Source organism: Gimesia chilikensis (assembly GCF_007744075.1).
In the GTDB taxonomy this organism is placed as follows: Bacteria; Planctomycetota; Planctomycetia; order Planctomycetales; family Planctomycetaceae; genus Gimesia; species Gimesia chilikensis_A.
Map to the genome: position 1 here is coordinate 2,638,762 of NZ_CP036266.1, position 57,671 is coordinate 2,696,432.

A 57,671-nucleotide genomic window follows, 5' to 3' on the forward strand; every position below is an offset into this window, starting at 1 on the left:
TGTCGATCACAGAGTGTCCGCCGATCCGCCGGGGGCCGGGCTCGGTCGTCACCGGCACGTTCCAGCACGTTTCGGATGAAGTGATCAGCGTTTTTGTGGAAGGGGAAGAGACGCCGATCGGCACCACGGCCAAGCATCCCTTCTGGAGCAGAGACCGCGATGCTTTTATTCCTGCCGGGGAGTTGCGAATCGGCGAAGAATTAAAAACGGCGCTGGGAACCTCGACCCGCGTGACGTCGATTGAAATCCGCGCCGGACCGGAAACGGTCTACGGCCTGGAAGTCGCCGGTGAGCATGTTTACCAAATCGCTGATGCTGGCTTGCTGGTTCATAATGCGAGTGCGAAGAGTGGGCGCAATTTATATGCCCCAAGAGGAGTGCGATGGAACAACGTTTGGCGAACAGCGGATGGCAAGTTCGCAAGTCCGCAAGGAGTTGGACGCTCTGGTGCGGCGGCAGAGTCCGCTGTTTGGGATGCGGTTGAAGCGAAACCTGGATGGCAAGTTATTCGAGGACGTGTATCAGTCCGAGATGCTTCTGGGCAACTTCGTGTTTACGACGGAGCGGCAGTCTCTCCGAGCGGTCGTGTAATTGGCCTGGAAGTCAAGTCTGGATCGGCTCGTCTAACACCGGCACAACGAACGTTTGATTCGACTCTTAATGCCAGTGGTGCCAACACTGTACCTGGAGTTGGCCAGAGTAAAGGGATACAGGTGCGTCGAGCAGTGGAGATTCGTCAATGAGTTCAATGAAATCTGAAATAAAAGCGTGTGTGAGTCAATGGCTTGGCGATGAACTAGATGAACAATTGGCCTCGAATGGCTTTTCACGTCGAAAAAATGCACTGACCTACTCACGCAAATTACCCAAAGCAGACCAGCGTATTGAAGTCGTGATAGAAATCCATCCATCAGATTGTCCGAATGCGGCAGCGGCGATCTATCCGTGGCTTGAGGTCTCGATGGACTCAGTGAATTCAGTTGCAAAAGAGATGGTGGATGGCGATGAAACGTTGTTGGGTGGGGGGCCAGACACAACACTGCGAGAACCTATTGAGTTTACTTCACCAAAGGGGATTGGATCACGATGGTTTATTTATCAACCAGATTCGGTTCCTGGCGTAATTTCGGAAATGCAGTGTTTTTTGCAACAATGGGGAATTCCCTTTCTTGATTACTACATATCTCCTGATGCCATCTGTGATGCATACGATCATGGTGACGAAAGAGTCATCAATGATCGTTCTTACAAAATTAGGGTTGTTGCTGCGATGGTGTTGTTAAACCGTGTTAGCGATGCAATGCAGGTATTAGAAAAATGGTTTGGAAAAGCCGGTCCTAGAAGACAATACAGAAGCGTTTTTCGTTATCTCGAATCCCGTTCAGCGACGACCTAATCTTGATTTGAGGCAAGAGCATTTTTCCGATGGTTCTTCCTGGATAATGCTCATGCAATGCTCTCGGTCAAGCAAGGTGTTTGTATCAGTGGCAATTGCATCAGTGCAGAGAGGGTTACTTTGCCATTTGCTTCAACGCTTTTACTGTTGGTGAAAAACAACCTTATCACACAAAAAAGAGATTATCCCGGCGTCGCATGCGGACGCCTCCGCTTCCCAAGCGGATGAAACGGCATCCATGACGCTGGCAGAGCTTTTTCAGGCGGTTAGCGACAATTACTCACGGCGCATTCTTGCCTGGCGTGTGCTTGATCACTTCGAACCGGGGATTACGGCCCGGTTATTACTGGACGCATCGCAGGCCATGACTGAGGGAAAGCCAACCGTGTTTGTGGACGGCGGTCGCGAGAACTATAATGCAGCCGTCGATGAGGTCATCGAGTCCGGTCTATTGAAAAGAGTTCTGGTGGCATGCTCCCCCTAACTTGATCCATTTGTTGTGAGAGTTTCCAATAGACGTTTTATTAGGAGACAATCATGACGAAACGACGTAGTAAACGCCATTCCCCGGAACAGATTGTTCGCAAGCTGCGAGATGCCGAGGCGATGCAGAATGCAGGGAAGACGATTGGCGAAGTTTGCCAGCAGTTGGGAATCAGTGAGCAGACTTTTCATCGCTGGCGAACTCAGTATGGTGGAATGAAGGCCGAAGAAGCCAAACCGCTGAAGGAACTGGAACAGGAAAACAGCCGACTCAAGAAACTGCTCGCCGAAGCGGAACTCGATAAAGCGATGCTCAAGGATATTGCAGAGGGAAACTTCTAAGCCCTTCTCGCAAACGTCAGGCTGTCCAGCATCTGCAGGAATCTTATGAGGTTTCTGCAGCAGTTTTCCCAACTGACGGAAGTACTTCAGCCCGGTGATGTCCTGCTCTTCAATCTCGGCGCGCTTTGCTCGTGGCATAACAGATGTCTCAAGCGGTCAACGCGCCTTCCAGTCTGCAGATTGACCAATTTACAAACCACGAACGTCACGAAATACACGAAACCTCTCTATTCGTGATGATTTTTTACAGGTAGCATTAAGTGTGCCGAGAAGGATTGGGGCAGAACTCTTTAATGTGATTAAGAGTCGCTGCCCCCTTTAGGTCTTATCCGAATGCTCGTGCCCGGTATACCCATTGTGAATCCAGGCTTCTCCCTCTGTCTCTGGAAACAGTTCCTGTTCCGCTGAACGATTTTCAGCTACTGCGTTGCGTTGCCTTTTCATACAATGACGCGTCTGGCAATGACGCGTCTGGATGCTGGAACTGAGTGGTAGATCACATCGGAGGACTCTGAACCGCAGGCAACGTTCCCCTTGTGGTATGAGGCAGGGACGTCGCTGACCTGGTCTGTTTCTCTGTCAGTTTCCAGCTGGCTGCGCTTGCCCCGAATTGCATGCAGGCGGACTTTTTTCTGGTTGGGCGTTCTAAAGTTGGTCATGTTGGTTTTAAATTTTGTGAATCGGCGTGGGGGAGTCAAGTGGAATGGATGTGTTGACCTGCTCCGAATGTGCAGTGAAGAGGGTTGAGTCTGCTGTGAATTGCTCTGAGTTTGCTCCGAAATGATTTGAATATGTACGAGAAATTGAGAGCCGGTTCATTTTGTTCCGGTGAAAAACTGGAAAAATCGACGGCGATTCAGGTGCTTCTGAGTCACAAGTGGGCCAGGTTCCGGTGCACACTTCATCCGCCTCGCGCGCGAAGCAGAATTACACAAGAATACGATTCGGAAAGTGACGATCAAGTGCAATCTGTTCCGTTCCGGAGACAGAACTGCACTGGAAATCGGAAAGGGGTTGCATGGAAACGCTGATCAAAGAGAAAATTACAAGGGAAGGTTGCCATGAGAGTATCGCGGGGGCGATGAGGGCAAATAAATTTTGAGAGGATCATTCTTGGATTGTCATAATGAAAAATGACGAACTGAATCAATGGCTTGACTGTGATGACGAGATGAAGATGGATTCGTTTATCGAGAATTTCGAAGATGAAACCGCATTGCGAAAGTTTGCAGTATTAAATGCGAAGTCAGTCGATGCTCTATTGGTTGATTCTCGAAGCAGAAATGCAATCGTTGCTGCAGAAGCCTATTTGGATAAGTACATTTCCGCACAAGAGCTTGAAGACGCGTATTATAACGCGGAATCTGCATGTGAAGACATTGAATTGGCGAGCGTGTCTGATGAAGATCCAACTGCATATGAGGAATCAATTGAGAATGCCGCCCTTGTTGCGTTGTGGGTTGCTTACCCCGTTGGCCATACCGGGATTACTTCGTTAGAGAGCGCACGCCAGTCGGCTTTGCACACAGCATTTTACTGCTTTCAAATCCATGGTTCACGAGCCTTGAAAGAACAACTCGATAGATTTAAAGAAGCTGGAATGACGGAATGACCGCTCGAACGATATACCAGTCGTCAACACCCTCGTCATGGCCTGTTTGTGACTTGGGGGGACCTAAAAAAACAAAGAGCTGTCCCATAGGGAACAGCTCTTTGTTTATGGAGGCGGCGGGAAAGAGTTTTGGGAGCTGCGGCGTCGCTCTAAGTGTCATGTTATTAGATGCTTGTGTAAATCAATGTTTTTGGGATTTTCTTGAAAATCGTAAAAATCAGACACGAAATCAGACACATCAGACATAGGGAGATGTGCATAGGGCGGCTTTAGTGGAGGTGAGTTGCCTCTAACCCGTATTTGGATACATGTGAAGATCTTGGATAGAGTTGGTGGAGGCTACGAAAGTGCCCGCAGCCTCTCGGTATATCGGCTTTATTCGCTCGTTTTTCTCGGTGAGAGGGGCAGGGCTGTCAAAGGGCGATCTAACCACTTGCCACATGAGCGGCCTAGTCCAAATTCGGCAGGCGTGGCATGGTCGCACACTCGGAGTCATAATGGTGGGAGGCTTGCTGATAGAAATTACAATGCCAAAGGGGGCAGGGCCTAGACTTTCACCTCAGGCTGAATCATCGTGCACTGGATTAACTGCCTTGGGCATGCTGTTGATTCTTGTGGGTCGCAGCTGAAATGTACATGGCCACCAGCCTGGAAACCAGGATGGCGAAATAAAACTGACCAAAGACAGCCTGCAGGTAACAGGCTGTTTGCGCGGGGCCGGATACCGGAACGATATCACCATATCCCAGAGTCGCCATGGTGACGAACGACAGGTAAATCAACGGTTGCAGGTCCGAGTTTCGTAACGTGACTGCTTCGGATGCGGCATTAACTAGGTCATAACGAAAGGCGGCTGGATCAACCAGTAAGATGGTTGAGTAGAGGTAGGACCAGAGGAGTCCGGCCAGCAGGTAGAGACTGACTGTCCCGATAATGGTATCCAGTGTGACCCGGTCGTCGTGAAATACGGCACTCAGAATATGGTAAAAGACAAACGCCAGGAAAATGATCACCAGACTGTTGTGCAGAACCGTCAGTGAATAGCTGCGGGTAAGAAAACTGCTGACATTCAATATCAGCATCAGGACGACAAGCGTAAGGCCAATCCCCAGTGTCTTGTGGCGATGACAGACAGAGACGACTGCTGTGAGCAGGACGGTCGAGAACAACAGGCAGAAGAGCATCACAGAGACTCTGCTGCTGCCCATGAACGCGGTTCCCACCAGCAATGTCAGGATAGAACAAAGTAAATAGGTGAACTTTCCAAAGGGATGGCGAACGACCTGTTCACTTTCCTGATTCTGCATTACTGTCCCCGTGATCTGCTGCTTCAGGCTGATGCGGCAGGCGCTCCAGATAGCTTGAAACCTGGCTGGAGTGACAAACACAATTGTCGTAGCTGGTATACGGCAGCGGAGGTGGTTCACAGTACTGGCAGTCAACGTCACAGCCGGAATAACTGTGGTAAGTCGATGCACAACCTGACAGCACGATCGCTCCCAGCGTTGCGGGCCAGCGCATCCACTTTTGAGCGTTGTTCATTTTAAGCTCCTTCGTTGGAAACTGCTTCGCTTCGATTGCAGTCCTGTCTGTTATGGTTCTTCTGGCAGCGGTAAATTTTCTAGTGCTTCCGGCGCCGCGGGAATGGGTTGCAATGCCTGCGGGTTGACCCCGCCAACGACGCGTTCCAGCTCTGCCAGTGATTGTCCCAGTGATGCTTCGATTCTCAGATAACTCACCTCGAATCGGAGCAGTTCTCTCCAGTTGTCAACCAGCTGTAAAAAATCGACTTCTCCGGTATTGTAGGCCTGGCTGGAGACCTCTAACGTCTGGCGTGCTTTGGGAAGAATGTCTTCACGGAACAGGGTCATCAGATCCTGCTGACTTTTGGCTTGCGCGAAGAGGTCTGCGACTTCTTCTTGAGTGGCATCTTTTAATGAATCATAGGATCGGGCCGTCGAGACTGCTTTTGCCTCAGCGGAGCGCACTGCCGAATCCAGTTTCTTTCTGTAGATGGGCAGGTTAATGCCTGCCGTGATCAGAAATGAATCATTTCCGTTGGCAACAGGACTGACGCCAGTCGACCCTACATCGATCCAGGTGGCTCCCAGGGTGAGATCCGGCTTGTAGGCGAGGCGTGCCAGATTGAGTGCCTGCCTGTCCTTTTCGAGTGCTGCCAGTTGTGCATGCAATTCGGGACGAGAAGCAACCGCCTGTTGCTGCAACCAGTTCAGGTCGTCAGGCAGAGATCCGGGGGCGATATGATCGAGTGCCAGTAATTTTGTCTGTGGTGAAACATGCAGCAGACGAGCCAGCTTGGCCTGACCGCTTTCGAGCCTTTGTTGCAGTCGAATTAATTCATTCTCGACATTGGAGATTTCCAGCTCTGCCCGCAACAGGTCCTGCTGACTGACTTTTCCTGTCTTGTAGCGGACGTTTGCAACGTCACGGATCTCAACCAGTAACTGTTTATCGGCCTCGGTCACAGCAATGGTCTGTTGAATAAAATAGAGCTCGTAATAGGCCCGTTTCACTTTGGCAATCGTGTCCAGTTCAACGGCTGCCAGGTGCGCTCTTGATTGATTGGTTTGTGATTCGGCGAGTTCACCCTGGGCATTCAGTTTCCCTCGTGCAGGGAATTTCTGAGAAACATTTAACGCATATTCCTGAGGGCCTGAAGCCGTCTGTACCTGTTCAGGATAAAACGTCATTCCCAGAGTCGGGTCCTGCAGGCTCGAAGCGACAGGGACCTGGTGAGCGTTGGCTTCTACAAGTTTCCGGGCTGCCTGGATATCGGGGTTTTGTGACAACGCATATTGAATGTACTCTTCTACGGAATGCGCGCCCTGCAAGTCGGCAGCAACTGGATTGACGGTCGCCTGGGCAGGAGTATATGCGGCCTGTTGAACGGACTCGGAAACTTGTGCGTAACCGGGGTCATGGACCTGCTGTGCAGTTTTACAGCCGGACAATAACAGTAATATACTTAAGAAATAAGCTGACTTTCGTACGGCCATCCTTGGCCTCCCCCCTGATATGATCGGAACCGATACACACTGGTTATCATCGGTAGAATTGATTTGACTGAAACAGTGATTACAACTAAATCTACCGTACCCAGGCACCCATGTGAGGATATTTCGGGTCAGGTAAACTTTATGTTCTGCTTACCGAGTGAAAACATTGAGCTCCTCGTTCTCTCTCGACGACCGATCTTTAGACTGATTCAGTTCTTTAACGGTTTGACACTCTAATGCCACGAGCGTCAGATCATCATTCGGAGAAGCATTCGAACGCCATTTCGCAATGGTTTCGTTGATACGCATGATTTCTGTCAGAAGTGAGCTGTCAGACCTGTGGGAAAATAAATCTGTGAGTCGGTCTACTCCAAATAAAGTCCCCTCGGCGTTGGTCGACTCTGTGACTCCATCGCTAAAGAGCAGAATTCGATCTTCTGGTGAAAGTATCGTCGTTTTCTGCTCCCACTCGGCATTCAGGTCAATGCCGATTAACAGGCCTGTGCTCTTTAATGCTTCCAGGGCTCCTGTTTTTTTCTGCAGGAGGCCTGGGAGATGTCCCGCACTGACCCAGGTCAAGGTCTGTGATTCCGGCTCCCAGCGTGCAAGAAACATGGACGCAAAATTACCGGGCAGAATCGAAGCGGTAAATTGACGGTTGACTTCTGTCATGATCGTGACTGGATCAAAAGGGGGCTTTTCGGAGGCAGCCAGTAGGAGCGATTTCAACATGGCAGCCCCCATGGCAGCGGGGACACCATGTCCGCTCACATCGGCAATGCAGATGAGCCAAGATCCATCCGACAAGGGCAAGAAATCGTAGTAATCTCCGGCCACACTGTCAGCCGGTTCAAAGATATGCGCTGTTTCAAGCTGTGATATTTGAACTCCGTGGGGCAACAGGTATTGCTGAATCTTTCTCGCTTTCTCCATCTGGGTGCGGCGGTCGCGATCATTTTCTTTCAGTGCCGCGCTCATGGAATTGATGGATGAGGACAGTAAGTTCATCTCACTGCTGGTAAAGCTCGGGGCCACGGTATCCAGATTGCCGGATCTGATATCTTCCACGGTCTTTAAGAGTTGATTTAACGGTCTGCCCACAAATTTCAGCAGCACGAGATTGACGATCCCAGCCGCGATCAGCCCTAATGCCCCGAGCACAGCCAGCTGCACCAGGACTTTGGTTCGGATCGCGCGACGTACATTTTTTAATGTTTCGATTACAAAGACGCTTGCTTCTTTTCCAGGCTTATAGCCAATGACCAGCTGGTGTTGCTGGAAGTCTGCCAGATTGAACGATTCCGGATTTGTAAAATCAAACTCGGACAGGATCGCCTTACTATCTGGAGTAGTACCACCCGTCTGTATATACTTCCCATTCAGGCTGACGATGATCCGGTGCCCGGGTGAGGCCGATTTTCTCATTTCTGAACAGACTTTGTTAATATAGCTCTGGACGTCGCGATTCTGATGATCCGTATGATCCTGGATTAAATGGGAAACTGCGGACTGAATCGCGATCGCTTCATCATTCAAGCCTGTCCTCATCTGTGCTGTCGCATGCTCGATTTCCCTGTGATATTGCAATATCAGGAGTCCTGCCAGAGCGATACTCAGCGTCAGATTCACGGAAAGCAGTAATTGAAATCTGATCGTCCGGGGTTGATTCTTGAAGCGGGCGATTCTGGCAAATAAGACCGACATGACTTTGAACTTTCTTCAATCGCTGACGTCCCGGTTGATCACACTGTAGAGAAGATATGGAATGTCTGAGCGTCGTATGTTAGCGCATCATGCGATCACCCAGACATTCCAACTCAGGAGCCGACCAGGAAAATGCTCAAACGATTCCCCGGTCTGCTGCTTGTACCCTGCTACTTTCGTAAGTTGGCAGAGTACAGTGCATCGACTTTACTCAGATAGGCCTCGGGATCAGCGGCGATCTTTTTGGTGCAGGGGGGACAGCAGACATAGACAATCCGTCCATCGACGATGGTCCATTTCGGTTTTTGCGGCAGCTGCTTTTTCATCACCGGGCACTTGCCTTGCGCTTTGGCATAGTTGGCGTGAATGGTCGACCAGTGCTGCGGGTTGACCTTGCTGTTCAAACAACCTTTGCAACAGAGGTAGACTGACTCTTTGCCCACTTTGACTTTAATCGGCTTCCCGTGGTCACCGAGTTTCTGTCCTGAAACGGGGCAGATCTTCTGGGCCGCGATGCGTAACTGATCACGCTGGCTGCCTTCTGTCTGTGGTTGTTGTGCTTCTACAAACTGTTGCACACCTAATCCGGTGACGGCAACCAGTGACAAAGCCAAAATCATTCTGAACGATTTCATCATATTTCTCCTTCTAAAAAAGTCGTTCTGATCCCGCTCAGGAGGCGGGACCGCTTAAGGCTGGATCGAATGTTGAATTCTGTGATCCAGATTGAGGTAGTTCCTGATGCAGAGCCTGACTCGACAGGCCCGCATTCATTTTGAATTCCAGATAGGCACAATAGATGGCGGGGACTATGAAGGTGGTAAACGGTTCGACCAGCATGCCTCCCAGGACCGGAAGTGCCATGGCCCGGGCCACGTCGGCCCCACGACCGTGTGACATCAGTACCGGCAGCAGGGCGAAGATCGTGGTCAGGGTCGTCATCACACAGGGGCGAATGCGTTTCAGCCCGGCCGTGTAGATCGCTTCGCGTAACTCTGTAATATTATTGACCGACTGGCGTTTCAGCGTCTGCTGGATGTAGGTGGCCATCACCACGCCATCGTCGACTGCGATGCCGAACAGGGCGATAAATCCGACCCAGACCGCGGTATTCATATCCACGCCCATCCAGGCGACCGTGATCATCCCGCCGGCAAACGCGACGGGAATCCCGGAGAAGACAATCGCCGAGATCGCGAAATCCTGGAAACCGAGATAGATAATCAGCAGGTTGACCAGCAGCACCGTGGGAATGATCCACATCAGCCGCTGGTTGGCTTCGATCTGATTCTGGAAAGACCCGACGGCCTGCAGTTCAAAATTGCCCCTGGGAAAGGTCAGGGAGCCATCTTCCCGGGCTGTTCGCAGATCGGACATGACCTGTTCCACGGTCTCCAGGTCTCCGGATGCGCCAGACGGAGAAAATGCAACATGGGCGACAAGCCGGGCATCTTCACTGTTAATCGCCCCCGGACCCCAGGTGGTAGTCACGTCTGCCAGACGCTTCAGGGGCACAATGTCTCCACCGTGAGTGACCACGGAGACTTTCCGCAGGTCTTTGAGGTCCTTGCGGACGCTGCGTTCGAAACGGACCTGGATGGGGTAGCGTTCGCGGCCCTCCACGGTCGTGGTAACATCGAGGCCCCCCAGACCGGCTGAGACGATCTGGTTGACCATCATCGTGGTCATGCCGTAGCGGGCGGCTTCTTCCCGGTCGACTTCGAATTCATAGTAGGGTTTGCCCATCACGATATCAGGATTGACGGTGCCCGCATTCACATACCGGTTCTGCTTGAGGTGTTCTGCCACTGCCAGCGAGGCTTTTGACAGGCCTTCCAGGTCATCGCCGTAGACCCGGATCGCCATCGAGGCCTTAATTCCACTCTGCAGCATCACCACGCGGCCTTCAATGGGTTGCAGCGGTGAAGCAGGGGTGACACCCGGCAGCGTGGCGACCTGGTTGATTTCGTCCCAGATCTTGCGGGCGGTCATTCCTTCCCGCCATTTGGCGCGGGGTTTGAGCATCACGTACGTTTCGACCATGGCCGCAGGAGCAGGGTCGAGCGCGGACTCCACACGGCCAATTTTTCCCAGTACGTGTTCGACTTCCGGAATCCCTTTGATCAGCGTATCCTGGGCCTGCAGGATCTCCATTGCCTGGGAGAAGCTGGCCGCCGGGTAGAGACTGGGCATATAGAACCAGCTGCCTTCGTCCAGGGCGATCCAGTCGTCCGATTTCAGTCCGGTGAAGACGTGCTTGGCATCCACGTAGCCGGGAACCTGATTCAAATCCGCACCGAGCAGTTCAACCACTTTCTCGACGGGCTTGAGAACAGTCGGCAAGCCAACCCAGGCCCCCGCTCCCAGTACGACAATCAGGGCAGGAAAGGAGAGCATCAGCAGTTTGTGCTTTAATGCCAGCTTCAGTCGGCCTGCATAGAGAAACCGCACAAAACGACTGGCGGGATTTTCTTCCATGGACCGGATCTTCTCACTGGTGACCCACCAGCCGAGAAGAAAACCGGCGACGGCAGCAAAGAGCGTGGCTGCAGCCAGGGTAAGCATCGATCCCTCGGCGATGTAATCTCCCCAGACAAACCAGCAGAGGGCAGCCGTGAGACAACCCACTGCAGCGCCGCTGGCCAGTTGCCCCCAGCGGGAGATCTGCGTGCTGCGGAGAAAGATCCGGCAGAGCATCGGCAGGATGACGACGGCGACAATCAGGCTGGAGATCAGGGCGAAGGACTTGGTCCAGGCCAGCGGTGTAAACAGCCTGTGATCCCGACCGGTCAGGAAAAAGACCGGGAGAAAGCTGATAATTGTTGTGCTGACGGCAGTAATCACGGCAGGGATCACTTCGGCCGCCGATTCGCGAATGACCGTCAGACGCTGTTGTGGGCCGCCCGGAGACCCGCTGGCTTCCCATTCGGCAAGGCTGCCGTAGATGTTTTCCAGAATGATAATGCCCATGTCGACCATGGTGCCGATGGCAATCGCGATGCCCGCCAGGGACATGATGTTGGCATCGACGCCGAATGTCTTCATGGCAATGAACGACATCAACACGGCCATGGGCAGGGTGATGGCGATGATGATGCTGGCACGGATGTGTAACAGGAACAGCACCATGACCGCGATGGTGATGATGGTTTCCTGTATCAGGGCTTCGGTGAGGGTGGAGACGGTCTCGTCAATCAGCAGGCTCCGATCATAGATGCCCTGGATTTTGATGCCACCCAGTTCCGATTCCAGCGAAGCGATTTTGGCCTGCACGCGTTCGATCACTTTACGGGGATTTTCGCCATAACGCATCACGACCACACCCCCGACCGCCTCCTGTCCATTCAGATCAAGGGCACCACGACGGAAAGCGGGACCGGTCTGGACCTGGGCTACATCGCTGACGCGGATCGGTACCCCTTTGCTGGTGGTAATCACCGTATTGTTGATCTGCTCGATGGTTTCCTGTTCCGTCTTGTCCGCTCCGATGAAACCTTTGCCGCGGACAATGAACTCCATCCCGCTGGTCTCGACGGTCTTGGCGCCGACATCGATATTGGCGGCTTTCACCGAGTCGATCACCTTGCTGAGCGGAATGTTATGATAGCGTAGCTCGTCGGGGTCGACTTCGACCTGGTACTGTTTGACGTAGCCACCGATCGAGGCGACCTCGGCAACACCATCCACGGACTGCAGCGCGTACTTGATGAAGAAGTCCTGCTTTGAGCGCAGTTCCGCCAGGTCCATGCCGGCCGGCGGTTCGAGCACATAGTAATAGATCTGGCCCAGGGCAGTGGCATCGGGGGCGAGTGTCGGGACCACGCCTTCCGGCAGCGAGCCTGTAACGGTCGTGAGCTGTTCGACCACGCGGGAGCGGGCCCAGTAGAAGTCGACGTCATCGTCAAACGTGACCTGCACGAAACTGAAGCCAAACATGCTTTTGCCGCGGACACTGCGGGAGCCTGGCACCGCCTGCAGGGCGATCGAGAGCGGATAGGTAATCTGGTCTTCCACATCCTTGGGAGAACGCCCTGACCATTCGGCGAGGACAATAACCTGGTTTTCACCCACATTGGGAATGGCATCGATGGGAACTTTCTGTGCCGAGTACCAGCCCCAGCCGATCAGGCCGACCGACAGCAGGACGATCAGGAGTCGCTGACGAAGACAGAAATCGAGGATACTGCGAATCATTGACGGACCTCCTGTTTCGCTCTGGTAGCCGTCCGGGGCAGTCTGGGGGCCTGTGGTTGCTGTGGGAGCGGTTCCGGCTCTATCTCCAGCGGCACGTCCAGCGGGGGCTGGCTGTCGTCCGGCTCGATCATCAGAGGAGATTCAATTGACGGCAGTTCCATGGCGGGCAAGTCTTGATCCTGTTGGTCCGAACTGTCAGCCGTTTTGAGTTTTTCCAGGTACTGCTTCGGGTGTTCCAGCAGGCTTTCCCGACACCCTTCACAGCAGATGAAAACCATTTCTCCATTGAGGTCGACTTTGGCAGGAGCCCCCATCGATCCCAGAGACATCATCGTGACAGGACAGATCCGTTGCTGTTCTGCCCGGCTACGCTCCGCGGGAGGGAGCTTCGAAAGAGCAGCCATAATCGTTTTCGACATTTTCTCGTCCGGCAGGGGCTCTGCCCGAGTCGGATCGATCAGCGACGGATTGCCTGCCAGCTGCATCTGTGAATCGATCAGGAAGTTGCCCCGGGTCGCGACCTGCTCTCCCTGCTTGACCCCTTTCAGGATCACGATCTGGTCGCCGCAAGTCGGTCCCAGAACCACATTACGTATTTCAAAGCGTCCCGGCTCTGTTTCGACATAGAGCACGCTGTGCTGGCCGGCCATCAGGACTGCATCGCGAGGTACCGTGAGTGCTTCACTTTCCGCGATTGACTGGGAGACATAACCATACTTTGAGGTGGGAACCAGGGCCTGCCCGGTGACAGGGCACTTATCCGGTTCATTGGCGATGACGTGCGGATGCCGGGGGCAGATCCAGCAGTCTGCCAGTTCGGGATCGTAGACGCCACCGGATTTTCCCTTACTTCCCGCAGGAACGGAGATGGTTGCCCGGGCGTAATCTCCCACACGCAGCGCTCCTTCCAGGTTAGGCATGACGATTCGTACGCCGACCGTACGTGTCTCGGGATCGACGTGAGGATCGATGAAGGCCACGCGTCCGGTGAAGGTCTGGTCGGGGTGCGACTGCACGGTCGCCTCGACTTTCTGACCATACCGAATCCTAGCGGCATCTTCCGGGAACAGTTCGAGCATCAGCCACAACTGCGAAAGATCAGCCAGCTGATAGATCACCTGTCCCTCTTTGACATACTGACCTTCCACCGCAGGCTTTTTGATGACCGTACCACTGATAGGGGCACATAAATGCATCCGGCTGTTGGCAGTGCCCGTTTTTTCGATTTCTTCGATCTGGGGCAACGTCATACCCAGTTCGACTAATCTCTGTTTCGAGCTCTGATAGAGGTTTTCGTTGGTCTGGATCACCCGTTTCAGTGTGGCAGAGCGACTGTTCTCTAAGGCTTTTTTGGCCAGCAGCAGTTCGACCTGACTCGAATAAAGCAGGGGGGAGTAAAGATAAGCCAGTCGGTCTCCCTGTTTGACTTCGACTCCTGTAAAATCGGCATAGAGTCGTTCGATGCGACCGTCCACATATGCAGACAGTGTCTTGAGGTTCCCTTCGTCATAGCTTAATTCGCCCACGGCCTGGATCGTGTGGCTCAGGGGCATCGATTCGACCGAGGCGGTCTGAATGTTGGCAATCCTGCGGGCCGCCGGATCGATGCGGACCGCATTAGGGTCTGATTTCGACCCATCCGAGGTGGCCGGCACCAGTTCCATGGCACAGACCGGACACCGTCCCGGTTCGGTCTGCGGAGGAGTGCACATCATCGGGCAGATATATTTAACAACTTTGCTGAGGGTCGATCCATGGCTGTGACCTCCCCCGCCAGCCGTGATGAAGCCCATTCGCTGCGCCACGCCCAGGCCGGCGATCAGTACAGCCCCGCATAGCAGAAACAGGAACGGCTGCACCAGCAGTCGAATCCACCAGCGGCGGACATGCTGTTTTTTCTGTGAAGCCGCCTCATCACGGGCGCAGATCTCACTTTGATTCGAATTATTCATAACAGCCTCATACGGAATCGTGACAGACAACGGTTATTTTCAGGGAAAATAGGGTCTGGCTGTTTTACATGAATCAGGAGATGAGACACGAAACGGGGGATTAAACCCGAGATGTCTCAAAACATCCATCAAACAGGGAAAACAGCGCGCACTGAGACAGTGGAGGTGAGATCAGATCAACCAGCTACAGAGGATTTCCTGCTGGTGAAGTGTGGGCTGGAATGAGAATTGAGGTGTGTCGAACGCCGTGCCTGACTGCAATTGCTGTGTGCAGACGACATAGGTGATCACCTGATTGGCTGCCAGCCGGGATACTTCGCGTTCCTGAGAAGAGCGATTTTCATCCGGAATAACAGGCAGTTTCTGTTCGACCGAACATCGACACCGCAGTTGATGGGAGGTTGCAGAGCAGCAGCCCTGTTCTACATCCATCAAGGGTGAGCAGCAGCAAGCTTCAGTTGAACAACGTTGATAGGCCTGTGCTGATGGCATAACTCCCCCGAGGAGAGTGGCTGCCACGAGCATCCAAGCGATCAGAGATTGTGTTAACGTCTGAAACATTGCTACACCGGTCAAAAAGGAAAGTCTCATTTGTTCTAAGGCCCAGACTTACAACAGTCAAGTCTGAATTCTGTTCACGCTGATAGGGTGATTCTCACCTGCTGATCGTCTGCTGAAATAGGAGAGTCGATTTCCTGAGGGATGTGGTCAGAATCAGAAATCTGAACACGGTCATAATATCGGGAAATCAGCAGACTCTGCAGCGCGTAAAGATGCTGTCTGAGCAGCTTTATAGCGTGAAGCGACAAAGAGATACGCAGCGATCGAGCGCTGCCTGTGGTGCAGCACTAAAGTGCGTTTTCCCTGCTGTTTGTGACAGATTGTCGATCGTCACTACGAAAACGACTTCCGGAAAATCGACCAGCTTTTCTGCAGGATTATTTTCGACAGGAGCAGGAGCTAGAGGACTGACAGGTTGGTTCTGCGAACCACAATGACAGTCGGTACCACAAGAGCAGGTGCCAGATTCGACAGCTTGAATTTCGCTGGAACAGGTAATGTCAGCGGGCCGTGATTCGAGAGTCGGAGCCGAAATCGATGGGAGCTCAGCATCGTCACCGCAATGGCAGACAGCGGCCCCTGTGCAACAGCACCGAGTCGTCTGACTGTCTGTCGACGATCCCTGCTCAGAACAGCACTCAGTGTCAGTTTGAGACTGACTTGGGCAGCAGTAACAGGACGCGGCGGCAGGCAGACCTTGCAGGGGAACTGTCAAGGCAGCCAGGCAAACCATGATTCGAGTTGTGATTGTTTTTGACATCCACATGACTGAAATCTTTCTCCCCCTTCTGTCTTAATCTCAGCGAAGAGGTTTCTATCTGTATTAATCGGACAGAAACCGAATTGATCTGGAGACGAACTCGCGGGAAATCGTCTTCGCTTCAAGATGTGTTCCAAGTCTCTGAAACCAAAGGGATTGGGGAAGGCTGCGGAAGTATCTTTAGAATCCCTGATCAGGTCAAGAGAGGTTGTACGATCAACCTCGAAAGGGGCAATCCTTCACAGTTCGCTGCTGATGAAAAGCAGTGTAATTTGAAACCGAAATCGAATCCTTGCAATCACTTCCGGCCCCAGAACTGAGGTTCCTGTTAAATAAACAAGATGAAAAACTGCTCTACAGATCGCTTTCAATGATTCCAGGGCACCAGATCTTCAATATGACTATCGTCGAATAAAATTCTGCAATTTTTAAGTATACCCTGAAGAACTGAATCTCTTCACGCATCTAATTTCAGTAGTAGTGTTCAATTTGCTGTTTTTCACTTTTTGGGGAGAGAAGATCATGAAACCCGTACGTGTCAAACCAGTTGGAGTATGTTTAGTCGTCGTTGCACTGGTATTGCTGTCAGACAGTTTGTCGGCGTTTGCTCTGCAGAGATCACGTGAATATATGGGAAAGCCTCATTATGGGTCGAGCACTTTTCGTGCATCGCGCAATATGAGTCATGCCAGAGATTATTCTCAGGACCTCTATTACTACACCTGTGATACTCAAACCCCTGATCCAGAACTTGTAAGATCAGGGTCCACGGAACTAGGACGCAACATTGATGCTACTAAAAAAGAACTTGCTACGATTCGTAAAGAGTATGAAGCAGACAAAGAAGTTCTGGCAAGCTTAAAGGAAATTCAAAAACATCTGATGAATGCAGCAGCACAACACAAAACACTGGAAGATCATTGCCAGATGGAGACCTTTGATGGAACTGCTGGGATGAAATGCTGCAGTGATATCACCAAAGAGTTGGAAAAAGCGATTGCTGAGCATTCTGCATTGATGCGTAAACTCGAAATCAGGGAACTGGCTAAAAGTAAGAAGGAGACCAAGTCCCAAAAGTAATTGGTTGCATTATCCTATGCGAGACTGGTAATTCTTGCCGCCACGATAAACGAACATTATTTCGCTCTTTGAGAGCTGAAATTCTAGGAAACAAGAGGCGAGTCACCAGGGAAGACGTTGCTCTTCCCTGGTCTATTTCAATTTTGGTGAAGAAGAGATTGCGATTGCTATCGATCTGACAGGTTAGGGGGCCGTGCATCTATTCCGGGAGAGCTGTTTTTTTAGTGCCCCCTCTCGATTGTGCCAGGACGACAATGCTACGCTGATTGACTCGGTAGAGTGTTTGAGTCAGTGGGATTTCAGTGTCAGGTGAGAGCAGGTCCATGGGACTGGGCAGGGAAGTATCGACAACCCGCATCCATGTCTTATCTGCTTCTGCTTGTGCATGGATTGAGAACTGCACGGGGCTTGTCGAACCATTGATCATCACGTAAAGATCGCGCGTTTCTGGCGAAGGATCGTGCAGGTGGTATGCCAGGCATTGAGAATCGGCGGACAGATCGACCTCCGGTTGTTCTGCCCCGTACCACTGAATCTTCTCCCGCCAGAAAGTCGAACTCCCCAGCATTCCATGAGATTTGCGAAACGCGATCATTTTTTTGAAAAAGCGGAAGACTTCTTCATGTTGCTTCAGCCGGTCCCAGTCGAGCCAGCTGGTTTCGTTGTCCTGGTTGAAAGGGTTATTATTACCTCCCTGGGTCTGCATAAACTCATCCCCCATACGAAACATAGGGCTGCCATTGGACAGCATTAGCAGACAGCAGAAGTATTTTACCTGTCGTTTGCGTAAATCAGTGACCTCTTGCGGCACTTGATCGTTTCCTTCCCAGCCACAGTTCCAGCTGAAATCATGGGGGCCATCCTGATTGTTTAAGCCATTGGCAGCATTGTGCTTCCTGTTATATGCCGTGAGGTCAACCATCGTGAATCCGTCGTGTGATGTAATGAAATTGATACTCTGGAACGGGCGAAATGCATGATAGGTGTCATCCGGAAATAGATCGTTACTGCCATACAGACGCGTCATCAGTTGGGAAATCAGCCCCCGATCTCCCCTGACAAACTGTTGCAGCGTGTCCCGAAACTGGCCGTTCCACTGCATCCAGGTACGACCGGGAAAAGATTTGCCTAACTGGTACAGGCCCGAGGCGTCCCACGGCTCTGCGATCAGGCGGACATGGGCCAGGTCCGGATCGGAGGCAATCTGATCGAATAAAGGTGGCTGGTTGAGATTCACGGCTCCATCTCCGCCGCGAGAAAAGACAGAAGCCAGGTCGAACCGAAACCCGTCAACATGCATCTCTTTAGCCCAGTAACGTAAGCTGTCCAGAATGAGGCGGCGGACAGTCGGAGCAGAAGTATTGAGTGTGTTTCCTGTGCCGCTGAAGTTGGCATAGGGGGCACTCGGATTGCCGGACGCGACATAATAGGTTGCATTGTCGATTCCTCGATAGCAGTATGTCGGGCCTCGATGGTCTCCCTCTCCGGTGTGGTTGTAAACCACATCCAGAATTACCTCAATCCCGGCACGATGCAGTTCGCGGACCATCTCCCGAAACTGGCTATGCTGCTCACACGAAGACTGGTTCGTCGAATATTGATTATGGGGAGCGAAAAAATTCAGAGGCATGTAGCCCCAGTAGTTTTCGTCAAATGGATCAAATTGAAAGACGGGCATCAATTCGACCGCTGTGACTCCGAGTTCTTTGAGATAGGGGATTTTTTCAACGACGCCGGCAAAGGTGCCCCGTTTGTCATCGTCGACTCCTGAATTCGGATGCTGTGTGAATCCACGCACATGCATTTCGTAGATGATCAAATCGGTTCCATGACAGATGCGAATTTCGTCTTTCCAGTCAAACGGACATCGGCAAATATCCAGGCGCCCCAGAGGGGTAGGGGGGATTTCGGATTGATCTCGATCCGGCGTGTCTGTGGGAAAGAAAATGCTGCGTGCGTACGGATCGATCAGAATTTTATCGGGATCGTACACATGCCAGTTGCTGGTTGCAGGCTCGGCGGGGCCATCGATTCTGTAGGCATAATAAACGGCATCGTCGGCCTCCATGAGTGGTACCCGGCAATGCCATACGGAACCGGATTTGTTTTTGAGCGGATCGAGTTTCAGGGAACAGGCAGGAACCTCAAAGTCCTGTTCCCGAAAGAGCAATAATGTCACCCTGGACGCATTCACGGCATCGATGGCAAAATTATAAGCCTGTTCCGAGTTGATCCAGCTGGCACCCAGGGGAGCAGGGGTACCTTCGAATCGTTCCCATTCCGGTCCCTGTTGTAACTGGTCAGCAGGTGTCTCACTATCAACCAGAGTCCCACAGTGCTGACAGATAATCTGTGTGGTGTTTCGGGGCATTATTAATCCTTTTACTCTACTCGTTCTTTGGGCAATTGAAGCGGGCTGTTCGATCTGGTTATCTCATCTCGTGGTCACCAGAGGATGGCTACTCATATTCAAAGCGGGCTCGAAACCGTTGTCAGTCGTAATAGGCCTTGAGCACGTACTGCTGCACCATCCGCTGGGTATTGAAATAAGACGCATTCAGGGCAATGGCGTGGGCCATGATTTTCAGCCAGGCATCTCTCTGCTGATAAAACAGGGGAATGACAGAGTTCTCTAGTGTTTCATACAGACAGTTTGCGTCATGGGCGAGTCGTTCCTGGTCGTTGTGATAACTTTCCCCGACATGATCAATCGCCCAGCCTGTGACTCCTTCCACACAACCTTCGATCCACCAGCCGTCCAGAACGCTCAAGCTGGGGACACCGTTGAGAGCCGCTTTCATTCCACTGGTGCCCGAGGCTTCCAGGGGAGGGAGTGGCGTGTTGAGCCAGACATCAACCCCTGAGGTCAAGAGACGCGCCAGTTCCCAGTCATAATTCTCCAGGTAAACGACCTTCACTTCAGGTAGCATCGAATCCTTCTGCTGAAAAATCTCCTGAATCAGATGCTTGCCCTGTTCGTCGTGTGGGTGGGCTTTCCCGGCAAAGACAACCTGGATATTTCGGACCTGGCGGGCCAGATTTTTGAGCCGGGCCGGATCGTGGAATAATAAATTGGCTCTCTTGTAAGCGGTGGCCCGACGGGCAAAGCCAAGTGTGAAGGTGTTGATGTCGAAGCCTGTCCCTGAGCTGGCGTTGACCTGATCAATGAGTTTTTGTTTGGCCGCCTGATGTGCCTTCCAGATATCCTCACCGGGAATGGACAACGCACTGCGCAGGCTGGAATTGTCCTCCCGCCACCCCGGAAGATAATGGTCAAACAGGCTGGCCAATGCGGGAGCAGCCCAGGTTTCCAGATGGACTCCATTCGTGATATGGTCGATCTCGTAGTGGTGATACTGATCTCGAGGGACGAGCATCTTACGAGAGACTTCACCATGCTTTCGGGCGACACCGTTGACATAATGGCTGAGATTCAGCGCAAGGTATGTCATATTCAATTCGCCTTCACAGCAAAACACTTCATGATTCTCAAAAATATCAGATCGCGCGAGTGTGTGCTGTACCAGATCCAGGGGGAACCGGTCGTGGCCGGCGGGTACCGGGGTATGCGTGGTGAAGTTACAGCTGTGACGGACATTCTGCACATCCTGCGAATTAAACTGAGAGCGTCCCGCTGCCTGGGCACTCTCATCCAGCAACTCCAGTCCCAGCAGTGCGGCATGTCCCTCGTTCATGTGAAAACGTGTGATATCCTGGTGTCCCAGCGCCCGGAGTATTCGCACACCGCCGAGCCCTAAAATAATTTCCTGGCAAAGTCGATAATGCTGATCGCCTCCGTATAACTGGTCCGTCAACCTGCGATCCCAGTCTGAATTTCCTGCGATGTCGGTGTCCAGCAAGATGACGGGGAGCCTGTTTCCACGACAACTCTGAATTTCATATTTCCATGCACGCACATGAATCGGCCGGTTTTCGATTTCCACGTCGACTTGAACGGGCAGTTCACTGCAATACTGACCGATTTCCCAGGGCATAGGGTTTTCATACTGCCAGCCCGATGAATCCAGGGATTGAGCAAAGTATCCCTGACGCTGAAGCAGTGTGACGCCGATCATCGCCACGCCCAGATCAGCCGCTGCACGGAGCGTATCGCCAGCCAGGATTCCCAGGCCTCCACTGTAGGTCGGCATCTTCGGATGCAGAGCGATTTCCATTGAAAAATAAGCGACAAGCGGGCGATCTGAATGAGTCATCTTGAAATCCTTTCCATCAGAAGTCTGACTGATCGGTTTTTCTCAAGTACAAATGCAGTTGCCCGATAATGAAATTCCCGCATGTGATGTGGAGCAGGGTGATGCAGATCGGACCTGAAAGAGCGACAGGAAGCGGTTATTATTGCTTTGTATGAATCACCTGTTTCGGGAAGCAGTGAGCAAATCCAACAAACTCTCCTCACTTTAGATGCCTGAATCCTGGAATTCTTCACGAAAAACAAGAATTTTATCATACTGCTGATGTTCGAAAGGTCTCGCATCAACTCTCAGGTTGAGGGGATTGCATTAGCGGGCTTGTTCCATTATGACTTTGGATATTCTGCTGCAATGACCTCGTTTTCCACCTATTGTATTTTTACCATCACATTCTCTATTCTGTAGCTTTGCTGAAAAAAAGCGAATTATTTCTGTGTTTCTGTGAAGAAATCCCACAACCGTGTCATCTAAAAGAGCAACAAAACGACAAAACGCTTCTTTGCAGGCTCTGGTCGATGCTGAAACCATCGAAGGGTGCCAGGCAAGAGAGAGTCATGCGCAAGAGCGTCTTTACGGGTTGTGCCATGCACGGATTTATCACCTGATGGTTCGGATGGTTGGCTTGCAGGATGCTGCTGATTTAACTCAGCAGATATTTCTGCAGGCATTTCGTAAGATCGATCAATATGCGGGCCAATCGAAGTTTGAAACCTGGTTTTATCGACTGGCGATTAATGAGGCTCTTCAGTACCTGCGGAAAACTCGCCGCCGGTCGCACCTGTCATTAACACAAGAACCCATGTGTCAGAACCAGCCAGAGCAGAATCGCAGAGACATGAAAGAACTCCTGGAAGAGGCTCTGTCTCGACTGGAGCCGGAGGTGCTTTCCGTTTTCATACTGCATGAAGTGGAAAAGTTGACATATCGTGAAATTGCTGAGGTGAAAAAGATCGCAGAAGGCACTGTTGGCTCGCGAATGAATCGTGCTCGACGGGAGTTGAAACAGCACCTGACTGATCTGGGGTGGGAGCCATAACATGAATTGTCCCGAAGTCCAGGAATTACTTTCCGCTTATTATGATGGCGAACTGGATGAAGCCCGGTCATCCGCGGTCGCGGCGCATATTGAAACGTGCGCCGAGTGCAAAGCAGAACTGGATGTATTTGCAAAGCTGACACGACTGACGGAATCTCTCGATGCTCCAGCCCCCTCTGATCAGATCTGGAATCAAATTCAGCAACATCTGCATGATTCGCCCACCACGGATCAAACAGGAAAGGACAATCACCACACGACTGGACGTCGCAATTTCTTCAAATGGGGGGGGGGGACCTTAGCAGCAGTATTTCTGTTAGCCGTCGGTACTGGCTGGTGGTTCTTTCAGTCAGGGCGAGAAGTTAAGGAGCATCAACATAACCATCAACAGTTTACCGCTGAGTTTGGACAATATCTCGATCTTTTTACCCAAGATCCCAGTGCCGCCCAGCAATTCCTACTGGCGAAGTATCAAAATCAGCCCTTACAGGAGGGGCAGATTCCAGAGAAAACTGGTTATAAGCCATTCATTAGCAAAGGGCTGCCTGCAGATTATAGACTTGAATCCGCCCATCTGTTTAAGATGCCCTGTTGTACCTGCGTGCAAGCCGTTTGTAAAAGAAACGATGGTAGCACGCTGGCAATATTTGAGCACGATAAGGAAGAGACCAGCGAATGGTTCGGAGATCGGCCCAATGTTTGTATTGCCTGTAAGGACAGAAAGTGTTGTCTGGTGGAATTCGATCAGCAGATTGCTGCCAGCTGGAAACGGGGTTCTCATTACATCACATTGATTGGTGTAAGAGATTTAGATGAAGTGGATCGATTCGTGACCTGGTCGAATAAACATCAGCCGACAGCCACGAATTGAGTTTTCAGGAAAGTTACGATTTCCGATAGAGGCCGAAAATGAAATCACCTTTTCAATCTGACCGGTTACGTCACTTCTACAAACGAAATGCCGGGAAAATCTGGGTTTTGCAAACGGCCTTTTTGATATTGATCGGCTTCAGTATTGCCTGGTCAATGAAGGCCCCCTCTTCGGAGTCGGATCAACCTCCGAAGGAAACCGCTCATGCAGAGCATGCAAAAGCACCGCAGATCTGGACCTGCTCCATGCATCCCCAGATTCGCCGAAACGCACCTGGCAAATGCCCGATTTGTGGTATGGAACTGGTTCCTGTGGGGCCGACGCCGGAGGGAATGCGTACGATTCAGATCAGTGAGACTGCCCGTAATCTGCTGCGAATTGAAACCACGCCTGTAGAGCGGCGTGAGGTCACAGCAAAGATTCGCATGGTGGGGAAAGTCGAGTACGACGAAACAAAGCTGGCACATATCACGGCCTGGGTTTCAGGACGTCTGGATCGACTGTACGTCGATTTTACCGGCGTCGAGGTTAAAAAAGGCGAACATCTGGTCTATATCTACAGTGAAGAGTTGTATGCTGCCCAGGAAGAGTTGATTCAGGCACTGAAATACAAAAAAGAAGGTCCTGCGAAAACGACCAGGCTGGTGCAACCGATCGATCTCGTTGCATCTGCCCGTGAAAAGCTCAGACTGCTGGGACTGACTGCAGAGCAGATTCAGGAAATAGAAAAGCGGGGCACTCCCTCAGAACATCTCACGATTTACTCACCGATCGGCGGGATCGTCATTCAAAAGCTGAAGGAAGAGGGAGACCGCGTCCGCACCGGGGATCGAATTTATACTGTAGCCGATCTCAATCTGGTTTGGGTCAAGTTAGATGCCTACGAATCTGACCTGATCTGGCTGCATTATGGACAAAAAGTGATATTCAAAACCGAAGCCTATCCGGGGGAGACATTCACGGGGCGGATTGCCTTCATTGATCCTGTCCTGAATGAGTCAACACGCACGGTCAAAGTCAGAGTGAATGTGCCAAATAAAGATGGCAAGCTGAAACCGGAAATGTTTGTCAGCGCCGTGGTGGAATCACAGGTGGCAACGGGAGGCCGTGTCCTCGATGAAGAACTGATGGGGAAATGGATCAGTCCCATGCATCCGGAAATTATTAAGGATCATCCCGGGGTCTGTGATATCTGTGGAATGCCACTGGTTCGCGCTGAGACGCTGGGTGACGTTATCACACCAGAGGAAAAAAAAGACAAACCATTGGTGATTCCTGTATCAGCAGCTCTGGTTACGGGGACAAGAGCGATTGTTTATGTCGAAGTTCCTACAGCCAGCAAGCCGACCTATGAAGGGCGGGAAATCGTTCTGGGCCCGCGTGCTGGAAATTATTACATTGTCAGGAATGGTTTGAGAGAAGGCGAACTTGTCGTCACGAATGGCAATTTCCAGTTGGATAGTGCTCTGCAGATCTCTGCTAAACCGTCCATGATGACACCGGAAGGCGGCGGCGGTGGAGGAGGACATCAACACGGCGGCAGTAGTTCCGAAAACAAAAAGATGGAACAGAAACAGTCTCAGCCTAAGAAAATGTCTCTGCCACACCAGTTTCAGCAACAACTCAGCAGAGTACTTCAAGCCTCCGATGCCGTTACTGCGGCCATTGAAAAATCGGAACTGACTCAAGTGCGTGCGGCATTCGAGCAACTGGGACAGGCCCTGCAGCAGACAGATACCAAACTACTGACGGGACATGCCGCTATGCTGTGGGGGGAATTTTCCATGCTACTGTCAAATGACGCGGTTGAAGGCGGTGATGTTCTATCGCTGGAAGAGGCAGATCAGGTCTATGCCAAACTGAAACGGCATATACAACGTGTGCGTGCCCAGTTTGGAATGAATCATACAAACCACGAAAACGGTGCTAAGGACATTGAAGTGCCTGCTGAATTTCAGACTGAATTAGCGCCGTTACTGAACTTTTATTTTACCCTCTCAGAATTTCTGGCATCCGATCAGGAGCAGAAAGCACTTGGGGCTGGTTCGAAGTTGAAGCAGATACTCGGTTCGATTCAGAGTTCCGCTTTGCAGGGAGATGCTCTGAGATACTGGAATCAGGAAGCTGTCAATCTCGCCGGGATTGCCGATCAGTTTAAGCTGGCAAAGGACCTAAAGTCGCTGCGCAAGTCCTTCGCATTGCTTTCCCAGGAAATCCTGGTTCTGGTGAAGACTTTTGATCTTGCCCGCCAGCCGCCCCTGTATGAACTGCATTGTCCGATGGCCTTTCAGGGGCGGGGAGCGATCTGGTTGCAGCGCGATACTGAGGTCAAAAATCCATATTTTGGGACGTCGATGCTAAAGTGTGCGGATCGAGTGGTCCCGATCGCTAGAGAGCAACTTCAGGAAAAACCAATCGAACACAAGGGACATGACCATCAGTAAATATTGTTGGCAAACATGGTCTCTCCGTTTCGACAGGAAAACAGATGGTGACTGAATCCGAAAATGTAAACTTGAACCAGGATGAACCGAAATCGATTCTCGAAAAGGTCATCTGGTTCAGTCTGAACAACAAGCTGGTAGTCAGCTTACTGGTCATCGCGATTCTTGGCTGGGGCGCGATGGTTGCCCCCTTCGACTGGGATCTGGGGGGACTGCCGAGAAGTCCTGTCCCCGTGGATGCCATCCCTGATATTGGTGAGAACCAGCAGATTGTTTTCAGTCAATGGATGGGCAGGTCGCCCCAGGATGTGGAAGACCAGATTGGATATCCCCTCACGGTGGCACTGCTCGGGATTCCCGAAGTCAAAACCATCCGCAGTTACTCGATGTTTGGTTTTTCAACGATCTACGTGATTTTTAATGAGAAGGCGGAATTCTACTGGTCTCGCTCCCGCGTGCTGGAAAAACTGAACAGTTTGCCTCCGGATACCCTCCCGGAGGGCGTTCAACCGACACTGGGGCCTGATGCCACCGCCCTGGGACAGATCTTTTGGTATACGCTCGAAGGCCATGATCCGGATGGCAATGTCGTTGGAGGCTGGGATCTGCGCGAACTGCGTACGGCACAGGACTGGTATGTGCGTTACGCTCTGGCATCGGCGGAAGGGATCAGCGAAGTTGCCTCGATCGGTGGTTTCGTTCAGGAATACCAGATCGACGTTGACCCCGATGCAATGCGGGCAAACAAGGTGAGCCTGGAACAGGTTTTTAATGCCGTACGCATGTCAAATGTGGACGTGGGGGCGCGTACTATTGAATTAAACAAGGCAGAATATGTCATCCGCGGTCTGGGATTTGTCGAAAATATTGGCGACCTTGAGAAGACGGTCCTGAAGGTCAGCGACAACGTACCCATCACTGTCAAGGATGTCGCTACCGTCTCACTGGGGCCCGCTCTCAGACGTGGCGCGCTGGACAAAGAGGGTGCAGAAGCCGTAGGGGGAGTTTGCGTCGTTCGGTATGGATACAATCCGCTGGAAGCAATCAAAAACGTGAAAGAAAAAGTTGCGGAAGTATCTGTGGGGCTCCCGAGCAAGGTTTTAATTGACTTCAAGAAGATAACGCCTGACAAGATTACAGAGTATGCCCGACAGCATCACTTTGATGCCTATCAAAACGATCAATTGAATGATAAAGCCTGGGTTCAGCATTTAAGGTCCCTGGAACGCAGTGAGTGGCCAGAGTGGGCTACCATCAGCCAGATTACGGTCGTTCCGTTTTATGACCGCACAGGGTTAATTTATGAAACGCTGGGGACCCTGAACACCGCACTCACTGAGGAAATCCTGGTCACGATCATCGTCATTCTGATCAGTGTGATGCATTTGCGGAGTTCAGTTTTAATCAGTGCCCTGTTACCACTGGCTGTGCTCATGTGCTTTATTGCCATGAAAACACTGGGGGTCGATGCAAATATTGTTGCCCTGTCCGGCATCGCCATCGCCATAGGTACAATGGTCGATATGGGGATCATCCTCTGTGAAAATATCCTGAAACAACTGGATGAAGCTGGTCCAGATGCTGACCGTCTGAAAGTGATTTACAATGCTACCCGCGAAGTCGCCAGTGCTGTCCTCACTGCTGTGTCTACTACCGTTATCAGCTTTCTGCCCGTATTTACCATGATTGGGGCTGAAGGTAAGCTATTTAAGCCGCTCGCATTTACGAAAACCTTTGCCTTGATTTCCTCCGTCATTGTCGCACTGACGATTATTCCTCCCGCTGCCCATATTCTGTTTAGAGGAAAAGTTCACTCAACCTCAATCAAGCGTTTTCTTCCCTGGAGCCTGGTTATTCTTGGCATGCTGATTGTTCTGCTGGCTATCCTGAATATGCTCCCTATGGAAAATACTGGTTTCATCGGACGTTTCTCACTTCCCTGGTGGGTTGGAGCAATCGTACTGGGGCTGGGAGTGTACAATTTAATGGAACACCGAATTCCCGAACGCCTGCGTCAATTTGGGCCCCTGGCCGCAAACTACCTGGCCGTACTGGTGGTCGGCTTGATTCTAACCGAACACTGGCTCCCCCTGGGACCAGATAAAGGTTTTAGTCAAAATCTGATGTTCGTGACGCTGTTAATTGGTGGACTGTTGGCCTTCTTTCAATTCTTCCAGCGCGTCTTATATGAACCGCTGCTCCGCTGGTGTCTGAAAAACAAACTGCTCTTTCTTTCCATTCCAACACTGATCCTGTTTCTGGGCGGTTGTGCTTGGTTGGGCTTTGACCGTGTGTTCGGATTCGTTCCTGAACCAGTTCGTAATACAGCTCCGTGGAAAAGTATGGCAGCGACATTTCCGGGATTAGGTAAAGAGTTTATGCCACCATTAGATGAAGGCTCTTTCCTGTATATGCCAACAACGATGCCTCATGCCTCTATTGGCGAATCAATGGATGTACTGCAGCTCCAGGATAAACTGTTGATTTCTATCCCCGAAGTGGAATCGGTTGTGGGGAAGGTCGGTCGAGTAGACAGTCCTCTCGATCCCGCTCCGATTTCCATGATTGAAACCATCATTACATACAAGACTGAGTATAAATCGGATCAACAGGGGCATCGTATCAAGTATCGATATGATCCAGTCAAAAATGAATTTGTCCGAGATAAAAATGGAAAGCTGATCGAAGATTCTGATGGGCGTCCTTATCGTCAGTGGCGAGAACATATAAAGTCACCGAATGATATCTGGAAGGAAATCACCGACGCTGCCAGTTTGCCTGGGGCAACATCAGCTCCTAAACTGCAACCCATTGCCGCGCGGATTGTCATGCTGCAAAGTGGTATGCGTGCCCCAATGGGACTCAAGATCAAAGGCCCCGATTTACAAACGATTGAACGCGTGGCTCTGGATATTGAACGATTGCTCAAACAGGTTCCTTCAGTAGAAGAGTCTGCTGTGATTGCTGATCGTATTGTCGGAAAACCATATCTGGAGATCGACATCGATCGCGATGCGATTAAGAGATATGGATTACATATCCGCTCTGTTCAGGATGTGATTGAGGTCGCTATAGGCGGAAGGAGGATTACGACGACAGTCGAAGGCCGTGAACGCTACCCGGTCCGTGTGCGTTATGCCCGTGAATTGCGGGATGAAATTGAAACATTGGGCCGTATTCTGGTTCCCACCCCCACTGGCGCGCAGATCCCACTCGAGCAACTCGCCGAAATACGCTATACCCGTGGACCACAGGTGATTAAAAGCGAAGACACTTTCCTTTTGGGCTATGTCTTGTTCGACATGAAACCGGGGAATGCCGAAGTCGATGTTGTGGAAGAATGCCAGCGATTCCTGCAACAAAAAATACAAACCGGAGAATTGGTTCTCCCGCCAGGTGTGAGTTACAGCTTTGCCGGCAGTTATGAGAATCAGATCCGCTCTCAGAAGACTTTGATGATAGTACTGCCCTTGGCGCTGTTCGTGATTTTCCTGATCTTATACTTCCAGTTCAGTTCGGTCATCACGACCTCGCTGGTCTTCAGTGGGATTTTGATCGCCTGGTCGGGGGGCTTCATCATGCTCTGGCTATATGGACAACCCTGGTTTTTGGATTTTCAACTGTTCGATACCAGTATGCGTTCTCTGTTCCAGGTGCATCAAATCAATCTGAGCGTTGCCGTCTGGGTCGGATTCCTGGCTCTGTTCGGGATTGCCACTGATGATGGCGTCGTCATTACCACTTACCTCGACCAGAGTTTTCGTAAACGCAGGATCGGTTCTGCCAGGGAAGCGCGAGATGCCACTCTGGCTGCAGGCTTAAGGCGTGCCAGGCCCTGCTTAATGACCACGGCCACAACCATTCTGGCCCTCATTCCTGTCCTGACATCCACGGGGCGGGGCTCTGACATCATGGTCCCCATGGCGATCCCCAGCTTCGGGGGCATGCTCATCGAAATCATGACCATGCTGGTCGTACCGGTGCTTTACTGCAGTGTTATGGAGTGGAAGTTGAAATGGGGAATCGAAGATCCCCGTTTTGAGGAGAATGCTCAATCTTAAAAGCTCGAGAGATTATCCTCACTAAACTACCGCAAGGAGAAGACTGCGATTGAAGACGACATGACTCCTCTTCAATCGCAGAAGCAACTTCTCACCTCGAACAGGTTAAACAACAGGATCGTATGAAGATCCTGTCTCTTAAAGAGTATTTTTTAACTTGCCGTCCTACCACAGCATGAACAGGGCCATCAGGATCATCACGCTGTTTTCGATGATCGTGACCGCAGACATGGGCAGATTAAATACTGTCCCCAGACAGGCACACTGAATTGCCTGACGTTTTCGTACGGCTTGCAGCACACCGATTAAGCCGACCCCCATCACAACAACCGTGGCAGCGTTTATCAGCATCGGAAACCAGCCGAAAATAAATGCGACCCCCAGTGAAAATTCAAGAAACGGATAGAGTAACGCGTACAGACGCGACCGTTTTGCCACAATATCATAGGTCGCAAAGGCATCGGCGAACTTGCTGACATCAAGCAGCTTGAAGAAGGCAAATCCCAGGAAAAAACAGCCCATAAAGAAACGCAGGAAGTTTCCCCAGACCCAGCCCGATGCTTGTGCTGAGGTTAAGATCGCGGCTGCACCACATACATAAAATACAACCAGCAGCAGCGGCTTATAGGTACTGAGTTTGAAATGATGTTTCTCCTCTGGAGGCTGAATCTGCTCCAGCCGGGGAGTCGCCTTTAAATCCTCCTGTTTTAAAACAGGCTTCGCCTCAAACCCGGCTCCCTCTACAACCGCGATAAGTTTCTCGACAGGATCTTCCCCCTGCATTTTAGCTGTGACAGTTTTTAATCCACTGGAAAGGTCTGCTTCCCACTCCTGTATCTCAACAGTCTGATCCAGCACAGGTTGTAATTTTCCCAAACAGGACTGGCACTTCATATTTGTCGATACGGTCACCTCTTGAAGGTGATCTTCCTGCTTCACCAATGTCATATTTTGATTCTCCCTATTTTAAGTATCAGGTTTATAGTTCGGGGGAGGTAATCGATTCGATGATCGGACAGTCAGACAGAGCACCTCGGCCACTGCACTTTTCATGCAGAGTCTCAAGAGTTGACGCCAAGCGTTGCAAATCATCAATTTTCTGACGGATTTCAACCAGTTTCTGACCAGCCAGTTGCTTGACCTCTCTCTTGGATGAATGCGGGTTGTCCGCGAGATGCAGTAACTGTCCGACTTCAGCGAGAGTAAACCCGAGTTCCTGGGCACGTTTGATAAACTTGATCCTGTCAATCACATCCGGCGGATATTCCCGGAATGAGGACAACGCGACGGGCTGTTTGACCAACCACTTCCGTTCATAAAACCGCACTGTCTCTACACCAACCCCTGCTGCCTGGGCGACTCGTCCGATTGTCAACTTACTCATATTTCAACCTCCTGCGAGTATTATAGACTCTGTACCATGGTACGGGGTCAAGGGGAGGTTCTAGCAAGCATAAAAGAATGATGAAATATGTCGGGCTTTCGAGTTCCACTCGACATCGTTAACTGTCAGTTTGACTGAATTTAAGAAAAAGCCAGACACCGAGGAATATTAAGCTCAATCCGGCAAGGGAAACGTAAATCACCAGCATGTCTGTCTGAGCTTTGACAACCAGAAACGCCCCTAAAACGACGACGTCCAATATTATGGCCGTGATTAAGACGAGGCTATTGGCCTCTACGTCTTTGCGCAGGTGATAAAATACTCCCCAATGGATGGCGATATCCATGATGATATAGAAGATGGCTCCCAACGAGGCGATACGGCTTAAATCAAAGAAAACCGTTAATAGCATGGCCATAATAACGGTATACACCAATGTGTGCTTTTGGATGCTACCAGGCATGCCAAAATGTGAGTGTGGCACTAATTTCATGTCTGTGAGCATTGCCAGCATACGTGAAACCGCAAACACACTGGCAATCACACCAGATACAGTGGCGATAATCGCAAACAATACGGTAAACCATAAGCCGTAATCTCCGAATGCAGGCCGAGCGGCTTCTGCAAGAGAGTAATCTTTCGCTTTGATAATTTCATCGACCGTCAGGCTTCCCCCCACAGCCAACGTCACAAGCATATATAGGACCAGACAGAGGGCTATCGAAATGATGATGGCTCGTCCTACATTTTTGTGAGGATTTTTTAGCTCTCCGCCGCTATTTGTAATCGTAGTAAATCCCTTGTAGGCCAGAATGGCGAGCGCCACTGCTCCTAGAAATTCGCCTGGGCCTGCGCCGGTTTTATCAGTTGAAGAAGAACTTTCGAAAGAAAAGCCGGAAGCCCATAATCCCCCGATCGCAAAGACGACAATCCCACCAATTTTGATAAATGCGGTGAAAAATGATAACTTTTGTATGTATTCGTTGCTTAAGATATTCACCAGAAAAGCAAATGCGAGCAAGCCGACTCCGAGAGCGACCACCAACCAGCTATATTCGCCGACATTGAAGAGTTGCAGTGTGTAAGTACCGAAGGTTTTAGCGACCAGACTCTCATTGATGATCATGGAAAAGTACATCAGCAACGCAAAGGCGCCTGTGAGCGTTGTTTTACCGTAAGCTTTCTCAAGGAACATGGCAATTCCACCTGCGGATGGATAAGCATTTGCCATTTTTACATAGGAATAGGCGCTGAATGATGCCACGATTGCTGCTGCCAGAAATGCTAGTGGGAACCAATGTTTCGCCAGCTCAGCCACTTGACCGGTCAGAGCAAAAATACCAGCGCCAATCATCACTCCCGTGCCCATCGCAACTGCACCCGCCAAAGTCAGACTGTCCTTTTTATACTCGGATGCATGCTCGCCAGAATGTTCCATGTGGTTACCTGTTTGTGCAGTTTTCCTGAAAAAGATATTGTCTCGTATCTCGTGTGTGATATCAGGCTCGGCTTTTCGGCTTCAACTGATTTCCGTACTGACGCTTTACAAAGCAATATGTGTGCCAGCACGCAAATCTATTATATCGAACTGATTTTCACGATCTCAGCTGATAAAATCCGATACAGAACCGGTTGCCCGGCAATCACTTTGAGTGATTGTCCTTCGCTGGTGGAGTGGACGTTGGTTCCACTCTGGTACACATTCTTTTTGAACTGCAGTGGAAGAATTCACTGGTGAAGACTTAAAAAGACCGGGAGGTAAAATACGCGGTTTATGCAAACTGTCTGGTGAAAAAAATCATCCTTTGCGGATTAAGCAGAGTGTGTGCAGCCCCTGGATAAAGCAGATCTGTACAGACAGACGAATCAATCTCTATACGGCTGTGGTTTTACTGGAGCGCCTGCGCAAACCGCAAACATAACCTCTTTGGCCCTGGCTTATGTTCTGATCTTCCAGACTGCAATACGCCTACACCTTTCTCAGTCGAATTTTGCCGGAAGTCTTCGAATGGCAGATACATATACTCGTAAGATTATGATATCACTGACGATACTTGGCGGATGCTGTGTGCCGCAACTGCTCAGAGCCCAGGACGCGTTCCCCTTAGTCCCTCCCGCAGCAGAACCCAGAAACGCTGAGACGTCCCGGGATCAAGTCGGGCGACGGTTTATTCCTCCCTCGTCCTTTCCGAAGTCACCAGCCGGTGTGGAAGACCTGATGAAACAGGAGACACCACAATCCCTGGAAACGGATCTCACCCTGGATGCGCTGCTGATGATGGCGACGGAAAATAATCCCACGCTGGTTCAGGCGCAGCAACAGATTCAGGGGACCCTGGGCAAGGCCCTGGAAGCCGGACTGTATCCCAATCCGACCTTCTATTATATCGCCGAGCAGATCTTCGTGGATTCTGAAACCGACACCGATACGCCGGGGGAATTCCAGGGAGGTGCCGTTCAGCAGGAAATCGTCACCGCCAACAAGCGGGAGATCAGTCGACGGAAATATCAGCAGCGTGCAAAAACGGCGGAATGGATGGCCGTCGCCCAGCAGTGGCGAGTCTGTAATGATGTCCGCATTCATTTCTGGAAAACGCTGGGGCATCGTCAGATTGTCGACATTCGCCGCGAACTGCTTAAAGCTGCCGAAGACTCGGCACTGACGACGCGCGAGCAGGTCAACCTGGGGCAGGCCACTCAGGCTGAGCTTCATCTTTCCAATGTCTCCCTGCAGCGCACCCGGCTCTCTCTGCTGAATGCCGAAAACATGTATCGCAGCCAGTTCGCCATGCTCAGTTCCCTGGTGGGAGTGGAACTGGAGCCGCAACCTCTCAAGGGTGAACTTAAGGCGGATATGGAATCCATGATTGACTTCAACCAGGCAGTCGAAAACCTGTATAGCGACAGTCCTGAAGTGCTGGCTGCCACCGCGAAGTGGCAGGCCGACTGTGTCACCCTGGAACGGGAACGCGTCGAACCGATCCCCAATATCTTTGTGAAAGCGGCCACGGGTTATAACCACGAAGCCCGTGAGCCGGTCGCCTCGGTGCAGGTTTTTCTGGAAGTGCCGATCTTTGATCGCAACCAGGGGACGATTCAGCAGGCCGAGGCCGACCTGGCCCGTCAGAATGCAGAGATCCAGCGCACCAGACTCAGACTGCGACAGGACCTGGCACTGCACTACCAGAAATATTTGACAGCGCTTCAGCATGTGATAGAATTTCAGTCGGTCATCCTGCCTGAAGCGAAGGCCGCTTATGCGAACCAGTTGGGTGCCTATAAGGACGATCGACAAAACTGGGGTGATGTTCTGAAAACCCAGCGGGAATATTATCAACTGCGGGAGCAGTTCGTGCACCATCTCATTGCCTGGCGTACCAACGAGACGCTGATCAATGGTTTTCTCCTGCACGGGGGTTTAAAAGCCGCAGAGTCCCCCACACCGCCCGGTCATATCGATTCGGTCGCTCAGCCTCGCTGACCGGATGCGCCGTCTCTTTACCGCCTTTTACCCGCTTTGATTTTTAAACAGGAGTCCTGGTATGTCAGACTCATCCTCCCGGCGCGCCTTTCTGAAAAATGGAACTGTGGGCACATTTGCTGCATTAAGTGCCGGCACCCCGGCTGCGGCAGCATTATCAAAAGAACAATACGATTCCCCGTCGGATCAAGCTTCGAAGAAACAGGCAGATCAACACGAAGTCCGGGACGAATACGACGGCTTCTCACGCTATCGCCCCAGCCGCGGGCATGATCCCGACAGTGACTATTACATCGGCAAGCGGGTTCCCGGTTTTCGCAATCCGGCTGATGGCCCGGCCCCCTTCATCGCCAACGACCTGGATAAGCTCCCCTGGAAGATGAAAAATGGTGCCAAGGAGTTTCACCTGGTCTGCGAACCTGTGGCACGGGAGTTCCTGCCCGGTCATTGGATGAACGTCTACGGCTTCAACGGCTCCATGCCCGGTCCCACGATTGAAGTGACCCAGGGGGATCGGATTCGGATCATCGTGCATAACGAATTGCCGGAAGAGACCTCCGTTCACTGGCACGGTTTTGAAATGCCCGTGCAGTATGATGGTGCGGATACCATGACGCAAAATCCCATCAAGCCGGGAAAAACATTCAAATACGAATTCGACGTGCATGAAGAAGGCACCTTCTTCTACCATTCGCATGTGGCGATGCAGGAAGCGTTCGGCATGGTCGGCTGGTTCATTGTGCATCCCCAAAAAGTCTGGGACCCCCCGGTCGACCGCGATTTCGGTGTCATCTTTCAGAATTTCCGCATCGATCCCATGCAGACGGTCGCCAACAGTTGGAGCATGGACTGGAACTGGCACACCATTAACGGTCGGAGCGGCCCCTATGCCACGCCCCTGGTCTGCAAGCACGGCGAACGCGTCCGTGTGCGTCTGCTGGATTTCAGTCCGGTGCAGCACCATCCGATACATATGCACGGTCACACTTTCTGGATCACCGGACACGAGGGCGCCCGCATCCCTAAATCCGCCTGGATTCCCCGCAACACTGAACTCGTCGGCGTCGCTCAGGCGGCTGACTTCGAATTCATCGCCAACAATCCCGGCGACTGGATGTTCCACTGTCACATGGTACATCACATGATGAACCACATGGTTCAGCACGTGGGCCCCCGTCTGCGGGAAGATGCCAAAGTCGACCGCTACCTCACCAGCCTCGACACACGCCCCCGCGTCAAAATGCACCAGGACCCCAAATTCGAAATTCCCGGCTACCCGCAGAAAATGCAGGGCATGACCATGACGAAACCCATGATGAAAAAACTCTGGTCCCGCCGAGAGGTCAAAGGGATGCGGGCTAATGCCATGATGTCGATGGCGGGGCTCATGACCTCGGTACGTGTCCTGCCAGATGACCTGTATCAGCGCGTGATGGAGACAGATGAAAAGGTACCCAAAGGCTCCATCTTCAAAGAGATCGTCAAACGCTTCGGCACGATTGAAGACTACGAACCCGCCCCGCCCGACGCAATGCAGAACATGCTCAATGACGACTGATCCCGGGACCGGAAGCGAATATTCCTCTCGCCTCAATTTAACTCCGGTTCTGTAAACGGATTTCTCTCCGGTTGATTGTAAAATATTAATCAGCCTGGACCGGAATCTCATCTCTTAACTGCAGGCATGGCTGTTTCTGCAGGTCGGAATACTGGCGAATATATTCCGGGGTATCTTCAATCTTCTCCGTTTACGATCAATATGATTGAGAGTGCTTCAAGGCAGCTCTAATGCCAGAATACAAAAGCGACTGCAGTGGCTTAGTCAGCGACGGTATCTTTAGAGACGGAATCATCAACCGGTACATCTCTACTGCTACCGCTTTGTTGCGTCGGGCTACTGCAAACGAGCTTCCAGTGGAAGCCTGGGAGTGGTGACTTTCGAATTAATCTGGATTTCCAAAAGGTGTGAATGGCACAGGACGTGCTCCGTAATTGTGATAAGAGTGAGGAAACCGGCCTGTGAACTTACAGCTGGTCGGAGGTGCGAGACACGGAGCAGCGATCTTTTCTTTGGCAGACGAACTGTATTTCTATTGGCTGAAGATGTCGCACTGCTCTGTCATATCGTCGTATTTTGTCGGCGTTGAACCGGAACTGTTATCTCAGGAGGTTCGTAGTGAGCACCATCATGGTGATGCCGGGCACGGCGCTTCATCTGAAACACACTCGGAGAGCAGCCATGAACATTCAGAAGGTGAGGACCAGCATGAGCATTAAATATGCTTTTCTTTTGCGACCATTTTCTACACTCGCATTCCAACTGGCACAGAGTTGGAGGCGAGGTCAGACATCCGAACTGACTCGGTAAAACCCGGAATCGAATTTCGGTGGCTGATCATTTTTCGCCGAGTGCCATCTGTCGGCTTGCCCATCAGTACCCATCAGCGTAGGTCGGCGTGCCCACGTGTCCGCCCGACTGGCGAGGTCCAATACGTATTATGCCTTTGCAAGCATCCGTACAGAACAGTACCCGTCTCCGGTAAACTGAAAGCAACCAAGTCAGAAGCGCCAACCAGACCACCGATAGTCGATTTTTCAATCACAGTCCTGGCAGATCGAATTGATGTCACAAGTTGTCGATTCGACGACAATAAAACAGCGGGGTCTGTTGTTCCGGCACAGATACAGAAACCACTCTGTGAGCTGTGTATTTATGGACGATCGGGATATTCAAGCAGAGAAAAGCGGTGCTGAGATGACGTTTGGCACGCGGTGTGCGTCGTATATTGGCAACGCGGTCCATTGACGCTCCGTGATGAACGACTGGACGTATTCTCTATATCTGTTCCGATTACCTGGGAGCGAACAATGACCTGTAAAATTCTGACGACCATTGCATCCGTAGCGGCACTCGTTGCCACGGCCGTCCCTGCTTCAGCTAACGATGGATTCACGACCTATCCATCGCGGGGGTGCGGTTGCAGCACCAATGGCATTTACTCAAACAATTCCAACTACCCTAACGGCTATCCCACCGCGGGCGGATGCTCAAATGGGAATTGCGGATACCCGAATTCGAGTGGTTACTACGCCCCGGCACCTTCTGGCTTCCGTGGGAACTACTCTGTCCCGCTGACTCAAAACAGATCTCCCCGCCAAACGGCCCCACCATCAACGAATCCCTTCTTCGATTCGCGATCTCCTTACAGCGACAGCAGGAGCCTTCAACCCGCGTTCCAGTCCACCCCATCGTTCGGCACTGGAGAGTTTCGACCGGCGCTGCCCAACGCTGTGCAAGCTCCGTCGATCCCGGCCGGCATGGAAGGGATTGCTCAACTCTCTGCAACTGACCAGGTCGCCGCGTTGAGGCAACGAACCTGTCCAGTAACTAAGGAGCCGCTGGGGTCGATGGGCAAGCCAATTCGCGTGACCGTCGGAGGTCAGTCGATCTTCGTTTGCTGTGAGGGATGTGTCGCAGCGGTGAAACGGAATCCGGACAAGTATTTACGCGGTGCATCGACGCGCCAGCATTCGAACTTTCGTTGATCCACGCGAATGGAGCAATGATCGAATGATCGGTCAACCGGGAAACGGGTACTTCAAATTGAGATTGCCCGTTTCCCGGGGTCTGGACTGGCAAATTATGAGACGTGGCAGTCAAAGCAGAGATCTCTATGGCCCGAAACTTACAAAATGACTTGATTTATGTATGTGCGCTATGACTATCATAACATTTCAGTAAGATCACTTCAGGTAGAGCAGTCTTTGCAAACCGAATGAAGGCTAGAACATGCATTAATGATGATCCCTGTGTGGTAAAGATTCTTACGATATTTTCTCAACTTACATGAAGATCAGGCAGGCGTTGTGCATCCAATGTATCAGTGACGGGACAGCAAGCAGCAGTGGATTTTATAGTGGCTACCTGTAGTATCCCTGCAAGTCATTGGAGCATCGGAAAGGTCTATGAACGAGAAACAGTCAATAAAGTCTGTGAGTGACGATCCCATGCCACTTAAAATTGGCGTTATGGGAGGTGCCGGAAGTGATATTCCAGCACATTATCTGGATCGAGCGGCTCGACTTGGTGAAGAAATTGCTGCAGAAGGCTGTGTTATGATTACGGGAGCGTGTCCTGGTTTGCCTCTCGCTGCTGCACAGGGAGCTTCTAAGCAGGGGGGGACCGTTATCGGTATTTCTCCCGCCCTTAGTCTTGATGAGCATGCTTATAAATATGGTTCTCCAACACTCGCCCACAACGTGCTGATCTTTACCGGCAGCGGTCTGATGGGACGTGAGGTCGTTAATATTCACAGTAGTGATATCGTCGTAATTGTTGGAGGCAGAAGCGGAACACTGGGTGAATTAGCGATTGCCTATGACGAAGGAAAGTTAATCGGTGTGCTGACCGGAACTGGTGGCATCAGTGACATGGTTCAAAGTATTCTGGAAACGTGTCACAAAGACACCAGCGCTCGCGTTATCTATAATGATGACCCGCAACAACTGGTCAATGAATTACTGGAAGTGTATCGAAACGAACATTTTCGCCGTCCTTCTGTATTTTGCCGTGGAGTCCAGGCTGCATCACCAATCACCATCGCAAACGGCAAGAAAGACATCGTTTGTGGAATGATCTTAGAACCGGGCTCTGCGGCTGCAAGGCGCGAACAGAATGGAAGTGAATATGTGTTTTGCTCACTTCATTGTGCTGAAAAATTTGACGCACAGCCATCGAACTATCTTGAGTCGGAAAAGTCTGATAGCTCATTATAATGCCTGCCAACCATACAGAGCCCCGGTGCCAGATGCGCGTAGGCTCCGTTAAAGTCACAAACAACTACCCTGCATGGCAGACGTCTCCCGCCCACGTCAGTAATTTCACCAGAATTTGTTTTCAAAGTTCAATGAACTACGAAACATAATGGACGACAGTCTTTTCTACCCGACGAGCACCACTACTTCTCAAAAGTTTCTGATCTTGGCAGATCGCAGTAAATCATCTAGGATTCAGCCCCTTGATTTTTACTGCGGTAGACTGGGGGGACTGCCTTGACTGCACAGTTCCCGAGATCTTTGTTGAAAGTACTCAGGCTAATCAGCAGAATCATCATCACTGTCCAGATTGAATCAAGCGGCGGAACTCTGCATGTCGATGTCAGAAGTGTTTGCCGTGATTTTTCGAGTGGTACTAGAATCCTATCCAGTGCCCCTTGAAATCTGAGTGACAGGTACGGCCCCGGTAGAATTCTGGAAATCCCTTTTACGTTTAGAGTTGTGATGAAACTGCTTCGCTTGTTCATGATCGTTCTGCTGCTGCAACCTTGCCCGGTCTGCTGGGGGCATGGATTGACCGCACACGGAGAAGCATCTCAACACGACTCCGGCGACTGCAAAGCGGTTTCTTCAAGCTGTCCCTGTTGTGCTCAGTGGAAACAAAAACAGGGAGTTCAGCAACAGTTACCACAGGATGACGAACATGATTGTCCCTGCACGTGTCATGTTTCAGACGAAGTATTCGCCTTTACAGGACCAGCGGTACATCTCGAAAGTTGCACTCCTCCTGTGACGCTGGTCGTTAGTCTGGATCAGTCCTGCCACTTCGTAACTCATCTGAATAACGTAGCAAATGATACTTCACAGGCCGCTGTGATACTCCCGCTGCGCTTATAAATTTCTCTCGGGCTCGCTTGCCTGCTGGCAGTGACGGTCACTGATTGTCCAAGGCGTTATTATCGCCTGGCCGTCTCTTTGAATTCAATGCTGATTCAAATGATACCTGCTGCGCCTGTATCTGTTTAGATTCAGCCGCACTCCGCTGTCTTTGCGCGCATTTCAGATCGAGTCCATTACCTCTTTTGCAGATCAAAATCGTATTCATAATCAAAAACAGGTAAGGAAATTTATAATATGAAGACTCACACTCTTGTAGGACTGTTTAAAAACAATGGTATCCGTCTGCTGGCCGCAGGCACTCTGCTGGTTTCCCTGTCGAACGTCTCTTCGGCACAAAATGCGCCCCGGGGGGCATCATTGAGCAAGGCGGAAGCATCACGTGCTTCCGCAGCGGAACAGAATAAATACACGTTTATCATGTTCTGGAAAGACCAGGATACAACCACCAAAAGCATGTGGAGCACACTGCAGCAGAATCTGTCCGACAAAAACACAGCGTCCGTTGTGGCGGTTAACACAGGCGATCCCCAGGAACGCAAGATTATTGAACAGTATGGAGTCTCACGCGCCCCTATGCCGCTCACGCTGGCAGTTGCTCCCAATGGGGCGGTCACCGGTTCCTATGTGAAACAGATTAACGCTGACTATATTCAGCAAGCTTTCGTGTCCCCCGCCAAATCACAGTGCATGCTGAATCTGCAGAGCCGGAGAATGGTGCTGTTGTGTGTAAGTCCCTCCGGTCAGGCTGGCGTCCCCAAGGGGGTTCAGAATTTCAAATCAATTCCCTGTTACAAGAACGCGGTGGAAGTGATCAACGTTTCACAATCTGAACCGGCCGAACGCGACTTTCTGAACGAGCTGAGAGTGCCCGCTTCACAGAACTCTGCCGTTGTTTTTATGGCACCTCCCGGGGTGATGGTTGGAAAGTATAACAGCAGTGTATCCAGCCAGCAGCTGATTGCCGAACTGAAAAAAGCAGGTAAAAGCTGTGGGGTGGAAGGCTGCAAGCACTGTAAATAAACCAGCGCATCACATTCACACATTCAAAAGGAGGTCTCTCATGAAAATGAGAACAATTGTCTGGAAAGAAATGAAAGAGCGCCCTACGGCGCTGATTGCCAGTCTGCTGGCGATCATTCTGAGTGTGACGGCGCTGGTCGCGATCCGTAACGTCACGATTTTCTCAGAGCAGGAGGTCGCCGGTAAACTCGACGAACTGGGAGCGAACGTACTGATTCTCCCCGAAGGAGTCACGCTGCAGGACTACTATGCAGCGGACATGCACAAGGAGACTATCCCCGAAGAGCATGTGGCTGAACTGGCACTGGCGGGACTGACCGGAGTGGAGGCAATGACGCCCAAACTTTGTGTTCCCACCAGGCTGGATGATCGTAACGTGATTCTGACAGGCATCCTGCCACAATCCGAAATTCAGAAGATGAATGCCTGGTCGGGGGGAGGGATGCTTTTTAAGAAACATGAAGGCTGTAAAGCCAAGATTAACGTGGCCGATGCAAATCTGGATGCTCCCGCATCTCTGGCAGAACGCCGGGCGCTACAGCATCTTAATCAATCGGAAGTACTGCTTGGCGCTGATTTTGCTGCCCGCCAGGGGCTGAAAGAAGGCGATCAGCTCCAGCTTCTGGGGGAAACGTTTGACGTGCTCAGCGTGCTTCCTGCAACGGGGACGGTCGATGACAGCCGGGTGTTTGCGCACCTGCACACCGTGCAGCGGTTGTCAGGGGCGGGCCCGGTTGTGAATATCATTGAGGTCATGGGCTGCTGTGAAGATGTTGCCAACGGCCTGGTAGGGGAGTTGCAGTCGCTGTTGCCCGACACCAAGGTGGTTACGATTGCCAACGTCGTTGAAACTCAGGTCTCGATTAACCGGATGATGACCAATCTGTCGTACCTGTTCCTGGCGATTCTGGTTGCCGTCGGCGGTGTCAGCATGGCCAGCGCGAGCTTCGCGAATGTCATGGAACGCCGCCGTGAGATCGGAACCCTGATGGCCCTGGGGGCCACACCCCGATTTGTGACCCGACTGTTCCTGGCCAAGGCGGCACTGCTCGGTCTGGCCGGAGGGATCAGCGGATATGTTCTGGGGAGTCTGATAGCAGTCTTCCTCGGACCGGCATTTGCAGATGTCTCGGTATTTCCTGTACCCAGTCTGGCAATCATTGCCGCTGCGGTTGCGGTACTGGTGACACTGGCCGCCAGTTATTTCCCGGCGCGTCAGGCATCCCGCCTCGACCCCTGTCTCTGTTTCAAGGAGGTCTAACCAGATGTTAAAGTTGGAATCTGTCAAAAAAGTATACCGCAAAAAACAGGACGAAGTGATTGCCTTGGACACGACCGATATCGAGATCGCACAAGGCGAGTTCGCTGCGATTATCGGTCCCAGCGGGAGTGGTAAGACAACACTGCTTTCCATGCTGGGGGCAATGTCAGCTCCTTCTGAGGGACGCATTCTGCTCGACGACGAGTCAATTTATGATCTGCCGATTGAAAAGCGTGCCGAAGTCAGACAGAACAAGATCGGGTTTGTCTTCCAGACATTCAACCTGGTCCCGTATCTGACGGCAATCGAAAATGTTCAGGTCCCGATGATGTTGTCGCAAAAGTTCAAAACAGAGCGGCAAGAGCGGGCGGAAGAATTGCTTGCTCAGGTGGGGCTGCAGGATCGCCTGCACCATAAGCCGAGTGAACTCAGTATCGGACAGCAGCAGCGTGTCGCGCTGGCACGCATGCTGGCCAATGATCCTACGATCATTCTCGCCGATGAACCGACAGGAAATCTTGATCCGGAGACTCGTGATCAGGTTCTCGCTTTCCTGCGTCAATTCAATGAGGAGGGGCGCACGATCATCATGGTGACGCATGATTTATCCGCTGCGGAGTGTGCCCGCAGAACCCTACGTCTTTCTGAAGGTCGTATCCAGGCAGGTTCCGAACAGGATCTGTTGAAAACGGCTTAATGAAAGTTTGTTCTTTGGTCGCCAGGCTCGAGTCCTCTCCGTTCGCGAGAGGGCTCGAGCACTGGATATGAAATCGAGTTGACTCTGACCGTCGACAAAGCGGGGCAGGGACGTATATATCAGGTTCAGGAGAACTGAGATGCATGGATTGCCGAAAATGTTAATGAAATTCAGTACCCTTGGATCGCATTCGGCCAGGATGTTTCAACTGATCCTGATTCCCGCTCTGTTTTTAACTTCCTGTGCCTCAGATCGCGGGCAGATGGCTGCAAACCAGCGAGGTTCCATTCAGCCAGAGAGGCCGTTGGCAGACAACGAGCAGAGTGAGTCTCAGGCCGCACAAGTCGCTATCTCAGCTTCTGAAGTCGACGCCAGAGAACCTGCAGAAACCATACCCGGCGAATCGCGGGAAAAGTTGACTTTGACATCCTATCACGAAGCTTTTGAGGGAAAAATTCCACCACCGCCTGTCCCACCGGCTGGAGGACCGGATGTCCCAGAAACAGATCCTGAGGAAAATGCTTTGACACCAGCCAGCCGGACAATGAGCCTGGGCGAACTGGAGCAGATCGCACTGTCGAATAATCCCACCCTGGCTCTGCAACGGGCAGAGGTCGAGAAAGAACGGGGGAACTGGACTCAGGTCAGCAATCGCTGGGCAACCGGTTTGATCGCGGTTTCCAGCTGGCTCTGTTTCGCTTTGGGATTGAGTTCGACTTTCACGACCCGTTCGACTTCGAACTCGTCATAATAGCCGGTTTCGTCCAGTTTGCTCCGCAGGTCCAGGATCAGGTATGGATCGGTGACATCGGAGAGACCCGCCGTCGTGAAATAGACTTTGAAGGAATCGAGAATCTCTTCGGGATCGTTGACGAAGTCGAGCACATAGGTATCGTCTTTGCCCGGGTAGCAGCGGTTCAGCCGTGAGAGGGTCTGGACTGCCTGAATCCCGTCCAGCCGCTTGTCGATATACATTCCGCAGAGCAGCGGCTGATCGAAGCCGGTCTGGAACTTATTGGCCACCAGCAGGATCTGGTATTCATCACCCTTAAAGGCTTCGCGAATATCGCGTCCCTTCAGGCCGGGGTTGAGTTCCTTGCTGGTTTCCTTGAAAGGTTCGGGGCCGGACTCTTTGTCGTTGACTTCCCCCGAAAAGGCAACAAGGGTTTTGAGCGGATAGCCTTTTTCCTTGATGTACTTTTCAATCGCCAGCTGCCAGCGGACCGCCTCCAGGCGACTACTGACGACGACCATTGCTTTGGCTTTGCCGTCGAGCAACGGCGCGACCATCTCCCGGAAATGTTCGACGACGATCTGAACTTTCTGTGAGATGTTGTAGGGATGCAGCCGGACCCAGTTCATCAGGCCTTTCATGGCGGTGCCGCGTTCGACCTGCTTGTCGTCAAACTCTTTCCCCTCGTTTGCCAGTTTAAATGCCAGCTTGTAGGACGTGTAATTCTTGAGGACGTCCAAGATGAAGCCCTCTTCAATCGCCTGCCGCATGGAATAGACGTGGAACGGTTTTGGTAGATTGTCGGGGCCAGCGGGCTGACTGGGATTGGGTCGGCGTCCAAACAGTTCCAGCGTCTTGGCTTTGGGAGTGGCGGTAAATGCAACGTAGGTGATGCCCTTGTCACTGGCCCGAGATGCCATCTGCGCCGCGAGAATGTCTTCACTGGAGATCTCGCCCCCTTCGGAGAGGGCTTCCATCTCTTCCGCCGATAACAACTGTTTCAGTTTGGAAGCCGCTTCCCCCGTCTGGGAGCTGTGCGCCTCGTCAGCAATGACGGCGAACTGTTTCCCCTCGGTGGCCGCCAGCTCGCGGACTGCTTCCAGCGCGAAGGGAAACGTCTGGATTGTGCAGACGACGATCTTTTTATCGCCGGACAGGGCTTCCGCCAGTTCGGAACTCTTGCTCCCCCCGCCCCCTTTGACAGTGGCGACAACGCCTGCCGTCCGTTCGAAGCCGTGGATTACGTCCTGTAACTGGTTGTCGATTACTTTGCGGTCGGAGACTACCAGAACCGTGTCGAAGATCTTTTTATTGTCCGCATTATGCAGGTCGGCCAGAAAATGAGCCGACCAGGCAATGGAATTCGTTTTTCCCGAACCGGCGGAATGCTGAATCAGGTATTTCTGACCGGGGCCTTCCGAGAGGATTTTCTCCTGCAGTTTACGTGTCGCGATGAGCTGATGGTAACGGGGGAAGATGATTTTGGTGATGTCTTTTTTCTCGTTCCGTTCGGCGACCATATACCGCCCGAGGATTTCGAGCCAGCTTTCCGGCTGCCAGACCTGCTCCCAGAGATAGGAGACCATATAGCCGTCCTTGTTGACCGGATTTCCCGCGGCGCCGTCGTCGCCCAGATTGAACGGCAGGAAATGAGTCGCGGTGCCTTTCAGGTGTGTGGTCATCCTGACTTCACTGCTGCTGACCGCGAAGTGAACCAGGGCGCCCGAGGGGAACGAGAGCAGCGGTTCGGGGTTTTGCCCTTTGGGGGCGGGATCACGGTCATGGCGGTACTGGTCGACGGCGTCTTCGATGCTCTGGGTGTTGTCGGTTTTCAGTTCGACGGTCGCGACGGGGAGACCGTTCAGGAAGAGGACCAGGTCGATGCTGTTTTCGTTGTAGAGCGAATAGCGGACCTGTCGGACGACGCGCAGCCGGTTGGCGGCGTAGCGCTGCATAATGTCCGGGTTCATGGCCAGAGCGGGTTTGAACTGGGCGAGCTGAATTTTGCGACGGACGCCCAGAACGTCAAAGCCCTGCCGCAGGACGGAGAGAGTCCCGTTTTTATTGAGTATGTCGCGCAAACGATTCAATAGTGTCTGTTCTGCCGCTGCGCCGTGGTTTTTGGTGAGGACCTCCCAGGCGTCGGGCTGGGTTTCTTGTACCCAGGAGACGACATCTGACGGGTAGAGGGCTCTTTCCCGGTCGTAGTTCGTAGCGTCTTTACTGTGCCGTCGAGATTTACATGTTTACTTTCAAGAGCTTTAATGTATTCATCGAGTGCGAGGTGCATTGTTTCCCCACCGGCACCTTGGAAAAGCATGCGGCGCCCTCGTTTGATCAGTTTGTCACCTTCTGTTTTAATCTCATTTTCTGCTTCACCCTGCAGCTCTTCATCCAGTAATTCGATGTGAATAAATGGAACGTCGCGCCTAAGCTGGTCCAGCCATTGTCCGATCGAAGGGGAGGTTAGACCAGATTGCCCGAGCTGACGCGGTAGTGGCACTCGAACGGTCGCTTCACCATTCCGGATCGCTTCTGCAATAGTCAGACTAACTTCGTCCCATACCGGTTTCCCTGGCCTCTCAAAATCTAATTCACCGACGCCGATTGAGTGAAGTGCTGTGAGTGGTCCGTTGCGGGTGCTGATCGTTTCAGTGGTGATCTTGTGCCGGGGGTTTGGTTTAGATGATAGCCGAGGAGTTGGTGGAGTTGCTGCTTCCCATCTTCGGCACACAGCGTCCCAGAGCTGCTCCAGTTTGAGGCTGGCGATCCTGGCCTGAGGTTCCTGCCGTCCGAGATAGAACTTCTTTTGGGAGTATCCGCTGGGAGTTTTTCTCCAGCCGAGGTTTCGTACGAATAAGCCCTTTTTGTCTCGGCAGAGTTCTTTTTTCTTGGCCATGAAGCCGCCCTGAAAAACAGTGGATTCTGATGTCTGAAGATGGATGATATTGCCGAAAATCAGACATCGCAAGGCGAAAATCAGACACGAAATCAGACATATCGCCAAGCTGAGCGGTTTTGTTTAAGGCGTTGATTCTTGTAAGGTAAATGAAAATGGCTACTTACCAATTTTGGTAAGTAGCCATTAAGTGGAGGCGGCGGGAATTGAACCCGCGTCCTGTGAACCCTCAGCTAAAGCCTCTACGTGCGTATTTTATCGTTTGAGTCTCGTTTCTTCGGGCACGACAAACAAAGCCTTTCGGAAACCAGTCCACCACGAATCTCGCATCAGACGGAGCGGACATTGATCTGATGCCAGTCTGATTTTGTGACCAGCCTTCGGACTCCTCAGACAGGGATTCCTAAGCCGGGGTTGCTAAATTAAGCAGCCATTGAAAATTGCTTGTTTGCAATTATGTTGTGATCAGCTTTTAACGTGGCCAACTGATCAACCACGGCACGCCACCCTAACATACGGCGAACCAGTCGAATCCGATCGCCCCCGTAAGCAGGAGTACGTAATTACTACGTCAAATCCTGTCGGAAAGATGAACTCTTTTTGAGAATTTCTTTCCGATCTACTCTTATTATTATCAGCCGCGGTGCGGGAGTCAATTTACTATCTTTCCCGAAAACGCTGATATTAAATAATTTAGTGATATTCCAAGTCTGGTCTTGAACTTTGATTTTCGATCTCCAGACAAAAAAACGTTTTCCAATGACCGAGACAAGTGCCCTCGGTTGAGGCAGAATCGGTCTACTGTTTCCTGTGCTTTTGGCGTAGAATAGGCACAGCCTCCCGAGACTCTCACGGAGGAGAATCTATCCCGTATTTTCATGTCATAAATCAGGAAGTTAGACTGACAATGCCGATTCCACAAACCTTAAAACTGCATCGTCGAGCATGGAGTATGCTCTGGGCTGTTCTGGGCTGCCTGGCCCTGATGTCACCTGCTGTGCAGGCTGAATCCAAACCGATGGAACCTCTGTATGTGGACATTCCAGAGCAGGGGGAGGTTCGCTTTGAAACGACCAGTAAAGAAGATCGGGTTCCCGAGCGGTTTCACCTCGATCCGCATACGTTTCCTTTCCAGTGCCAGTTCAAACGGATGAGTGGTCCGGTCAAAGTTTATGATGTCAGCTTTCCTTCACCTGTGAAGACAGAAGTGAAAGAAAACAATACCGTCCACGGTCATTACTATCAGCCAGAGGGAGAGGGGCCTTTTCCAGCGTGTGTCTGTCTGCATATTCTGGGCGGAGGTTTTGAACTGTCAGAAATGTCAGCTAACGCGCTCGCCCGACAGGGGATTGCAGCACTGACGATTAAGATGCCTTACTATGCCCAGCGTCGGGGGACCGGCGAATTCAGTGGCAGACGCATGATTTCATTCGTGCCGGAACATACCGCTGCAGGGATGACTCAAGCCGTGCTGGATATCCGTCGCGCCGCAGCCTGGCTGGCCAGCCGGGAAGAAGTCGATGCAGACCGCCTGGGAGTGACCGGGATCAGCCTGGGAGGAATCATGTCTGCCTTGTCCTCAGAAGCGGAGCCGCGGTTTTCCAAAGTCGCGATTTACCTTGGCGGAGGAAATCTGGCGCTGGGAATCTGGGAGAATCCGCATCCGCATGCCCGGTTGTTTCGTAAGCAATGGCTGGAGCATGGGGGGACGTTTGAGTCATTTGTGAAAATCATGTCACCCGTCGATCCACATACCTACGGACACCTGCTGAAAGACCGGGACGTGCTGATGGTGGCTGCCAAACACGATGAGATTCTGCCTCCGTCAACAGCAGTGGCGCTCTGGGAATCGATCGGGAAGCAGCCTGAACTGGTCTGGCTGGACGCGGGACATATTTCCGCTGCCTTGTATATCTTCGGTGAGACCCAGCGGCTGACGACGTTTTTCTCGAACTGGGAAAAGAAGTAAGTCAGACTTTTGAACTGAATGCGAAATCAGTGCTGCTGGACGATTTCTTAGTTCCGCAGCACTTTTCGCAGCATGTGAATCGCGACGATCAACAGACCTGCGTTGCCCAGCCAGAGTGACCAGCTCGGTTCAATTTTGCCCAGTTTCGACAGGTTCATCATCAAGAGAACGATGGGATAGTAGAACAGCAGGATCGGCATAAAGACCAGGAAGAAGCTCGTGAGGAACTGCCTGCGGGCCTGGGCGATCGAAAAAGGACAGCCGACCAGAACGAAAAAGAAGCAGCTGCAGCTGAGAGCAAAGCGGCTGGACAGAGCGGTCTTCAATTTGTTCTTGCGTTTTTCCTCATGTTGATTCTGGGGGAGGTCCGCATTGACTTCGGGAGACTGAAAGCGTTCGAATTCACCGAGTGCCAGCAGCATGCCGACTTCGATATCGCGCTGAAATTCGAAGTCACTCTTTTTGTTATCAATGTCTCCCAGCTCTGATTTAATGGAACGGACACTCATATGCCGTGGCTTGGCCGTCGAGGTCTGACTGGGCAGGGGGAAGGGGAATGAATCCTTCTCAACGTAGAACCGGGGCTTCCCGGGAAAGTCAATGTGTCCTTTTGCCAGGTGGAGGATGACCTGCTGGTGAGTGAGATCAAATTCCAGGGTCGCTTCTTCCGCCTGCAGGTGGACCGGTTTTTTACCAGGGGGCGAATAACGAAACGTGGGCACGAGCAGCGTTTTGTCCCTGACACCCATAACGGTGATGGAAATGCCGCTGTTGGGGTCATGAATCTGGTTCTGGGAACGCAGTTTTTCGAGAAAAATCGTTTCGAGTTCCGTGGCGATTGTATTTTCGATGTTCTTTTCCGCCCAGGGAATGATCTGATCACTGAGCAGCAGCGAACTCAGGCTCAGAAATCCCCCCAGGATAAAGGAGGGCCAGAGCAATGAGAGTACATTGATGCCGGCCGCTTTGGCTGCCGTGATTTCCTGGTCACCCGAGATGCGACCGTAAACCACGCAGACTGTCAGCAGGAGCGTGGCAGGGATCGTAAAGGGGAGCATACTGGGAACGATAAAGGGCAGGATCTTCAATACCAGCAGCGCACCCAGTCCCTGGCTGGTGGCTTGCTGGAAGGCACCAACAAAGACCAGCAGAACGGTTAAGACCGTGATCATCAATGTGAAAACGCGCAGCAACTCGAAAAGTATATAGCGCTGTAACAATCGCATGACTGGTGAATTAAATCTCAGGAATTAGAGAAGGGGAGTAAATCCGGGCTGCTCTCAGGACTTGTTCTCGAAATCGCTGTAACAGACTCAATGGTCGGAACTTTGACCAAAGCTGTATAAGTCAAGATGCCGGATTGAGTCAATATCAGACCCCCCGGGTTGTGAACGCATGGACAACGCATTCCTGATGGGCCTCAGTTTGGGAATCCAGCACGATTCCAGCCTGTTTTATAGAACCTGTTGATTCTGGTATCGGCAAAACCGATACAAACGCGACATTTAATTCAGTCGGGCGACGTACTTCATATGTAAACTGGATAAATTGAGCATTTTTTCAGCAGGGACCAAAGTTCAACCTATTAATTAAGGAGAGTTGTTATTTCGCGACATCGGACCCCTGAGATGGGGCGCGAAATAGGCCCATCAGGGCCGAAGAGATTTGCTAACTTACTTACAATGGAACAGAGCTATGTTAGACGCTTTAGAAAATGCCCCTGTTCGCTCCGCGTTTTGTGATGATGATGATTTCCAGGAACTGATTGAGATGTTTATTGATGGCATCGCTGAGAAACAGCAGGTTCTCAATCAGGCCAGCATTACCGATCAGCGGGAGGAAATCCAGGTCTTGGCGCATCAGTTGAAAGGTTCGGGAGCCGGTTACGGATTCGACGAACTGTCCCGCATTGCAGCGGAACTGGAGCAGGCCTGCAAAACTGGAGATCCGGTTATGATCGTCCAGCACAAGGAGCTGCTCTCGCATTATTTAGGTCGAATTGTACTCTGAGAGCCGGTTCACGATTCCAGACGCTCGACGCTTCTGGTAAGGGCAACGATGCGTGTGATCAGCGTTTTGGCCTTTTGTACGCCGGGCTGTCCCATGCCTTGTCGGTCGAACAGAATCGATGTTTTGTGATGACTTTTGTACTCGGGCTGGACTGATTTGACCTCGGCACAAATCGACTGCCATTCCGTTAGAAGTCGTTCCGGGAGACCTGCTGGAATCTGCTCTGCCAGTTCCAGGATCTGGTCAGAACGGTCGAGCAGCAGATGGCGTGCATCGTAATTCGATACCTGAAACTGCATCACGAGAGTGGACAGACTGTTCTGGAATTCGGGGAGTGTCATTCTGCATGACCTTGTCGTATCGGGGGAGAGACTCTGATTTTTCAGGGTTCTTATTGACTGGGCCTGTCAATTATTAGTAAATAAGTGCATCCGCTGTTGCGTCCTGAGGTTCAATCTGACAAATTGAAGACTTCAGATTATTTAAACAGCTTAAAAATCTGCTTAACAGCACACGAATCATAACAAAAATTGATTTTATGGGGAGTCTCTGATGTCCAGGTTCAGCCAGATCGCGATGGGTTTACTGCTGCTTGCTGCAGGCTATGTTCTGGGAGCTTCTCAGAGCTTCCAAAGTCCAACGCTGCATGCCCAGCAGAACTCAGGAACTCCCACCGAGGAAACCGAAGATAAAATCAAACGGGGGGTGAAACAACTGGTAGAAGCACAGTCTGCATTGGAGCAGGAAAACTTCATGCGGACTGCGACCAAAGGTCTCAACGCATTCGCGACCTCTTGCGGTGGTGTGAATGCCCTGGAAGATCTGGAAGCCGGAAACGGCGTTGATCCAGAAACCTTTGCCGGTCTGTATGCAGGTCTGGCGAAACCGGACGTGGCAACTCACCTGGGACGTGACGATCAGGGAAGAATCACCTACAAAAACAAGATTGTCCGGATGTATCCCGTTTCCCGACTGAAAAAACTGTTCGCCACCCGTCTGAAGTACACCGGGGAATCCCAGGACGACGCGACCGGCTTCTAAAGACGAAGCTCACTGCCGGGGCGCCGTTTTTACTTCTGCCAGACGCGAGTCTGAAGAGGCAGGCAGATCGATTTCGGTTTGTACGACCAGTTGCTGACCTGCCTGCGTTCGAACCACGGCTTTTACCAGTAGACTTTGGCTGGTATTGTCCCGTTTCAATGTCGCTATCGGCACTCTCAATCGATATTCAGAGACATTGTCTGATTCGGTGCCGATAGTTTCCTGTCTGGAAATCTGAATCTGATTGGCAGTTGTGCTCGGTAAGGTTACTGGCAGGTCCTCTGTATTGAAGTGTCGTGGACGCCGATCGGACCGCGAGAGACCAGGGCCAACATACTCTGCGCCAATCAGTGCCACTTCCGACTGTGTCGGGTGATGGCAACGCAGCCTGATCTCAACGCTATTTGTCGCGTTTTGCTCGGAATCAGAAGTTGTAACGAGTTCAGTCGACAATGATGTCTGTGGCAGGCTGCGGGGGATTCTGACCAGGGTCAGCTGCATTCCGGGAAAACCGCGCACTCTGATCGTTGTCGGGACGTCCCGTTTCTGATCAGCTCTCAGATGTATGAACGCCGATGCGGTGGATGAGATTTTCAACGAGTATTGATCGTCGCCTGAGAGATCCCAGGTGCGTAAGGCAGGGCCTCCCAACAGGAATCGTCCACAATGGAGAGGGGACGCGTGTTCCGACAGACCCGCATAGGCGAAGCGACTCTGCAGTGACTGGCTGGCCAGTGAAAGTGACCACTGACGAAAGAGCTCCGCAAACGGGACCTCTGTCAGGTCTTCCATTTTGTCGACGCCGGTCAGGGGATGATGCGTGAATTCCCAGGTGAAACGCTGCTGGGGATCGAGTTCATTACACCAGTTGAGAAACAGATTCACTGCACCACGACAGCCATGGTTACGCCAGAGGCGAGCCCGATAATAGTCAGGTACAATCAGCGGGTATGCTTCCGGCTGGCGATAGAATTCACTGATGCGGTAATCCCGGTTGGTAAATCCTGGCTCCATAATGTGGGCAATACCCTCATTCAGCCAGTCCTCTTCATCCAGCAGCATGTGCCCCAGGTACTGTTCCTGCCTGATGCGAATACTGGAGACGACAGCGTGAGTGACTTCGTGGCTGAGCAGGTCGAACAGTTCCTGACCTGGTTTGAGAGCGGAATTGAGATACAGCATGTCACAGTGATTACTGAATGGGGCAGCGACCTTCTCTCGAAAATCGCTGGGGCGGACGAAGCCATTGATCGAAGTTTTGCCACCCTGGAGTTTTCCCAGCCAGGGGGAGAGCAAAACCGTGAACCGGCCGTTGTCGTCTACATCGGTCAGGGAACCGCAGTGTTGCGCCAGATGGTCCAGCACCCGCTCTTCCAGTAAATGGATGACTTCATCGATCAGCCCGGCTGCCAGCTCTGTTGGCTGCTGCTGCTCATCCAGGTAGACGGCTACGCGCGGACTGTGCTTTATCAGCTTGCCTGTCACACGGGTATATTGTTTTTTGTCCGAAAGATCTCCATCTGTTACGAACAGGTAGAAAGAGCGTGAATCCTCAGGGGCCGGTTTGTCGGTCTGAGTCTCGGTTTCCCGGTTCGTTTCACTGGAAAGAGGTGCTGCGTCTGCGGGGCGAACCTGGTCTGCCTGTTTTTCGTAGAACATCGGAGCGTTCTGGAAGTAGCAGCCCGAAGCTGTCTGCTGTGCAGGATCCCTGACGACTGACAGCCTGATTTTTTCTGCTTTGCCGGGATCCCACTGGAGATTGTTGACAATGAGCAGGTAGTCGTCGCCCTTCTGCATCGCGAGAGGAAACCGTGGACGGTTGTGGAACGTCACGATTTCGACCGGCTGTTCCCAGTCGACAGGTAGTTGATCTACGATGACGGGTTTGCGGGCTTTGACCTGCCTGGCTTCATTCTTACTGAGGTCCGTTTCCCCGGAGGTACGGATCGTACTGCGTAAGGCTCCCCAGCCCAGTATCAATACAAGAAGGCACAGCAGGACTGCGGTTTTGAAGGGGAATCGGGAGTTCATGGATTGAACGGGGAGACGCTGGGATGCCTCCCGATAATACTGATCTGTCAGTATGTTTAGTGTGTTCCAGCGACAGTAACCTGGAATGTGGAGTGACAGGAACCGAGGTCTCTCTCAAAGATCGACCATTTGCCAGGCAGGAGATGAGCAGAATCCCCCTGATGCATGAGATGGCAGGGGCTGTGGTTACGGCTGAAGTCTGAACAATTGAGTAGATGAAACCCGTTGTAAAACAACTGGTTGGCGAAATCGGCGGGTTCGCTAAGTGATCTGTGACCCTTAATTTCCCCATAATCGGACTACAAATTGCGCGGATACTTCAGTCAATGCCGATGAGGCCTTTTCAACTCGCATCAAATTTGGAGAATTAAGAGAAAATCGGGGGAATTTCCTTCAATGGTGTCCGAGACTGTATATAGAATGCACAGTTGAGGAGAATGCGCAAATTGGCAATCGTCAATCCTGGCTTAAGTTCGAGCATTCTTACCTAAGTTACTCGGGAGAGAGAAATCATGTCGCGATCCAGATTTGGAATCACAATGTTTGTTTGGGCAGCCGCTGCGATGCTGCTATGTACTCCGCAGGGGTATGCCGAGAACTCTGTTCCGGAAATTTCAAACATTGGCCAGATCCTCAGTTACCGAAACACTGCAGGTGAACAGTATTACGCCCTGCGATTCAAAGCTGATCGTCTGCCGGCCGCCAGTCATGCTGGTGAGCAGATTGCGGTTTTGTTTGATACCTCAGCCAGTCAGGTCGGGGAACATCGTGTTCAAGCTCTGGATGTACTGAAAGCCTTTCTAACCGAGCTTCCCAACGACGCGACTGTCGCCATTTATGCAGCGGATGTGCAATGTACTCCCTTCGTGAGTGAATTTGTGCGTCCTCAGAGCCGCGAAGCGAAACTGGCCGTTGAATCATTGGCTACCCGGGCTCCACTGGGGGCAACCAACCTCGGTCAGGCCCTTAAAACTGCATTTCAGGGGCTGCAGAAAGCACAGCCTCGCTCCATCGTCTACATTGGCGATGGCATGAGTTCTGCCCGTCTGATTTCTCTCCCGGAAATGGCACAACTCACCCAACAATTTGCTAGCAATCACATTCCCGTACACAGCTACGGCGTGGGTCCCCGTAAGGACCTGCAGATGCTGGACACACTGGCCGTTTACACCGGCGGTATTGTCCTGACCGACCTGGCCGAAGGAAAACAGGATCTGCCAACCATCGTCGGCAAAGAACTGGCCCAGGCCGTACAGGCTCCAGTATTCTATCCGGAATCAATTCGAGTCTCTGACAAACAACTGCACCTCAACACAACGCGTGCTCTGCCTGTCCGCTCAGATCGTGAGACCATCTACCTGGCTCGAGGCGAGATGAATGGCAAGCTGACTGTTGAATTTAGCAATCGTCAGCTCGAAGGTATCTGGAAATTCAACGTGCCTGCTTCACAGGCCGTCAACAGTTTCCTCGCAGTTCCCTGGGTGAATTATCAGTCAGGTCAGGAACTGGGAGTTGCTTACGCTGGCCAGCGGATGATGAATCTGGCCCGTACCTCACACGAAGAACACATGGCTCAACTGGAATTCGCCGGGACTCAGGCGATCCGCAGCGGAAACATGGAGCAGGCTGCTCGTCTTGGTAACATGCTGCAGCAGCTTGATCCCGGGAACTCCCGTGCTGACTCCCTGTTGAAGCTCTCTCAGAAATTCCAGAACGATCAACTGGCCCAGGCTGATACAAAACAGCCTGCCGCTAACGCTCCTGCACCTGCGACTCAGAAAGCGGATCCTCAGCCGCCAATCGATGACGCCATCAGCAAAGTAGAGCAGCTTCGTCAGATCAAGGGAGCCCAGATGAAAATCGAGGTTTCCAATGCCATCGAAGAGGCCCGTCAGATCTCCACCGATAATCCTGATGGTGCTCTGGGAGTTCTGAAACGATCACTGAATTTCTTGAAATCAACCTCTGATATTGATATTGATCTTCGTCAGCAGCTGGAACGTCGCCTGAATAACATGATGGTCGATGTCCGCAGCCAGATGGAAGTTGCTGAAACACGCAGAATTCGCCAGCAGCAGCAGATTGCTCAGCTGGAACAGCAGAAACGTCTGGTCGACCAGGTTCTGCTGGAAGATGAAAAACTGGAGCAGCTGATCGACCGCGTGCGTTCACTGATTCAGGACGGTAAGCATGGTAATAGTGACGCCTACGAAGAGGCTGAAGCTGTCTCTCGCGTTGCTGTGAATATGGAACCGGGTAACGGTCCTGCAACAGCAGCCCTGTTTACTTCAGAAGCTGCAGGACAGCTGGATAAAGTCTTCCGCATGCGTTCGCTGCGAGCTGACCGCTTCCTGGAAACGTTGTACCAGGTTGAGCTTTCACACGTTCCATTCCCGGATGAACCCCCAATTCGCTGGCCGTCCGCTCCGGTCTGGACCAGCCTGACAGAGCGTCGTAAGAAATGGGCTGCAGTCGATCTGCATCGTAACAGCCCTGCCGAACAGCGTATCTTTGAAGAACTGCAAAAAGAAACAGAAGCCAACTTCCCGGACATCCCACTGTCTGAAGTGATGACTTACTTCTCGGAACTGCACAACATCACCATCCTGATCAACTCAAATGACCTGGGTGAAGATGGTCTGACGGTTGATGAACCGGTCAACGTTTCGCTGAGCGGTATCAAACTGAAGAGTGCCTTGAACATTATTCTGAAGCCCATCGGTCTGACTTATGTGATCGAAGACGAAGTGATGAAAATCACTACAACTGCCAAGGCTGAAGAGATCTACAGCACCCGGGTTTATCCGGTAGCTGACCTGGTAATCTCAGTCTCGACACAGCAATCATCAGTCGGTAGCAGCCAGGGTGGCTTTGGTGGCCAGCAGGGCGGCCTGGGTGGTGGTCAAGGTGGCCTCGGCGGTGGCGGTGGCTTTGGTGGTGGCGGTCAAGGTGGCTTCGGCGGCGGTGGCGGTGGTGGTCAGGGCTTCTTCAATGTTGCTCCTGAGATGCTGATGATGAACAGCGCTCCTCCACAGAAAGCCAAAGCGAAAGCTGCTCCCCAGGGAAAAGCTGCAGCTCAGAAACCAGAAATTAAACCGATTCAGGATGGAGAAATGAAAGCCATTCTGGATGGGATTCTGGGAGAGACTGAAACCAAGTCCAAGCCGGCACAGTTCCAGGTTCAGGACAAGCCTTTTCAGTTCAATAACAGCACCATCGAACAACTCAAAAAAAAACCAGTAACGGTGCAGTAACAGGGAAATCGGGCTCGCCTGATTCTCCCCGTCAATCCAAGTTAACAAAACGGAGTCCTTCTTCAGGGAAGGGCTCCGTTTTTACTGGTACTGAATCAACTTCGCGCAAGGAGTTTAAGTCACCGCTCACAGGGGATATTAAGAACCCCGCGCAGTTCTGGAACGATTATTTTTCCAAGCGAAAACCGAAGCCGGAACTGGTCAATGACCTCATCTTCAACCTGCATCAGTCAGGTAAACACGAGCATGTGATCGCAGCCATCAATGCCGCATTGATTCATAATCAGTCGCAACCCTGGATGTACGATGTCCTCGCACTGACGATGGAGATTGTCGGGCGACCGCAACCTGAGATCGAACGGGTTCTGCTTTCCCGTATCGATTTTTCTGCCGCTGACGTCCCCAGCATGGTCTATTCCGCTGCCTATCTTACTCGCTTCAAAGCCGACCAGCAGGCACTCAAGCTGTACCAGCAGGCCGCAAATTTACAG

The 57,671-nt window shown here is 51.7% G+C and carries 41 protein-coding genes, 1 other RNA gene and 2 pseudogenes (2 of these 44 only partly in view); 25 read left to right on the top strand and 19 right to left on the bottom strand.

Annotated elements, in window-relative coordinates:
* From HG66A1_RS09955 to HG66A1_RS09970, 4 genes and pseudogenes are all read left to right on the top strand, one after another.
* Window positions 1-743, top strand: the 3' portion of a protein-coding gene (locus tag HG66A1_RS09955) for a Hint domain-containing protein (RefSeq protein WP_145182868.1). Its footprint begins 421 nt before the window's first position; only the last 743 of its 1,164 coding nucleotides appear in the window; its start codon lies beyond the left edge, outside the window; it ends in the stop codon at window positions 741-743.
* Window positions 740-1,396 carry a hypothetical protein gene (locus HG66A1_RS09960; protein ID WP_145182871.1) on the top strand — a complete coding sequence of 219 codons (657 nt, stop codon included), beginning with the start codon at window positions 740-742 and terminating at the stop codon, window positions 1,394-1,396. Before HG66A1_RS09955 ends, HG66A1_RS09960 begins: the two co-directional genes overlap by 4 nt.
* 238 nt (window positions 1,397-1,634) lie before the next feature.
* Window positions 1,635-1,880 carry a hypothetical protein gene (locus tag HG66A1_RS09965; RefSeq protein WP_145182874.1) on the top strand — a complete coding sequence of 82 codons (246 nt, stop codon included), beginning with the start codon at window positions 1,635-1,637 and terminating at the stop codon, window positions 1,878-1,880.
* A 53-nt stretch (window positions 1,881-1,933) separates the two neighbouring features.
* Window positions 1,934-2,277, top strand: a pseudogene (locus tag HG66A1_RS09970) (transposase); the annotation flags it as partial.
* 384 nt (window positions 2,278-2,661) lie between these two features.
* On the opposite strand, the gene HG66A1_RS09975 reads toward HG66A1_RS09970, so the two are convergent.
* On the bottom strand, window positions 2,662-2,880 hold the full coding sequence (locus HG66A1_RS09975; protein WP_145182880.1) for a hypothetical protein: 219 nt from the start codon (window positions 2,878-2,880) through the stop codon (window positions 2,662-2,664).
* Between the two features lie 467 nt (window positions 2,881-3,347).
* Here HG66A1_RS09975 and HG66A1_RS09980 point away from each other — a divergent pair, with 467 nt between their 5' ends.
* The gene (locus HG66A1_RS09980) at window positions 3,348-3,833 is read left to right on the top strand and encodes a hypothetical protein (protein ID WP_145182883.1); all 486 of its coding nucleotides are present in this window, start codon (window positions 3,348-3,350) and stop codon (window positions 3,831-3,833) included.
* A gap of 584 nt (window positions 3,834-4,417) precedes the next feature.
* Here the strand turns inward: HG66A1_RS09980 and HG66A1_RS09985 are convergent.
* The 8 genes from HG66A1_RS09985 to HG66A1_RS10020 form a co-directional block, all read right to left on the bottom strand.
* Window positions 4,418-5,140 (bottom strand): potassium channel family protein, encoded by a 723-nt coding sequence (locus tag HG66A1_RS09985; protein WP_145039110.1) that lies wholly within the window; start codon window positions 5,138-5,140, stop codon window positions 4,418-4,420.
* Complete coding sequence (locus HG66A1_RS09990) at window positions 5,121-5,375, bottom strand: hypothetical protein (RefSeq protein WP_145039112.1); 255 nt, start codon at window positions 5,373-5,375, stop codon at window positions 5,121-5,123. The genes HG66A1_RS09985 and HG66A1_RS09990 overlap by 20 nt, the downstream gene beginning before the upstream one ends.
* Window positions 5,376-5,425: 50 nt before the next feature.
* On the bottom strand, window positions 5,426-6,850 hold the full coding sequence (locus tag HG66A1_RS09995) for a TolC family protein (protein WP_145039114.1): 1,425 nt from the start codon (window positions 6,848-6,850) through the stop codon (window positions 5,426-5,428).
* A 150-nt stretch (window positions 6,851-7,000) separates the two neighbouring features.
* The gene (locus HG66A1_RS10000) at window positions 7,001-8,554 is read right to left on the bottom strand and encodes a PP2C family protein-serine/threonine phosphatase (protein WP_145039116.1); all 1,554 of its coding nucleotides are present in this window, start codon (window positions 8,552-8,554) and stop codon (window positions 7,001-7,003) included.
* Between the two features lie 170 nt (window positions 8,555-8,724).
* A complete protein-coding gene (locus tag HG66A1_RS10005) occupies window positions 8,725-9,192 on the bottom strand; it encodes a hypothetical protein (protein ID WP_145182886.1) in 468 nt (155 codons plus the stop codon).
* A gap of 34 nt (window positions 9,193-9,226) precedes the next feature.
* On the bottom strand, window positions 9,227-12,748 hold the full coding sequence (locus HG66A1_RS10010) for an efflux RND transporter permease subunit (protein WP_145039120.1): 3,522 nt from the start codon (window positions 12,746-12,748) through the stop codon (window positions 9,227-9,229).
* Window positions 12,745-14,700 (bottom strand): efflux RND transporter periplasmic adaptor subunit, encoded by a 1,956-nt coding sequence (locus HG66A1_RS10015; RefSeq protein WP_145182889.1) that lies wholly within the window; start codon window positions 14,698-14,700, stop codon window positions 12,745-12,747. The genes HG66A1_RS10010 and HG66A1_RS10015 overlap by 4 nt, the downstream gene beginning before the upstream one ends.
* A gap of 171 nt (window positions 14,701-14,871) precedes the next feature.
* On the bottom strand, window positions 14,872-15,132 hold the full coding sequence (locus tag HG66A1_RS10020; RefSeq protein ID WP_145039124.1) for a hypothetical protein: 261 nt from the start codon (window positions 15,130-15,132) through the stop codon (window positions 14,872-14,874).
* 1,411 nt (window positions 15,133-16,543) lie between these two features.
* On the opposite strand from HG66A1_RS10020, the gene HG66A1_RS10025 reads away from it, so the two are divergent.
* On the top strand, window positions 16,544-17,101 hold the full coding sequence (locus HG66A1_RS10025; RefSeq protein WP_145039126.1) for a hypothetical protein: 558 nt from the start codon (window positions 16,544-16,546) through the stop codon (window positions 17,099-17,101).
* Window positions 17,102-17,300: 199 nt separating this feature from the next.
* On the opposite strand, the gene HG66A1_RS10030 is transcribed toward HG66A1_RS10025, so the two are convergent.
* Together HG66A1_RS10030 and glgP are read right to left on the bottom strand one after the other, a co-directional pair.
* A complete protein-coding gene (locus HG66A1_RS10030) occupies window positions 17,301-19,472 on the bottom strand; it encodes a glycogen debranching protein (protein WP_145039128.1) in 2,172 nt (723 codons plus the stop codon).
* Window positions 19,473-19,593: 121 nt separating this feature from the next.
* Window positions 19,594-21,315, bottom strand: a complete 1,722-nt coding sequence (glgP, locus tag HG66A1_RS10035) for an alpha-glucan family phosphorylase (RefSeq protein WP_145039130.1) — start codon at window positions 21,313-21,315, stop codon at window positions 19,594-19,596.
* Between the two features lie 457 nt (window positions 21,316-21,772).
* On the opposite strand from glgP, the gene HG66A1_RS10040 reads away from it, so the two are divergent.
* The 4 genes from HG66A1_RS10040 to HG66A1_RS10055 are packed head-to-tail and all read left to right on the top strand — an operon-like array spanning window position 21,773 to window position 29,724.
* Window positions 21,773-22,348 (top strand): RNA polymerase sigma factor, encoded by a 576-nt coding sequence (locus HG66A1_RS10040; protein WP_197997079.1) that lies wholly within the window; start codon window positions 21,773-21,775, stop codon window positions 22,346-22,348.
* 1 nt (window position 22,349) lies between these two features.
* On the top strand, window positions 22,350-23,219 hold the full coding sequence (locus HG66A1_RS10045) for a zf-HC2 domain-containing protein (protein ID WP_145182892.1): 870 nt from the start codon (window positions 22,350-22,352) through the stop codon (window positions 23,217-23,219).
* Between the two features lie 38 nt (window positions 23,220-23,257).
* Window positions 23,258-25,663 carry an efflux RND transporter periplasmic adaptor subunit gene (locus HG66A1_RS10050; protein ID WP_145039134.1) on the top strand — a complete coding sequence of 802 codons (2,406 nt, stop codon included), beginning with the start codon at window positions 23,258-23,260 and terminating at the stop codon, window positions 25,661-25,663.
* 44 nt (window positions 25,664-25,707) lie between these two features.
* The gene (locus HG66A1_RS10055) at window positions 25,708-29,724 is read left to right on the top strand and encodes an efflux RND transporter permease subunit (RefSeq protein WP_145182894.1); all 4,017 of its coding nucleotides are present in this window, start codon (window positions 25,708-25,710) and stop codon (window positions 29,722-29,724) included.
* 165 nt (window positions 29,725-29,889) lie between these two features.
* Here HG66A1_RS10055 and HG66A1_RS10060 read toward each other — a convergent pair whose 3' ends face one another.
* The 3 genes from HG66A1_RS10060 to HG66A1_RS10070 form a co-directional block, all read right to left on the bottom strand.
* Window positions 29,890-30,672, bottom strand: a complete 783-nt coding sequence (locus HG66A1_RS10060) for a heavy-metal-associated domain-containing protein (RefSeq protein WP_145182897.1) — start codon at window positions 30,670-30,672, stop codon at window positions 29,890-29,892.
* A gap of 31 nt (window positions 30,673-30,703) precedes the next feature.
* Complete coding sequence (locus HG66A1_RS10065) at window positions 30,704-31,108, bottom strand: MerR family DNA-binding protein (protein WP_145182900.1); 405 nt, start codon at window positions 31,106-31,108, stop codon at window positions 30,704-30,706.
* 118 nt (window positions 31,109-31,226) lie between these two features.
* Window positions 31,227-32,546, bottom strand: a complete 1,320-nt coding sequence (locus HG66A1_RS10070) for an APC family permease (RefSeq protein ID WP_145182905.1) — start codon at window positions 32,544-32,546, stop codon at window positions 31,227-31,229.
* A 570-nt stretch (window positions 32,547-33,116) separates the two neighbouring features.
* Here HG66A1_RS10070 and HG66A1_RS10075 point away from each other — a divergent pair.
* The 10 genes from HG66A1_RS10075 (at window position 33,117) to HG66A1_RS10120 (ending at window position 43,994) form a co-directional block, all read left to right on the top strand.
* Window positions 33,117-34,589: a TolC family protein gene (locus tag HG66A1_RS10075; RefSeq protein WP_197997080.1), complete on the top strand. Its 1,473-nt coding sequence runs from the start codon at window positions 33,117-33,119 to the stop codon at window positions 34,587-34,589.
* Window positions 34,590-34,650: 61 nt separating this feature from the next.
* Window positions 34,651-36,147 (top strand): multicopper oxidase domain-containing protein, encoded by a 1,497-nt coding sequence (locus HG66A1_RS10080; protein WP_145182909.1) that lies wholly within the window; start codon window positions 34,651-34,653, stop codon window positions 36,145-36,147.
* A 461-nt stretch (window positions 36,148-36,608) separates the two neighbouring features.
* Window positions 36,609-36,866, top strand: a complete 258-nt coding sequence (locus tag HG66A1_RS10085; protein WP_145039147.1) for a hypothetical protein — start codon at window positions 36,609-36,611, stop codon at window positions 36,864-36,866.
* A gap of 1,014 nt (window positions 36,867-37,880) precedes the next feature.
* Window positions 37,881-38,135, top strand: a complete 255-nt coding sequence (locus HG66A1_RS10090) for a hypothetical protein (protein WP_145182912.1) — start codon at window positions 37,881-37,883, stop codon at window positions 38,133-38,135.
* A gap of 420 nt (window positions 38,136-38,555) precedes the next feature.
* Window positions 38,556-39,365 (top strand): YHS domain-containing protein, encoded by an 810-nt coding sequence (locus HG66A1_RS10095; protein WP_197997081.1) that lies wholly within the window; start codon window positions 38,556-38,558, stop codon window positions 39,363-39,365.
* 504 nt (window positions 39,366-39,869) lie between these two features.
* On the top strand, window positions 39,870-40,262 hold the full coding sequence (locus tag HG66A1_RS10100) for a hypothetical protein (protein ID WP_145182915.1): 393 nt from the start codon (window positions 39,870-39,872) through the stop codon (window positions 40,260-40,262).
* Between the two features lie 237 nt (window positions 40,263-40,499).
* Window positions 40,500-41,285 (top strand): hypothetical protein, encoded by a 786-nt coding sequence (locus HG66A1_RS10105; RefSeq protein WP_145182918.1) that lies wholly within the window; start codon window positions 40,500-40,502, stop codon window positions 41,283-41,285.
* 40 nt (window positions 41,286-41,325) lie between these two features.
* Window positions 41,326-42,546, top strand: coding sequence for an ABC transporter permease (locus HG66A1_RS10110; protein WP_145182921.1), 1,221 nt, complete (start codon window positions 41,326-41,328; stop codon window positions 42,544-42,546).
* A 4-nt stretch (window positions 42,547-42,550) separates the two neighbouring features.
* Complete coding sequence (locus HG66A1_RS10115) at window positions 42,551-43,243, top strand: ABC transporter ATP-binding protein (RefSeq protein ID WP_145182924.1); 693 nt, start codon at window positions 42,551-42,553, stop codon at window positions 43,241-43,243.
* Window positions 43,244-43,400: 157 nt separating this feature from the next.
* Entirely contained in the window at window positions 43,401-43,994 is a 594-nt protein-coding gene (locus tag HG66A1_RS10120; RefSeq protein WP_197997082.1) for a hypothetical protein, read from the top strand.
* Here HG66A1_RS10120 and HG66A1_RS10125 read toward each other — a convergent pair.
* A pseudogene (locus HG66A1_RS10125) lies at window positions 43,889-46,195 on the bottom strand (type I restriction endonuclease subunit R); the annotation flags it as partial. The gene HG66A1_RS10120 and the pseudogene HG66A1_RS10125 overlap by 106 nt on opposite strands.
* Before the next feature lie 868 nt (window positions 46,196-47,063).
* Window positions 47,064-47,420: a transfer-messenger RNA gene (gene ssrA / locus HG66A1_RS10130) on the bottom strand.
* Window positions 47,421-47,782: 362 nt separating this feature from the next.
* Here ssrA and HG66A1_RS10135 point away from each other — a divergent pair.
* A complete protein-coding gene (locus HG66A1_RS10135; protein ID WP_145182932.1) occupies window positions 47,783-48,844 on the top strand; it encodes an alpha/beta hydrolase family protein in 1,062 nt (353 codons plus the stop codon).
* A 47-nt stretch (window positions 48,845-48,891) separates the two neighbouring features.
* Here HG66A1_RS10135 and HG66A1_RS10140 read toward each other — a convergent pair whose 3' ends face one another.
* Window positions 48,892-50,070 (bottom strand): LptF/LptG family permease, encoded by a 1,179-nt coding sequence (locus tag HG66A1_RS10140; protein ID WP_145039209.1) that lies wholly within the window; start codon window positions 50,068-50,070, stop codon window positions 48,892-48,894.
* 469 nt (window positions 50,071-50,539) lie between these two features.
* On the opposite strand from HG66A1_RS10140, the gene HG66A1_RS10145 reads away from it, so the two are divergent.
* The gene (locus HG66A1_RS10145) at window positions 50,540-50,854 is read left to right on the top strand and encodes an Hpt domain-containing protein (RefSeq protein ID WP_145182935.1); all 315 of its coding nucleotides are present in this window, start codon (window positions 50,540-50,542) and stop codon (window positions 50,852-50,854) included.
* Window positions 50,855-50,862: 8 nt separating this feature from the next.
* On the opposite strand, the gene HG66A1_RS10150 is transcribed toward HG66A1_RS10145, so the two are convergent.
* Complete coding sequence (locus tag HG66A1_RS10150) at window positions 50,863-51,195, bottom strand: hypothetical protein (RefSeq protein WP_145182938.1); 333 nt, start codon at window positions 51,193-51,195, stop codon at window positions 50,863-50,865.
* A gap of 211 nt (window positions 51,196-51,406) precedes the next feature.
* Here HG66A1_RS10150 and HG66A1_RS10155 point away from each other — a divergent pair, with 211 nt between their 5' ends.
* The gene (locus HG66A1_RS10155) at window positions 51,407-51,895 is read left to right on the top strand and encodes a hypothetical protein (RefSeq protein ID WP_145182940.1); all 489 of its coding nucleotides are present in this window, start codon (window positions 51,407-51,409) and stop codon (window positions 51,893-51,895) included.
* A 9-nt stretch (window positions 51,896-51,904) separates the two neighbouring features.
* Here HG66A1_RS10155 and HG66A1_RS10160 read toward each other — a convergent pair whose 3' ends face one another.
* Window positions 51,905-53,926, bottom strand: a complete 2,022-nt coding sequence (locus HG66A1_RS10160) for a hypothetical protein (protein WP_145182943.1) — start codon at window positions 53,924-53,926, stop codon at window positions 51,905-51,907.
* Window positions 53,927-54,438: 512 nt separating this feature from the next.
* Here HG66A1_RS10160 and HG66A1_RS10165 point away from each other — a divergent pair.
* Window positions 54,439-57,180: a hypothetical protein gene (locus tag HG66A1_RS10165; protein ID WP_145182946.1), complete on the top strand. Its 2,742-nt coding sequence runs from the start codon at window positions 54,439-54,441 to the stop codon at window positions 57,178-57,180.
* Window positions 57,181-57,428: 248 nt separating this feature from the next.
* Window positions 57,429-57,671 carry the 5' end (the start) of a tetratricopeptide repeat protein gene (locus HG66A1_RS10170; protein ID WP_145182949.1) on the top strand. 945 nt of this gene lie beyond the right edge of the window, so 243 of the gene's 1,188 nt are visible here — the first part of the coding sequence; its start codon is at window positions 57,429-57,431; its stop codon lies beyond the right edge, outside the window.

Excerpts from the sequence above, each read along its gene's own strand:
- HG66A1_RS09960 (WP_145182871.1), top strand. The coding sequence starts at position 740 with ATGAGTTCAATGAAATCTGAAATAAAAGCGTGTGTGAGTCAATGGCTT.
- HG66A1_RS10120 (WP_197997082.1), top strand. The coding sequence starts at position 43,401 with ATGTTAATGAAATTCAGTACCCTTGGATCGCATTCGGCCAGGATGTTT.
- HG66A1_RS10015 (WP_145182889.1), bottom strand. The coding sequence starts at position 14,700 with ATGAATAATTCGAATCAAAGTGAGATCTGCGCCCGTGATGAGGCGGCT.
- glgP (WP_145039130.1), bottom strand. The coding sequence starts at position 21,315 with ATGACTCATTCAGATCGCCCGCTTGTCGCTTATTTTTCAATGGAAATC.
- HG66A1_RS10070 (WP_145182905.1), bottom strand. The coding sequence starts at position 32,546 with ATGGAACATTCTGGCGAGCATGCATCCGAGTATAAAAAGGACAGTCTG.
- HG66A1_RS10095 (WP_197997081.1), top strand. The coding sequence starts at position 38,556 with ATGAACGAGAAACAGTCAATAAAGTCTGTGAGTGACGATCCCATGCCA.
- HG66A1_RS10110 (WP_145182921.1), top strand. The coding sequence starts at position 41,326 with ATGAAAATGAGAACAATTGTCTGGAAAGAAATGAAAGAGCGCCCTACG.
- HG66A1_RS10075 (WP_197997080.1), top strand. The coding sequence starts at position 33,117 with ATGGCAGATACATATACTCGTAAGATTATGATATCACTGACGATACTT.
- HG66A1_RS10065 (WP_145182900.1), bottom strand. The coding sequence starts at position 31,108 with ATGAGTAAGTTGACAATCGGACGAGTCGCCCAGGCAGCAGGGGTTGGT.
- HG66A1_RS10030 (WP_145039128.1), bottom strand. The coding sequence starts at position 19,472 with ATGCCCCGAAACACCACACAGATTATCTGTCAGCACTGTGGGACTCTG.
- HG66A1_RS09975 (WP_145182880.1), bottom strand. The coding sequence starts at position 2,880 with ATGACCAACTTTAGAACGCCCAACCAGAAAAAAGTCCGCCTGCATGCA.
- HG66A1_RS09995 (WP_145039114.1), bottom strand. The coding sequence starts at position 6,850 with ATGGCCGTACGAAAGTCAGCTTATTTCTTAAGTATATTACTGTTATTG.
- HG66A1_RS10155 (WP_145182940.1), top strand. The coding sequence starts at position 51,407 with ATGTCCAGGTTCAGCCAGATCGCGATGGGTTTACTGCTGCTTGCTGCA.
- HG66A1_RS10055 (WP_145182894.1), top strand. The coding sequence starts at position 25,708 with ATGGTGACTGAATCCGAAAATGTAAACTTGAACCAGGATGAACCGAAA.
- HG66A1_RS09985 (WP_145039110.1), bottom strand. The coding sequence starts at position 5,140 with ATGCAGAATCAGGAAAGTGAACAGGTCGTTCGCCATCCCTTTGGAAAG.
- HG66A1_RS09990 (WP_145039112.1), bottom strand. The coding sequence starts at position 5,375 with ATGAACAACGCTCAAAAGTGGATGCGCTGGCCCGCAACGCTGGGAGCG.
- HG66A1_RS10080 (WP_145182909.1), top strand. The coding sequence starts at position 34,651 with ATGTCAGACTCATCCTCCCGGCGCGCCTTTCTGAAAAATGGAACTGTG.
- HG66A1_RS10045 (WP_145182892.1), top strand. The coding sequence starts at position 22,350 with ATGAATTGTCCCGAAGTCCAGGAATTACTTTCCGCTTATTATGATGGC.
- HG66A1_RS09980 (WP_145182883.1), top strand. The coding sequence starts at position 3,348 with ATGAAAAATGACGAACTGAATCAATGGCTTGACTGTGATGACGAGATG.
- HG66A1_RS10010 (WP_145039120.1), bottom strand. The coding sequence starts at position 12,748 with ATGATTCGCAGTATCCTCGATTTCTGTCTTCGTCAGCGACTCCTGATC.
- HG66A1_RS10165 (WP_145182946.1), top strand. The coding sequence starts at position 54,439 with ATGTCGCGATCCAGATTTGGAATCACAATGTTTGTTTGGGCAGCCGCT.
- HG66A1_RS10060 (WP_145182897.1), bottom strand. The coding sequence starts at position 30,672 with ATGACATTGGTGAAGCAGGAAGATCACCTTCAAGAGGTGACCGTATCG.
- HG66A1_RS10140 (WP_145039209.1), bottom strand. The coding sequence starts at position 50,070 with ATGCGATTGTTACAGCGCTATATACTTTTCGAGTTGCTGCGCGTTTTC.
- HG66A1_RS09965 (WP_145182874.1), top strand. The coding sequence starts at position 1,635 with ATGACGCTGGCAGAGCTTTTTCAGGCGGTTAGCGACAATTACTCACGG.
- HG66A1_RS10150 (WP_145182938.1), bottom strand. The coding sequence starts at position 51,195 with ATGACACTCCCCGAATTCCAGAACAGTCTGTCCACTCTCGTGATGCAG.
- HG66A1_RS10115 (WP_145182924.1), top strand. The coding sequence starts at position 42,551 with ATGTTAAAGTTGGAATCTGTCAAAAAAGTATACCGCAAAAAACAGGAC.
- HG66A1_RS10100 (WP_145182915.1), top strand. The coding sequence starts at position 39,870 with ATGAAACTGCTTCGCTTGTTCATGATCGTTCTGCTGCTGCAACCTTGC.
- HG66A1_RS10135 (WP_145182932.1), top strand. The coding sequence starts at position 47,783 with ATGCCGATTCCACAAACCTTAAAACTGCATCGTCGAGCATGGAGTATG.
- HG66A1_RS10000 (WP_145039116.1), bottom strand. The coding sequence starts at position 8,554 with ATGTCGGTCTTATTTGCCAGAATCGCCCGCTTCAAGAATCAACCCCGG.
- HG66A1_RS10105 (WP_145182918.1), top strand. The coding sequence starts at position 40,500 with ATGAAGACTCACACTCTTGTAGGACTGTTTAAAAACAATGGTATCCGT.
- HG66A1_RS10145 (WP_145182935.1), top strand. The coding sequence starts at position 50,540 with ATGTTAGACGCTTTAGAAAATGCCCCTGTTCGCTCCGCGTTTTGTGAT.
- HG66A1_RS10020 (WP_145039124.1), bottom strand. The coding sequence starts at position 15,132 with ATGGATGTAGAACAGGGCTGCTGCTCTGCAACCTCCCATCAACTGCGG.
- HG66A1_RS10050 (WP_145039134.1), top strand. The coding sequence starts at position 23,258 with ATGAAATCACCTTTTCAATCTGACCGGTTACGTCACTTCTACAAACGA.
- HG66A1_RS10025 (WP_145039126.1), top strand. The coding sequence starts at position 16,544 with ATGAAACCCGTACGTGTCAAACCAGTTGGAGTATGTTTAGTCGTCGTT.
- HG66A1_RS10160 (WP_145182943.1), bottom strand. The coding sequence starts at position 53,926 with ATGAACTCCCGATTCCCCTTCAAAACCGCAGTCCTGCTGTGCCTTCTT.
- HG66A1_RS10005 (WP_145182886.1), bottom strand. The coding sequence starts at position 9,192 with ATGATGAAATCGTTCAGAATGATTTTGGCTTTGTCACTGGTTGCCGTC.